Here is a 41026-nt window from a genome sequence, read left to right as displayed (position 1 = left end):
TATACTGATGTATGCTCCCCAAGATATCCTCTCTGGTCGCCTACCCACAATGCGAACTATTTAGAGCATGGCTCGTTAAATTTTGCATTGTGGTAAGTGGAGAATTCGGCGATTTCACGACAGACTTTTTAGCGCTGTGTATGAGCGGAATTATTCACTTGGGCTATCTATTTTTAATATTTATTTTCTTCGTAATTATACCGTAAGTCATTGGTTAAGTAATCGACATTTGAATTAGGGTGTTTCATCACTATTTGACATAAGAAAAAAATCGATTCAATATTAGACAAAGACCTGCCTTTTCGTGATCTTGCGCACGAATATATTAACGCTATACCTAATTTTCTTGTCATACTCTAGGGATAATAGTTTCCCCCGTTATTATTTAAGGTTCGCATAAATAATGAAAAAAAGAACAATAGTACTGATTTTGCTGATGCTTATCTTAATTGCAGCAGCGGCGTTGTTTCATTCCCATAATCAATATTTATTGTTACAGGGAGAAGTGGATGCACCTGAAGTGATTGTGACTTCAAAAGCCAAAGGACGTGTGATGGAACGGCATGTAGAGCGTGGCGATGATGTTAAACAGGGACAATTATTGTTAACCCTTGAAAGCCCTGAACTGCAAGCACAGTATGAAGCTGCCAAAGCAGCAAGAGACCAAGCCAAAGCACAACTTGACCAATCTCTAAATGGGACACGAGCGGAAACTATTCGCGACTTACAAGCATCGTTAGCGCAAGCCAATTCGCAATACCAAAATGCATCCCGGGAATATGCGCGTTTAAGTAATTTAAAAAGCAAAGGCTATGTTTCAGCAAATGAGCTGGATAATGCACGTAAAGCCAAAGAGGTTGCTTTCTCACAAGTCCAAGGGGCAAAAGCCCGTTTAGATGAAGGGCAACATGGGGACCGTATTGAGCAGCGTCACCAATATGAGGCGGCTTTACAGCAAGCAGAGCAAAAACTGGCTGAGATCCAAGTACAAATTGATGATTTACAGGTCAAAGCCCCTGTCGATGGTGAAGTTGGCCCCATTCCTGCCGAAATTGGTGAGTTATTCAATGCGGGGAGCCCGCTGGTATCACTGATCCGCCTACCGCAAGCATATTTTATTTATAATCTGCGCGAAGATATTTTAGTGGGTGTGAAAAAAGGCGATAAAGTTCAGCTCGATATCCCCGCTTTAGGTAATAAAATGGTTGAGGCAGAAATTCGTTATATTGCACCAAAAGGGGACTATGCGACGAAACGAGCGACGCGTGCAACAGGGGATTTTGACTTAAAAACCTTTGAAATTCGTTTATATCCTGTTGAGCCAATCGATGGGTTAAGACCTGGTATGAGTGTGTTATGGCACTGGGATAAGTAAAGGTGTTGCCATGAAATTAAAGTTCGCTTGGCACGGCTTTGAACATGCTTTTAGCCGCGAAACACAAATGGCTATCCGTAGCCCTGTTTTTCATTGGTTGAGCTGGTTGTTCCCGCTGATGTTGTTTACGTTAGTTAGCGCTAACTTTTCTGAGGGAACTTTGATGGATCTGCCTGTTTCGGTGGTGGATGATAACCATAGCCCAGTGTCTCGGCAAATTATTCGCGATCTGAATGCGGGACCTCATGCAGATGTAAAAACGGTGGACGATAACCTCAGTACCTCCATTAAAAGGCTGGGGAGCTCAAAAGACTACGCATTATTGTATATTCCCCATAATTTCGAAGAGGATGTTCTTCGCGGGCGTCAGCCTGAATTACGGATGTATTACAATGCATTATTTTACGCGTCAGGGAGTTACGCTATTCAGGACTTTAGTGGGCTGGTGGCAGAACTCAATGCGAAATACCGTCAAGAAATGGCAAAGTCGATGGGAAAAGCCTTGCCGCCGTTAGCGCAAGTGACACTTTCCTATGACAGCTTGTTCAATCCAAGTGGCAGTTATATTTATTATCAACAGTTTGCCGCGACAATCCATATGCTCCAACTGTTTGTAGTAACGGCGACAATTTACACGATGTCGCGCGGTACGACTTTGCAGAGTGTCAAGCCTTTTGCCACTGCTTTGTTAGGTAAAATGGCACCTTATACGTTATTTTTCAGTACATTATTATCCATTGAACTGGCAGCATTAGTCACAATTTTTGACGCCAAAGTGATAGGGAACCCGCTGTATATGATTGTGGTTGGTTTCTTCTATGTGATAGCGGCGCAAAGTATCGGGTTGTTGCTCTTTAGCTTTACCTCGAGCGCCATCATGGCTTACAGCTTAATCGGGATGCTAGTGAGTATCGCATTAGCTTTCTCTGGGATGGCTGTGCCTGAATTAGCGATGATTTTGCCTGCGCAGATTATTTCGAATATCGAGCCGTTAACTCATACGCTTAATGCAATGTTTGATATTTTCTTACGAGAAATTTCGTTTGGTCGGATAGTCGAAGTCTGTTTGTTTTTACTGATTTACCCTGTTGTTACCGCTTTTTTAGTGCGTAAGCGTTTGGTGAAACGATTGGAAACCCAAGGAGGCGCTGCATAATGACTGTGTATTTTGCGACCTTCCGGAAAGTGTTACTTGGGATGCTAGAAAAACCTATGTGGCTGCTCCTTTTGGTGTCACTGTGTGTGATGAGTTTGGTGTATGCGAGACCCGTATTATGGGACTTACCTGTTGCGGTGATTGATATGGATCACAGCACGGCGAGCCGCGAATTGATCCGTGATTTAGATGCGACCCCTAAAGTGCAGTTGCACGGTTATGATAATCTTGCGCAAGCTCGCCAAGATATGATTGCTCGAAAATTATTTGCGATAATTATCATTCCAACAGATTTTCAACAACATTTATTAAGTGGTAAAAATATTACCGTGCCTGTGTATGGGGATGCAACAAACCGCTTGGCGAGTGGGCAAATTCAGCAGGAGCTTTCTAAGGCGTACCAAACATTGCTTAATGCCTATAACACGCAATTATTAACCAAAGCGGGTTATAGCCAAGAACAAGCCAAGGTCATTATTACCCCTGTGCGTAGTGAAACAGAGCCCTTGTATAACCCAGGTGTTAGCTTTGCGGCGATTGTTTTCCCAGGTTTGTTGGTTATGCTGTTACAACACTCCTTGTTGATTGCTTGCGTGCGAGTCAGTATTGCTGTTCGTTCTACACCTAAAGGAAAACCGCCGTTAGCTGTTTATTTAGGGGCATTATCGGCGTTGATCCCGATTTGGCTGTTTTTATCAACGGTATTTTTTGCCCTTTGGCCATGGGTATTGGGGTTCCGACAAGAAGCGCCACTGTATGTGATTTGGTTGTTTACTTTCCCATTCTTGTTAGCTGTGCTTGGCCTTGGCAAGTTGGTCACGGAATGCTTACGCAGTGTGGAAATGATTTACTTAACATTGGCGTTTATCACTACACCCGTGTTTTATATGTCAGGTACGATTTGGCCGTTACAAGCCATGCCCGATTGGGTGCGAATGATAGCCTCTGCACTGCCGTCTACATGGGCAACAAATGCCATGGCTGGCCTTAACCAAATGGGCTTACCGTTTAGTGATGTACTTATGGATATTGTGATGATGCTGACGCTAGGCGTGATTTATACCGTCATCGGGGTCTTTATTGGTATGCTGCGTGATGGGGAGTTACGTCATTTAACTCACTCGTTTAACCGCTGGCGTCGGCACCACCGCTAGGTTTCTACTCATTCGAAAATAAGCCTGCCATAATGTGAGGTTCGATGGTTTGAGACACCATTTGAGCCTCTTTACTTAATGTTTCCCAGTCATCGGGGGGATCCCCAGCTTTCAGCATGGTGGAAAAGACTTTGTAGGCATCATTCTTTGAGCCATAAGCACGTAATGTACTGAAGTCGTTCACCCAGCCAATGATGATAGTGTTATTCTTCTCACTATAACGGAAGAATAAGCGAAATTGCTGTAAGAATTTAGCTCGAAACCAATGTTTATGTTCTGTACCTAACGTGTTTCCTTGGTAAAACATCGGGTCGAGTGGGTTAACGGCTATACGCTCTTCAATGACCTTATTGATTGCAGCCAATAATTTGGTTGGTGCTTTCTTTTTATAGCCTGCTGGATCGGCAATTTTTAAGGATTGAACTGTGCTGACTAATGCCACTAGCTGCTCTAAAAAACAGGCGTGAAAAAAAATTTTCCATCCATTAATTTCTAACATTTCCCTGTTACCTCATCTTACTCGTCAGTCAGTGGCGCATCTAAATCAATATTTATATTAGCGGTCAGTTCATTGATCTTATTCCATAATGCTACAGGGGCAGGGTAGATATGTCGTGGGTTTTCTCTCATGTCTTTCTCAAGGAATGCCAAAAATTGAGAGACAATTGGGTCGTCTTGTGGCTCAGTTTGGCGAGACATAATGACATTACCATCCGCAAGTAGCGAATATTCAATGGTTTCACCGGGTTTTAATTGTAGAGCATCACGTATAGCGGCGGGGATCGTTGTTTGGCTGCGTTCGGTCAGGCGGGATTTGGCACGCAGCGATACCGTAGCTGGGTTTAAATCAATCATTTTATTTACCTCATCGCATTTCATTCTGCAAAGAGTGTAATGCAAATGCATTGTGCAATGCAAGTGCATTACTTTTTATGTGTGCGAATATGATTTAACTAAGACACCATAGACAAGCCCGCAATTTGTCGCCAATAGCCGTTACAGCTCTGGTTTTCAATACGCAATGGCACCATGCCATCTTCATTTGCTTTAAACTGAGTAAGTATATCTAAGGACTCAACGCTTTCAGGGGAAATGCGCACAATATCCACCAAACCTTTCATCGATGCCAACTCATTCCCGAGGTTATAGCAGTCACCACTGAGTGTTTGGATACCATTTAAGGTAAACACTTGTTGTTGCTCTTGGGAAAGCACCTTGCGCCCTTGAGGGTAATTAATACAGCAGGTTTCACAATCATCTTTTTGTTTGTTTTCTGAACGTGCGGTAAAGCAGCGTGCAGAATAGGCAAGGGGAAGATGACCGTAGCTCATGACCTCCACCTCGAATTTATGACGAATACCGATTTCTTCACATTGATTGAGTAAGTTAATCAGCCAATCACGGGAGAGCTCAACAGGCATGCACCAACGGGTCATTCCTTGGCGCAGTAGAATATTCAGCGCTTGGGCGTTGTAGCAGTTGAGGCCATGCCCAGCCACAAATGGCAGTTTTCTATCCACTAACATGTTAATCACGCCAAAGTCGTGCGCTTCAAGTAAAAACTCGCCGTTATCGACTAATTTTGTTATTTCTTTTAGTTCTGAAGGTGCTTGCAGTAGAGCAAGGGAGCTCAATACAATCTGCTTGCCACTTTTAGCTAATTGCTGGGCAAGATCTATCCAATCATTGGGTTTCATTTCACGGCGCTTGCTACACACCATTTCACCGAGATAGATAATATCAGCTTCACTTTGCATAGCGAGTTGATAAAAGTCGTTTAATGTCTGTTTTGACCAGTAATAAAGCACTGATCCTAAAGAGTACTGCATGATAGTTTTACCTTTTAATTATTGCCATTTGCGATGATAAGCACCCAATGTGGTTTGACTTCCTTCAGAAAGCTTTCCTAGCGCTTTCATCCATTTAGGATCGGTGACAAAGTTATCGGGGTTGGCTTTATAACGGTCAATGGCTTGGCGCCAAATACGTGCCACTTCAGAAACATAAGCGGGGCTACGTTGGCGACCTTCAATTTTCACGGAGGCAATATTCGCCGCCATTAGCTCAGGTAATAATTCAATCGTATTCAAGCTGGTGGGCTCTTCGAGAACATGGTATTTCTGCTCATCCACCAAATAGCGCCCTTTACACAAAGTGGGGTAACCTGCGTTTTCATCGGCTTTATAGCGGTCGATAAGTACATTATTTAGGCGTGATTCCATGCCATCAGCCGTTTGTTGCCAACGCACAAAGCGGGCAGGGGAACAGGCTCCAACGGTATTTGGGGATTCTCCCGTTAGATAAGAGGATAAATAACAGCGCCCTTCAGCCATAATACACAGGCTGCCAAATGCAAACACTTCGAGGGGAACAGGGCTATTTTTTGCCAGCTGTTTAACTTGATGAATCGAGAGTACGCGAGGCAGTACCACACGGTGAACATCAAAGTTGCGTTGGTAAAAGCGGATCGCTTCGGTGTTGGTTGCAGAGGCTTGAACAGAAACATGTCTTTCAATGTGCGGATATTTAGTGGCGGCGTACTCTAGCATCGCGATATCGGCGATAATCAGGGCATCAGCGCCAAGGTCAGCGGCAAGATCTACCGAATCTTGCCACCTTTGGTAGCCATCTGGGTGAGCAAATGTATTGATGGCGATATGTAGTTTGCGATTGCGGCTGTGAATATAACGTTCTGCTTCATGCAGTTTTTTTTGCGTAAAATTTAAACCTGCAAAATGGCGTGCGTTAGTATCATTTTTTAGCCCGATATACACCGCATCAGCCCCATTATCCACGGCGGCTTTTAAAGCAGGTAAGTTTCCTGCTGGGCAGAGTAATTCCATTGACCTATCCCTGTATAAATTTTGATAGCCGCTATTTTAGTCAAGGGAACTGTTATAGATTTTGATTTAGAGCAGAGAAATTGTTAATGGATGTTTGTATTCGTTAAGCAAATAGCAAAACAGGTAGATAAAAAATAAATATTGGCGAGATGGGCAAAAATTGATATAGGATCAGACTCATGACCCTATTTTTTGGCAAGATACTTATCATAACCCAAATAACGCATCAATAATATCAATGAATGTGATTATTGATTGTTAGAATTTTTTTAAATTGTGTGTATAGACAACATGTTACCCTAATTACTTCGAGCTGCTACTCTGATTAGGTAGTTACACGAAAACGGGCAGACAATGAATACGGGAGTCAGTATTGTGTTAGGTAAAATTCGTTCTCAACTCATCACAAAAGGCCCTTCACTTTTGAAATTGCCTTTAAAAGTGACCCCATTTGCTGTGCAGCGTCAGGTACTTGAACAACTGTTAAGTTGGCAGTTTCGTGAGTCAGTAAAAGAAGGGGAGCTTGATTTTCTAGAAGATAAATGGCTCAAAGTCGAGATCTACGATTTAGCGTTGGTGTGGTTTATCAGCTTGCAAGACGGCCAGCTTGTGGTTAAGAAACATGCAGAAGAAGATGTCAGCGTCAGCGGTAATGCCAATGATTTAGTACTGATCGCGGCTCGCAAAGAAGACCCAGATACATTGTTTTTTCAACGCCGTTTGGTAATTGAAGGGGATACCGAGTTAGGGTTATACGTGAAAAACTTGATGGATGCTTTTGAGCTCGAAAATATGCCAGCGCCATTGCGGTTTGCATTATTGCAACTCGCTGGAGTGATAAAAACGGTACAAGACAACGAGGACGCAGAGCATAAAACGCCTGTGTTGACCTCATGCTAATTCGGGTTGAAATTCCTGTTGATGCCATGGGCATTGATAGATTGCTGCGTGAAACCTTCCCAACTGAAGCGGAAGCTAACCTTGTTCAGCATTTACGTGAAGATGGTTTGCTGACATTGGGGGTTGTTGCCACGAATGATAATGGCGAAGTGATAGGTTATGTTGGTTTCACGCCTGTTGACCTAAATGGTGAAGATGTACAGTGGGTAGGGTTGGCACCTTTAGCTGTTAATAAAGCTCATCAAGGGCAAGGCATTGCAGAGAAACTGGTTTATGAGGGGTTAGATAGCCTGAATGAATTTGGTTATGCTGCAGTCGTTGTGCTTGGCGATGAACGTTACTATTCACGCTTTGGATTTGTCCCTGCTTCTAAACATCATATTCGTTGCCAATGGCCAGAGCTACAAGCTCACTTTTTAATTTGTGGGTTAGAAAATGGTGGGATAGGCGAGCAGCAAGGTGATGTGGTCTATTCTTCACATTTTGATAATTTGACCTGAGTTAAATAAGCGGTCAAATCGCTGGGCTGGTCGATGACCAGCCTTTCTTTTGTCTTTTTACTCAGTTGCTTCACCTTATATTCCATTTGGGATGCGGCTGAACGCGAACCGATCAGACATGAAAATGCTAATGTTAATGGCATTTTCCCTCTCAATGCTTTTGCCCCCGTTCCTGCTTTGTGTTGCTCAAACCGGCGCTGCACATCCGTCGTGATCCCACAATAAAGTGCGTTATTTTTCTCTCGCACTAGGTAGATATACCAGCTATTTTGCTTTAACTCGCTTTTTTCTGAGGTGATATTTGTCATTTTGTGCTGCTTTTTTAGTTAAAAACAATGGGTTAAAGACGAATATATTCGTTAAGGGAGTTATTTATAACACATTAATATATAAATAAAAAAGGCAATAAAGTTGTTACAAAGCTGTAACCTCAACATAGGTTATCATTCAGTTTATTTGAATAACTATAGCAAAATATGCTAATTTTCATTCTAATTTAAAGCGCATAATATGATCCATATCACAGGGGGACAGTAAAAACCCCGATTAAAAATCAAGTTTACAAAAAGGAACATACGATGAAAAAATCAACATTATTTGCTGCTGCTTTAGCTTTGGGTGCTGCATCATTTGGTTCAATGGCGGCTGATGAAGTTCAACATTCTAGTCAACCAGCTGCGGGTTATGTCTCAGTTACTGGTGCAGTTAGCGTAAATGACCTGACAGCACAATTAGCCAAAAAAGCTGATGAAGCTGGTGCAACTTCTTTCCGTGTGATTTCTGCTGGCGGTGAAAACTCAATGAGTGGTACTGCAGCTATTTATAAATAATTTTATTCGTCATAATTCACGTTACAGCGTTGTTGGCTACGTTTACTCGCACTAGTCACATACTTATGTATGCTCCTAGCGTCTCGTTCACTTGCCGCCTAGCTGTACCACGAATTATTTAGAATAAATACTCGAATTTAGTTGGCGTATAGACCTAAAAATATTTAGGTTAATATTTCAGCTAGTTAGAGTATAGTAATAGCGAATTTTATGCCTACGTTCAGAACAGTTTAAGCAAGCTTAAGGGGAATCCCCCAAAAGCTTGTTCTGAACGGGTTTATATGGAAACCGCTATGACGCCTGAACAAACTTTAAAACACATCCAACGCTATATTGCCCGCCAACACGTTTTCTCTCTTTTTACTCATCATAACAATGATATTTGGCCTGCCAGTTGTTACTATGCATTTGATGCGAAAACGATGTGTCTGATTTTAATGACAGACCCGAATTCAAGGCATGGGCAATTGATGGTGGCTAACCCGCAAGTTGCTGGCACAATATCAGCGCAGACCAAAGCTGTTAATGCAATACAAGGTATTCAATTTACAGGTGAAATTAAAATATTAGAAGGTGAGGAAGAACGGCTTGCCCGCGGTTTTTACTGTCGTCGTTTCCCTGTGGCATTAGTAGCGAAACTGCCTGTTTGGCAGCTTCACTTGCAGAATATTAAAATGGTCGATAATAAATTAGGTTTTGGCACCAAGCTATATTGGGAACAGCAAATTTAACGTAGTTTGTGGATCACCTGATTTGAACTGCCGCGCCAAATTAAGCGCGGGTCATGTAAATCCTGCTCAAATTTACCGTCAATCACGGTATTAACTAAACTCACCACTTTTTGTTGTTCAAGCGTCAAATCACTTAATATGTATCCTGTCCATAACCAAATGTCTTTATCTGGGCAAACCGTTTTCACTCGCTTCACTAACTTGAGCACCGCTGGCAAATTAGCTGGGTGCAGAGGGTCTCCGCCAGAAAGGGAGAGCCCTTGTCGGCGGATGCGGGTATCTTGCAAATCTTGAATGATTTGGTCTTCCATTTCTTGAGTGAATGGCACACCTGAATCCACTCGCCACGTACTTTGATTGTAGCAACCGCGGCACTGGTGGACGCACCCCGCGACAAACAGTGTGCAGCGGGTACCAGGGCCATTAACCACATCAACAGGGTAATATTGGTGATAATTCATACCATTAACCTATTTGACCATTGCCTAAATGCTTGATACGGCGCTTTACTTCTTCTTGTTTACCTGCATTAAACGGGCGTGCATCTGGGCTACCTAAATAACCACATACACGGCGGATCACTGAAACGCGGTTGGTGTCATGGTTACCGCAAGCTGGGCAGGTAAACCCTTTGCTGGTACAAGAAAACTCGCCAGAAAAGCCACATTCATAACATTCATCTATCGGTGTGTTGGTGCCATAATAAGGAACGTGTTGATAGCTATAATCCCACACGTCTTCTAGCGCTCTGACATTATGTTGCAAGTTCGGGTATTCGCCGTAACAGATAAAACCGCCATTCGCGATTGCAGGGTACGGCGCTTCAAAGTCAATTTTGTCGTACGGATTGACTTGTTTTTCAACATCTAAATGGAAGCTATTGGTGTAGTAGCCTTTATCTGTGACGCCATTAATGACGCCGAATTCCGCGGTATCGATGCGGCAAAAACGGTCACACAAGTTTTCGCTCGGCGTGCTATATAAGCTGAAGCCGTAGCCTGTTTGTGCTTTCCACTCATCGGTTGCTTGGCGTAAGCGAGCGACAATAGCGACTGCTTTTTCACGTAACTTTTCGTTGTCATACACGTGGGTTTCTGAACCGAATAGTGCATTGATCGTTTCATGTAACCCAATGTAGCCTAAGGAAATTGATGCTCGACCATTTTTGAAAATCTCAGCAACATTGTCGTCTGCTTTTAATCTTACACCACACGCACCTTCCATATATAGGATAGGAGCAACGCGGGCTTTTACGGTTTCTAAGCGGGCAATGCGTGTCATTAAGGCTTTTTTCGCGATAGCGAGGCGCTCATCTAAGAGTGCCCAGAATGCATCTTCACTACCTTGTGCTTCAATAGCGATACGCGGTAAGTTCAGGCTAATGACACCTAAATTGTTGCGGCCATCATGAATTTGTTCGCCATTTTCTTCATAAATCCCTAAAAAGCTACGGCAACCCATTGGCGTTTTAAATGAGCCAGTGACATCAACAACACGATCATAATTGAGAATATCGGGGTACATGCGCTTGCTGGCACACTCTAATGCTAATTGCTTAATATCGTAATTTGGATCGCTAAGTTTGTGGTTTAGGCCATCTTTGATAGCGAAAACCAGTTTAGGGAACACGGCGGTTTTGCGGTTTTTACCTAGGCCCGCAATACGGTTTTTTAGAATAGATTGCTGAATTAAACGCGCTTCTTTTGACGTACCCAACCCAAAGCCAAATGTAACGAATGGCGTTTGGCCATTAGCAGTATGTAGCGTATTTACTTCATACTCTAAAGACTGGAATGCATCGTAGCATTCTTTATCGGTACGGCTTTGCGCGTAACCTTCTGCATCTGCAATTCCCCACTCTTGTGCGACTTCTAAGTGTTTTTGGTAACTGATCGCCACATAAGGGGCTAAAATTTCATCAATTCGATTGATGGTTGTACCGCCATAAATATGGCTAGCAACTTGAGCAATAATTTGTGCTGTTACCGCTGTTGCAGTTGAAATAGATTTAGGAGGCTCAATTTCTGCATTTCCCATCTTAAATCCATCAGTTAACATACCTTTTAGGTCAATAAGCATACAGTTAAACATGGGGAAAAATGGCGCATAATCGAGGTCATGGTAGTGAATTTCGCCTCTTTCATGAGCTAGAACGACATCGCGAGGTAAAATATGCTGTTTGGCGTAATGCTTTGCCACAATCCCTGCGAGTAAGTCTCGTTGAGTTGGGATCACTTTACTGTCTTTATTGGCATTTTCGTTGAGTAAGGAAACATTACTTTGTTCAATCAATCCGCGAATATCATGGGTTAGTTGACTGCGTTTTTCACGCTCACTGTCCCTATCATGGCGATATTCGATGTAGGCACGGGCTAAATCTTTGTATGGCCCTGCCATCAGTTGGTTTTCGACAGCGTCTTGGATCTCCCCAATATCCACTTGGCTACGGTTGCAAAGTTGCTCAGTGACGATAGAGGCAACTTGAAGACAATAATCGTCATCCTTAACATCCACCGCAGCGGCAGCGCGCTTTACGGCTTCTTGAATCCTCGGAAGGTCAAAATTGACCTGACAACCATCTCTTTTAATGACAACCGTTCCCACTGTCTCTCTCCTTTTTAAGTTATCCACAGTGATAACGGCGTTATCCGTTATCTTCCTACTGAGCGTTTTTCTGTGGATAAAATGTGAATAAATACTACATATTGTGTCTATGTTGGTAATTAAAGCACAATATATAGGTTATTGCTTTTTTTTAGCTGACATTAGTTTGATCCAAAACAAAGAAAATAATTAAGTACCTGAATATCCAAAGCGGCGCTGAAAATAAATAATTTTGTGGGTAATAAAAAAGTTTCACTTAAGTTTCGATGCGGTTAATGGATGTGACGCAGTATTTGAGAAAGGCAATAAGCAGGAATAAGGGGATTGGGGAGAACAACACCCCACAGATATCATGGGGTGTCTATATTGAATTAAGCGTTATTTGCGAACGGCAATGGCTTCAATTTCAATTTTCACGTCTTTTGGCAGACGAGCAACTTCAACACAAGAACGTGCTGGGAATGGTGCGTTGTGTTGTTTGAAGAATTCTTCATAGGTTGCATTGACTGTTGCAAAGTCATTTAAGTCTTTAACGAATACAGTGGTTTTAACGATATCTGCTGCGGTTAAGCCTGCTTTTTCTAAGATTGCTTTGACGTTAGCCAGTGATTGGCGAGTCTGTGCAGCGATATCTTCAGGCACTTCCCCTGTTTTTGGATCAACAGGGATTTGGCCTGAAGTGATAACCATGCTACCCAAATCAACGCCTTGAACGTATGGGCCAATGGCTGCGGGTGCGTTTTCTGTATTGATTTCGTATGACATAATTACTCCGTTTCATCACGTAAGAGAAGCGACTCACCTAATATAACCTAGGCTGAGCCACATTTTTATGGCTATTAGGCGCTATTAAAACACGGATTGCGCCCAGACAACACCGAAGTCTACGCTGAAATAACCTATTGATTATTGATCACGGCGTCTCTATCGAACTCTTTTTCACAGAAACGGCAAGTCAGAGCGACTTCTTTGCCCACTTTTTTCACGCGGAAACTGCTTGAAACGGGTTCATTGTGGCTAATGCAGTTGCTATTTGGGCATACCAGTACGTTATCAATATGCTCTGGCAACGTTAATTCTAATTTTTCAACAACTTGGTAATCTTCAATACGGTTTACGGTCGCTTCAGGCGCGTACATCGCCAGTTGGTTGGCTTGTTCAGGGGTTAAAAAGGTATTCTCAATTTTGATAATATCTTTTTTACCCAGATTACTAGAGGGTAAATTTAGCCCAATAGTTATGCGCTCATCTGTTTTGGTCAATTTAAATAATTTCAGTAGCTTAAAACCAATTTGAGCAGGAATATGGTCGATAACCGTACCGTGGCTAATGGCTTCAACTTGTAGTTTATGGTCGTGTGTCATGGTGTTGTCCTCCTCAGATAGCCAATTCTTTATTTAAAACCAGTGATAGCAACGCTTGGCGTGCATAGATGCCGTTACCTGCTTGCTGGAAGTAATACGCATAAGGGGTGCTATCAACATCGACTGTGATTTCATCGATACGTGGTAGTGGGTGCAAGACTTTTAGATTCGATTTTGCCGAGTGCAGGTCTTCAGCACGCAAGATAAATTGCGCTTTTACATTGGCATATTCAGATGGGTCGAGGCGCTCTTTTTGGACGCGAGTCATATACAGAATATCTAACTCTGGCATGACTTCATCAATGTTATTGTGCAGGCTGTAAGTCGCCCCTTTTTCTTCCAAAATATGCAAGATATGGTTTGGCATGGATAGTGCTTCTGGTGCGATAAAGTAGAAGTGATTGCCTTCAAACTTAGATAAAGCCTGCGTCAGTGAGTGTACTGTTCTGCCATATTTTAGGTCACCGACCATTGCCACTTGTAAGTTTTCTAAGCGGCCTTGTGTTTCTTGGATAGTAAATAAATCCAGTAGCGTTTGTGTGGGGTGCTGGTTAGAACCATCGCCCGCATTGATAACAGGGATTTTGCCAGCAAACTGGCTAGCTAAACGTGCCGCACCTTCTTGAGGATGACGCATCACGATTGCATCAACATATTGGCTGATAACCGAAATCGTATCCGCTAACGTTTCGCCTTTTTTCCCCAACGATGTATTTGTGCTATCAGAGAACCCTACGACTGAAGCACCTAAGCGGTGGATCGCCGTTTCAAATGATAAACGGGTCCTCGTTGATGCTTCAAAGAAACAACTCGCAACGACTTTATGTTTTAGAAATTCAGGTTGTGGCTGTTTTTTTAATGACGCAGCCACGTTGAGCACAAGCTCAAGGTCTGAGCGGTCTAAATCGTTAATCGAAATAATATCGCGAAGATATAAAGGATTCGGCATGGTTGTTCTCCTTTGTCAGCAAGACATGTTAGGTCTATAGGCCAAAAAAAAGCCCCTCAATGAGGGGCTTTTTTATGAATACGGAGGGGAAAAACAGGCTGTCCAGACCGCTCGAAGGCAGTGCGTTGGAGGTGTTCTGTGTAAAAAATACAACAGCAGCGTTCATGGTTTCTCCCGACAAATTGTGGCGCATTATACGCATGTCTCTCGCTGACGCAAGCGTTTGCATAAAGAAAAATAAATTTTTTTATTTTTTGTTTTTAGATTGAAAATTAAGCAAGCAGATAAAAAATTAAAAATCAGCAAGATGGAAAAATTTCCGCCGTCGTTATAGTCGGGGAATTATTTATGGGTAATCTATCGCCAAATTTCCTGCGAGGTTAAACGAGTGTTCGCCATAATCTCCAACAGTATTTGGAGCGATTCTCACGAGTGCTGCATCGAGATAATAAATTTTTTGGTTTTGAGTCATCGTAATAGCAACGCTTTTATTTGGTAGGATTGCCTCTCCCTGCCAACTCAGTTTGACGGCGTGCGCTTTACTCGAAGTCTGGAATAGCTGACTAGAATGGACACTTGCAGGGGCTGTAAATGATAACTGCGCACTCACTGTTGTTCTGCAGTCAATCGAAAGCGGAATTTTGTGTGTTCCAGTTTCTTGCCCCATTTTTTTAGAGGAAATAGGCCCATGAGTAAAATTTGAAAAAGAAGAGTTATCGGTAATTTGACACAATAATGGGGCATTTGAAAATGTTCCATTAATACGGATAGGCATATTTTGTGTTGCAGATAAAGAGTAAGGTGTAATACCGAATAATAATATAGATGGAATAAATATTTTTAATTTAATGGCATGCATTATAAATATCTCAAATAAAATAAGCGTTATTACTCATTTATTAGTATCAAACATTTTGAACTGAGTGATAATGTTACTCAGTTCAAAATGTAGAGATGATATATTACTGGTAAGTAATAGCTAAATTACCGATGATATCAAAAGTATGGTTACCAAAATCATTTGGACTGTTGGCGGATAAGCGTTTCATACTTGTCTGGAAAGTAATATGGTTAGTACCTTGACTAATTTTAATATCATTAGACTGACCAGGTTTTACTTCAGTGCTGTTGTATTTTAATTTAACACCAAAAGCATCACTCGATGTTTTAAATACATCAGGTGCATTTGGTGCATTATTGGCACTGAACGTTAACTTTGCGTTGGCAGGAAATTCGCAGGTAAAGTTTAAATATCCTGAGCTTCTGTAGGATGTTTCATCACCCACTTTTTCTAGCGTGTTAATCGCGCCGAAAGCCGTGGTACTTTCAAGCTTAGCATCAGTACAAGGTTGGGTAACATTAGAGAATGTGCCTTTAATATTAATTGGCATATTTTGAACAGCGGATAGAGCAGGTAAAGAGACACAGACAAGCAATGCTAAACCACTTTTTTTTAGCAAGTTCATGAAAAAATTCCTTTTAATTAATATTAAGATTAAATATTTTAGTCAATATATTATTTTTATTGAAGAGAGATAGTGAAAATAAAGATATAATTTTTGGTTTAATGAGCAATACAAGGTTAAATTCTTTTTTTAAACTGTAGTAGATTAGTTGGTTTAAATTTCTAGCATAAGTACTTAATGATATTTTTTTAATTTAATAATTTAATTTTAAATTTCACGTTTAATTACGTAAGTATTATTTTATCTTTTATGGTTAATTTTCATGGGTTATTTAAAATAAGTTAAATGTGTTAAGTTATTTAAACTGAAAACGATATTAAAATAAAATGCAAAAACCTTATAGTTTTTTTAGGGGGGATTTTTGACCCAATGCGGTTGTTGTTATCCCCTCAACCCAATAGCTGGCGTTGAGGGGGGGAAGTTTAGAAAATATTATTAGGTAACTCAGGTGCTAATGTTGCTACCATCACGGCCTTAATCGTGTGTAAACGGTTTTCTGCTTGGTCGAAAACAATGCTATAAGGGGATTCAAACACGTCCTCGGTGACTTCTAAACCGCCGTACATATTGAATTCTTTCGCCAATTGCGCGCCGAGTTTGGTGTCTTCATTGTGAAATGCAGGTAAGCAATGTAGGAATTTGACATTCGGGTTACCTGTTAACTTAATTACATCCATATTGACCTGATACGGTTTTAACAGGTTAATTCTTTGCGCCCAAACTTCCTTGGCTTCACCCATCGACACCCACACATCCGTGTAAATAAAGTCTGCACCTTTAACCCCTTCGGCAACATCTTCCGTGAGCGTGATTTTTGCCCCTGTGGTTTTGGCAACGTCTAGGCAAGTATCAATCAACGCTTGCTCAGGCCAGCAGCTTTTAGGCGCCACTAAACGTAAATCTAACCCCGTCAGTGCGGCAGCTTCTAACATAGAGTTACCCATGTTATTGCGTGCATCGCCTAAGTATGCAAATTTGATTTCAGAAAATGGGGTGTTTGGTCGGTGTTCTTGTACGGTAAGTAGGTCGGCTAATAACTGTGTGGGATGGAATTCGTTAGTTAGTCCATTCCATACAGGCACTCCCGAGTGTGCGGCTAGTACGTCAACGGTGCTTTGTGTGAAGCCCCGATATTGGATACCGTCATACATCCTACCGAGGACTCTTGCAGTATCTTTCATGGTTTCTTTGTGGCCAATTTGGCTGCCTGAAGGCCCTAAATAGGTGACTCTAGCACCTTGATCAAAGGCACCGACTTCGAAAGCACAACGGGTACGAGTGGAGTCTTTTTCAAAGATCAGAGCAAAATTTTTCCCCGCAAGCAGAGGTTGCTCTGTACCTGCTTTTTTTTCTGATTTTAACCATGCTGAAAGCTTTAACAGTGAATGAATTTCGTTAGAGGTGAAATCTAATAATCTTAGAAAATGCTTACTATAGAGGGGATTCATAAAATGCAGCCTTTTTTGATTGAATTAATATTCAATTTATATTCATAAAAATTCAAAATCAACCCCCAATGAAAAAGAATTATTCTGAAAAGTATGGTTTCACTGTTAACCCTATGGGAGAATGGCGCAGAGAATAGCGATAATGGAATAAGGGGTGTGGATATGGTTGATAAAGCGGAACTCGACGCGCAGTACGAAGAAACTCGTCTAATTATCGAAGAATTACTGGAAGATGGCAGCGATCCTGACGCATTGTATGCCATTGAGCATCACTTTTCAGCGGATAACTTTGCGTTATTAGAAAAAGCTGCGGTTGAAGCGTTCAAACTGGGCTATGAAGTGACAGACGCAGAAGAGCTCGAAATCGAAACGGGTGAAACATTAATGTGCTGTGATGTAATCAGTGAAAGTGCATTAAATGCAGAATTAATTGATGCACAAGTTGAGCAATTAATGAAACTGGCTGAAAAAATGGGCGTCAACTACGATGGTTGGGGCACTTATTTTGAAGATCCAGATGCCGAATATGATGATGAAGACGGTGACGATATCGAACCAGAAGACCGCGTTCATTAATTATTAGTCACATCGTTCAAATACTTAAAAGGATAGCTAAAAACTATCCTTTTTTGTTTATAACAGAACTATAACGCCTTCAACATGCGAATTTCACAGTCGCTATGGCCTGTGCTTCCGAGAGCTTCATCAATAAATTCAAAGCCTAACTTTTCATACAGCTTAATGGCTGCTTGTAGTTCTTTTGTGGTTTCCAAATAGCAGCGAGTATAGCCTTGTGATTTGGCAAACTCTAATGACATCAACACAATTTGCTTCGCTAAGCCTTTGCCACGTAGAACCGAAGACAAATACATTTTTTGTAGTTCAGCTGTTTTATCATCACCGCCTGCCAGTTGTGACACGCCGCCACCCCCGACAATCTCCCCATCCATTTCCACCACCCAATAAGCGCTACGTGGTTGGCTATAAACTTCAAATAAGGTGTCTAAAATAGGATCAGCCACTGCGAAGCCTTTGTCCGCGGTTAAACCATGTTCTGCAGAAACCTCACGGATTACTGAGGCAATCCCTGCATTGTCTTGTTGCTCGATAAGACGAACTTTGTAGTTTTGTGTTGTCATGTGAAACTCTTGATTATTATTGTGTACAACTCAGTGTAGAGAGAACCTGAAGGGCACTTCAATCTGAGAACTGCGAACGCAGTCTTTTAATGATACGCGAATTAGTCAGCAAGAAAAAGCCCTTATCCGCGAACGAATAAGGGCTTTCAAACTGATTGATTAATCAATGATTATAAAGAGGCGATCGTCACTTTTTGCGCTTCAATTTTCGCTTTCGCTTCAATATTGGCAGCGAGGCGCTCACGTTCTTTTTCGACAACCGCAGCAGGTGCGCGGCTGACAAAACCGTCATTGGCCAGCTTGCTTTCGATAGTGTCGATTTCTTTCGTGACTTTTTCCAGCTCTTTATCTAAGCGTGCTAATTCTGCGTCTTTATCGACTAAGCCCGCCATTGGGATCAACAGCTCTGCACCGTTAACCAGTTTGGTCACAGACACAGGAGCCTCTTCACCGTCCGCTAAAACACGGATTGTTGCAAGGCGAGCCATCGATTTGATAAAGTTTTGGTTCTCTTCAACGCGACGTTGTGCATCTGCTGAAGCGCCGCGCAGCATGACATCCAGTGGTTTACCTGGGGAGATATTCATTTCAGCACGAATATTACGTACTGCAATAATCGCTTCTTTGATCCACTCAAGGTCGTTGAGCGCTAGCTCATCCACTTTCGCCGCATCAAATTCAGGGAACGCTTGTAACATAATGGTATCGGCTTCGATGCCTTTAACCACTTTCACCCGCTGCCAGATAGTTTCAGTGATAAACGGAATGATAGGGTGTGCAAGGCGCAGTAAGCCTTCAAGCACTTCAATCAGCGTGAAACGTGCTGCACGAACTTGGGCTTCGTTACCTTTATGAACCGCAGGTTTAGACAGCTCTAAGTACCAGTCACAGAATTCGTTCCATGTGAAATCGTACAGGATATTCGCTGCGATATCATAACGATAGGTATCCAACGCTTCACGGTAAGCTTTAACCGTTTGGTTAAACTCTGCTATGATCCAGCGATCGGCTAATGAGAAGCTCATTTCGCCCCCGTTTTGGCCGCAATCTTGATTTTCTGTGTTCATCAGCACGAAACGGCTTGCGTTCCAAAGCTTATTACAGAAGTTACGGTAGCCAGATAACCGCTTCATATCCCAGTTGATGTCACGACCCGTTGAAGCCAGTGCCGCTAAGGTGAAACGCAGGGCGTCAGTACCATGAGCTTCGATACCTTCTGGGTATTCTTTGCGAGTACGTTTAGCAATTTTTTCAGCCAGTTGTGGCTGCATCATGTTGCCCGTACGTTTTTCTAGCAGGTCTTCCAGTGAAATCCCGTCAATCATATCCAATGGGTCAATCACGTTCCCTTTGGATTTCGACATTTTTTGGCCTTCTTCATCACGAATAAGACCTGTCATGTAGACGGTTTTAAATGGCACTTGTGGCTCGCCGTTTTCATCTTTGATGAAATGCATGGTCATCATGATCATACGGGCAATCCAGAAGAAAATGATATCGAAGCCGCTGACTAATACATCTGTTGGGTGGAATGTTTTCAGGGCATCGGTATTTTCTGGCCAGCCGAGTGTCGAGAACGTCCATAGGCCTGATGAGAACCAGGTGTCCAGCACGTCTTCGTCTTGGCGCAGTGCAACATCTGCCGATAAATTATTTTCACGGCGAACTTCGTCTTCATCGCGACCGACGTAAACATTGCCTTTTTCATCATACCATGCAGGAATGCGGTGACCCCACCATAATTGGCGAGAAATACACCAGTCTTGAATATCGCGCATCCAAGAGAAATACATGTTTTCGTATTGGCGTGGGACGAATTGAATTCGGCCATCTTCAACGGCTTTGATAGCGTCTTTCGCTAAAGGTGCAGTACGCACGTACCATTGGTCAGTTAGCATTGGTTCGATAACAACACCACCGCGGTCGCCATAAGGTACGGTTAAATCGTGTGGTTTAACTTCAACTAATAAGCCGAGTGAATCGAATTCAGCAACGATGGCTTTACGTGCAGCAAAACGCTCCATTCCACGGTAGTTTTCAGGAATTTCACAGCTGTACGCGGTAGATGGGTGCCCGTTAGTATCAAAAACTTCCGCTTCGTGACGAACGTTACCGTCTAAGTCCATCATGTTAATCATGGTTAACTGATGGCGTTTACCCACTTCATAGTCATTAAAGTCATGAGCTGGGGTGATTTTCACGCAGCCTGTGCCTTTTTCCATATCTGCGTGTTCGTCACCCACAATTGGAATACGGCGATTAATAATTGGTAGAATGATTTCTTTACCAATTAAATCTTTATAACGTGGATCTTCGGGGTTAACTGCAACACCTGTATCCCCTAACATGGTTTCAGGGCGAGTGGTTGCAACCACTAAATAATCTTTGCCTTCAGCCGTTTTTGCGCCATCAGCCAGAGGGTAGCGCAGGTGCCACATGGAACCTTTGATTTCACGGTTTTCGACCTCAAGGTCAGAAATCGCGGTATGCAGTTTGGGATCCCAGTTAACCAGACGTTTGCCACGGTAAATCAGGTTTTCTTTGTACATGCGTACGAAAGCTTCTTTAACCGCTTTGGACAGACCTTCGTCCATGGTGAAGCGCTCGCGATCCCAATCAACAGAGTCACCTAAACGGCGCATTTGTTGGGAAATTGTGCCGCCTGATTCTGCTTTCCACTGCCAAATTTTGTCGATGAACGGCTCACGACCGTAATCGTAGCGAGTTTTACCTTCTTCTGCCGCGATTTTACGCTCAACCACCATCTGGGTTGCGATACCCGCATGGTCAGTACCCGTTTGCCATAAGGTATTTTTACCTTGCATACGCTGGTAACGGATCATGGTATCCATGATAGTTTGTTGGAAAGCGTGCCCCATGTGCAGGCTACCCGTGACGTTCGGTGGTGGAATGACGACACAGAAACTGTCCTGGGTGGTATCCCCATTAGGTTTAAAATAACCGCTTTTCTCCCAATGAGCATACAAGTTTTGCTCAATCTCTGCGGGGTTATAGGTTTTATCGAGCGAAGGCTCATTCATTGGGCTATCTGGTTTCTTTTCCATCGTCTTTATATTCAGTAAGTTGGCGGCGTCGCCATAGTCAAATTGAAGCCGACGCTACGGTATGTTTTATACCGTTCACGCGCCAACTGTTTTAAAGTTTCATCAATAGGTACGAAGTCTATCACTTCATGGAAAGCTGTTGCAAAATCTGCGAACTTCGACTGCAAATTAATCAAAATATCCCGCGGCGTATTACCCCGCTTTGTTGGCCAACAAATTTCAATGGGTGCACCATAACGAGGGCCTTCTCCAGCCAAATTATGCGGCACAAACTGATGAGGGTCACGTTGCCACAAAGCTTCATCAATCTTTTCGGCTTGCTGCTGTGTTTCACAAGCAATCAAAACTCGCTTCCCATGACGCCACATTTGTGCGGCAAGCTCACACGCTAACCATTCGTGGGCTTCGTATTCAGCTTGTGGGGAGGGCTGGTCAAGTTGATAGAATGTACCTTTTTTCATAATACCCGTTATACCCGTCATACTTAAATTTGTAGGGGTGTTGGCTTCGCGCTTTCACCTTAGTCACATACTTTTGTATGCTCCTAAGGCCTCAAGCCCTTGCCGCCTACCTACAAATTCAATTATTTAGGGTATAGCTAAAAATGCCATACTTAAATTTGTAGGGGGGTTGGCGACACTTTTTAAGTCGCCTAGCGCAAGATGATATCTATGCTGAATTATATCCTTTTTTGTGGCTGCCTCAAAATGGCTTTATGCGTGTAGCGAAAACCAAAAAAACAATATCCCGAATCGCTATTGCTCATCGGGATATTTTTATGGTCGAAGTACAGCGATTTCACCTAAACGGGATTATTCGTCACCATTTAAGCCAGCACGGTTCAATAAGAACTGCGCTAACATGGAAACAGGGCGACCTGTTGCCCCTTTCGCTGCGCCTGAACGCCATGCTGTTCCTGCGATATCGAGGTGCGCCCAGTTATATTTGGTCGCAAAACGAGACAGGAAGCAGCCCGCAGTGATCGCACCCGCCGGACGCCCACCCGTATTCGCTAAATCCGCAAAGTTCGGCGTGATTTGGTCAAAATACTCATCCGCTAACGGTAAGCGCCATGCTCTGTCACCTGCTTGCTCAGAGGCATTTAACAGCTCATGCGCCAGAGGATTATGATTCGACATCAAACCGGTGTAGTGGCTACCTAAAGCAATCACACACGCACCTGTTAGGGTTGCGATATCGATAACCAATTCTGGGTCAAAACGCTCAACGTAGGTCAGCGCATCACATAACACTAAACGACCTTCCGCATCGGTATTTAACACCTCAACCGTTTGGCCTGACATGGTTGTGAGAATATCACCAGGGCGATAAGCACGGCCACCTGGCATGTTTTCACAGCCAGCCAGTACCCCAATCACGTTGATAGGCAACTGTAACTCAGTGATGAAGCGCATCACACCGTAAACAGACGCGGCACCACACATATCGTATTTCATTTCATCCATGCCATCGGCAGGTTTGATTGAAATACCGCCTGAGTCAAAGGTTAAGCCTTTGCCTAACAGAACGATTGGTTTGCTCTCTGGGTCTGGATTGCCTTTATACTCCATGATGGACATCAGGGATTCATTCTGTGAACCTTGACCCACTGCGAGATAGGCATTCATACCCAATTCTTTCATTTGTTCTTCACCGATCACGCGAGTGGTCAGTTTGCTGTCTGAAAGGTCTGCTAATTGGCGTGCTTGAGACGCTAAATAACCCGCATTACAGATGTTTGGCGGCATATTGCTCAAGTCTTTAGCGGCTTTAACACCCGAGGCGATAGCCAGACCGTGAGAAATTGCACGCTCACCGCTGGTCAGTTCACGGCGAGTTGGTACATTAAACACCAATTTACGCAGTGGACGGCGATGTTCTGTTTTATTACTTTTCAGTTGATCAAACACATACAGCGATTCTTTTGCAGTTTCGACGGCTTGACGGACTTTCCAGTAGTTATTACGGCCTTTTACATGTAATTCAGTTAGGAAGCACACAGCTTCCATTGAGCCTGTTTCATTCAGAGTACTAATTGTTTTCTGAATAATTTGTTTAAATTGGCGCTCGTCTAACTCGCGTTCTTTACCGCAACCGATAAGTAGAATGCGTTCAGACAGAACGTTAGGCACATGATGGAGTAGCAGGGATTGACCTACTTTACCTTCAAGTTCGCCACGGCGCAGCAGGGCGCTGATATATCCGTCACTGATTTTGTCCAACTGTTCAGCAATTGGGGACAGACGGCGTGGTTCAAAGACACCGACAACGATACATGCGCTGCGTTGTTTCTCCGGGCTACCACTTTTTACACTAAACTCCATGCGTTCTCCTGAATCTTAAAGACAAAGGCCGATGCTCCCGCTAAAATTAGCGTTTCGCATGATCTACCTCATAGAGAATAAACTCTTTATGTTAAACTAACCATCTATACGCGAAATAACTCACGTTGTATGCTGTTTATCGCGAAACAACGTGAAGTATGGCAAGTATATCTGGTTTCACGAATATTAAGCATGTTCTGATATTTCAATCAGTATAGAGAATGCTTTTATATCATTCTAGCCATACAATAAACCAGAGTATATGTTAGTAAATGGCAGACATTTAACGAACTTAGCCATTTTCTTCCCAAAAGACAAGTTTTCACAGGCGTAATAAGCGTGATCATTATTAGATATTTGGTACGGGAAACCCTGAAAAGTCAGTTAGCCATACTTTTTGTATTGATGCTAATCTTTTTTAGCCAGAAGTCGATAGACATTCTGGGCGCAGCTGTTCAGGGCAATATTCCCTCAAACTTAGTACTTCCTTTGTTGGGGTTAGGTGTGCCTGAAATGGCGCAGCTTATCTTGCCTTTAAGCCTATTTCTTGGGCTATTGATGACATACAGTAAACTTTACACTGAAAGCGAAATTACGGTGATGCATGCCTGTGGCTTGGGCAAAAGTGTGTTAATTAAAGCCGCGTTAGTTCTTGCCGCGATCACCGCCATGGTCGCGATTGCCAATATTACATGGATGTTGCCATGGTCATCGCAATATCAAGAACAAGTGCTTGCGGATGCAAAAGCAAATCCAGGGCTTGCGGCAATGGTGGAAGGGCAATTTAAAACCACAAAAGATGGCAACTATGTGCTGTATATTGGTGATGTTAAAGGAAGCAACTTTAAAAATGTTTTCCTCGCCCAGTTACGTGCGGCGAACGAACAGCGCCCTTCAGTTGTCGTGGCAGATAGCGGCTATATGAAAGAAGATCCAGACGGTCGCCAAGTGGTTGTTCTTAATGAAGGAACTCGCTACGAAGGAACGGCATTGCTGCGAGATTTTCGTATTACAGATTTTGTGAATTATCAAGCAATTGTGGATCATCAATCAGGTGAAACACGTAATGACCGTGTTGAGCAAAAAAATATGCTGCAACTGTGGGAGGAAAATACCCCAGAAGTCAATGCAGAGTTTCACTGGCGCTTGACGATTGTTTTCTCTGTGGTGGTCATGGCCTTGATGGTGGTGCCATTAAGTGAAGTGAACCCGCGTCAAGGGCGCGTGCTCAGTATGTTGCCTGCAATGTTGCTGTATTTAATTTTCTTCTTGCTGCAAAGTACCTTACGTAATAGTGCAGATAAGGGTGATATTGACCCGCGTTATACTATGTGGGCGGTGAATTTAGGCTACTTGGTCTTGGCGGTGATCCTCAATGCGTGGAACACAGTCCCAATGCGCCGTATGCGTCTTAAATTGAGTAAAGGGGCAGCTTGATGTTTGGAGTTTTAGATAGATATATCGGGCGAACCATCCTAAATTCCATTTTGGTGACGCTATTTTTATTGGTTTCGCTGTCTGGGATCATTAAATTTGTCGAGCAGCTTCGCAAAGTCGGTGATGGTGATTACACTGCGTTGAGTGCAGGGGTGTTCACCCTATTGACCGTACCAAAAGACATCGACATTTTCTTTCCGATGGCTGCGTTACTAGGTGCTTTAATGGGACTTGGCGCATTGGCCTCGCGTAGTGAGTTAGTCGTTATGCAAGCCTCGGGTTTTACACGCTTGCAAATCGCCTTGTCTGTCATGAAAACGGCTATTCCTCTGGTGATTGTCGCGATGTTTATTGGCGAGTGGGTTGCGCCCGCGGGTGAGCAATGGGCGCGAAATTACCGTGCAGAAAAAATTGTCGGTAACTCGTTAGTCGTGACAGATGAAGGAATGTGGGCGAAAGATGGTCGTGACTTCATCCATATTCAGCGCATTAACAATTCAACATCGATCCAAGACATCTCTGTTTATCGCTTTGATGAACAACAAAAATTAAAATCGGTGATGTTTGCTTCAAGTGGTGAGTATGATACCGCTAATCAGCAGTGGGTGTTATCTCAAGTGGATGAGTCAATTTTAAGCAGTGAGAAAAAAATCACAGGTTCACAACGACTTAGTGTTGATTGGAAAACGAATCTGACCCCTGAAAAACTGGGAATTGTCTCTCTGAATGCGGATTCGTTATCAATCCGCGGACTGTATCAATACGTCTCATACCTTAAAGAGAGCGGCCAAGTGGCGGCGGTATATGAGCTGAGTTTGTGGAAAAAAATCTTAGCTCCGTTATCTGCGGCGGTCATGATGTTAATGGCGGTTTCCTTTATTTTTGGGCCATTACGTACCGTACCCATGGGTGTGCGAGTCGTATCGGGGATTGTCGGCGGTTTCTTATTTTACGTGCTAAACCAAGGGTTTGGTAACTGGAGCCTTGTCTATTCGGTTCCACCCATTATTGCTGCTATCTTGCCAAGTTTACTGTTCTTAATTGTCAGTATTGTCTTATTAGTCAAACGAAAATAATCGTTTTGTTATTGATAAAAGGCTGTGGATCTTCGGATTTCACAGCCTTTTTCTTTTATTGCCATTTACTCAGAAAATAATTACCCAAGTTGCTGATGAGTTCGAGTAATTTAGTTTGTGGCCGAAACAAGATGTATTGCTGCTTATTTCCTTCCGTTGCCCTGATATATTCCCCTTTAACGCCAATAACGTTCGAACCGCTTCTATTGGCTAATTGCTGCGCATAAGAGAAAATACCACCATTGGCTGTGTAGGATTGCTGAATAGAGTAGGCATTTTCCCACTCTTTTTTTGCAAATTCTTTCTGTACTTGTTGGCGTGTATCACTGACCAATTGCTTATATTCTTTTGTGTCTTCCAGCTTAATTTTATATGTTTTTAATTGATGACAATTTAATTGGTTAAGGTCTATTTCGATACTAGTGGGTTTCTTAGGGGCAGGAAAAGCATGTTGGTGATTGCAGATCTTTCTGAGCTGCTGCACTAATTCAGAGACGTTTCCTTGCTTAGTGGCGCTGGGGCGGAGTACATGAGGTAATAAAATAGAAGCGATTTTCATCTTGATTCCTGTCTTTGTCATCGAAGAGGTTTCAAGAATATCGCTTAGATTGGATTACGTATTATACAAATCGCTAGAAGGAAAACAGCCTGAATGGATCAGGCTGTTGTTGCAATTAACGTGAGAACTCGGGTAAATCCGCGTTTTAGGGTAGGGGTATAGCTCGCCATTGCCTGTAAAGCGTCGACGGTACCCTTTCAATGTTTTCCATACGCATGGTTAGATGAGAGGGATGCGACCAGGTCATTGACGCCAATAGTTAACTTACTAAATTTGCTGCTATCCTTGCGCGTCATCACCACAAAGACCCCAATATTTTGTTGTGGGATCATTGCCATATAGGTATTAAACCCACCACCACCACCTGTTTTTTGGTAAATGCCAGGAATGCCATTTTTCGGTTTCATATACACCCAACCAAGGCCTAACCCATCAGCATGACCCGCAACATCCATTCCTTTAATTTCTAACAGCTTTTCACGAGGGAAATAAATACCCTGTTCTCGCGCAGCTGTAGCTTTACGCAGGTTAGTATCAGTGGATAAAAACTGTTGCATCCACTTTTGCATATCCGCAGGGGTTGAGTACACACCGCCACTGCCAGCCGCCGCAAGGGTGTTATGACAAGGACTTGGTTTAGTCCCTTCCATTAAACGGGCGCATTGCGCATTACTTGGGGTATAGGTGGTTTCTGTCATTTTTGCAGGTGAGGTGACATAGTGGCTAAATAATTGCGGGTATGGCTGTCCAGTGGCTTTTATCATCGCGTCAGCTAATAAGTCGTAAGCAAGGTTGGAATAGGAGGCTTCTGTTCCTGGAGTTGCATCTAACTTGCCTGTTTTTAGCCATGTCCAGCGGTTATCTTGTGTCGGCCAAATAAACACAGGGCGCCCCCATTTTCCACCAGGTTGTTCACGCGGCAAACCACTGGTGTGGCTAGCAAGATGATATAAGCGAATTGGCTGCCCACTGGCGTTATCAGGCACGGTAACACCTTGATAAGCATACTGTTGTAGTGGGTCTGTAATTAGCAGTTTTTTGTCTTGCTCAAGCTTAATTAATATTTCGCTTGTCATTAATTTGGTAATTGATGCTATGCGAATTAATGAATTTGGGCCGGGTTTTTTTCCATTACCCGGTGCAGTTTCCCCATAATAACGAGATAACGTTTGGTTATTATCGATAACAATAATCGCCATACCTCGCGCATCACTTTCATTAAAAATACGATTAGCATATAAATCGACAATCTTAGCGACGCGCTCGTAAGTCCTTCTATCTCCCTCAAAAACCTGCCAATCTGAGGATTCAACATCATTACCTTGTAAAAACTTAGGTGTTTTCTCTGTCTTGGTTGAACATGCCATTAAAGCAAGGGACAACGCAGATACAGACAGAATTTTTAGAAATGATTTCTTCATGTTTGGAGCCAGCCGATATGATTGTTTGTAAGTGGCTTTTCAGCCAATCTTATTTTTTCTTAGCGAAAATCTTCATCACCACACCAATTAAGATGCCAATAAAGATACCTGTTGCTATCCACCCAACAAAACCCATGATAAAGCCTTTCAACATTGCACTAGATTGCGGTTAAACTAACAAAAATAATAGGCTATCGCTAGCCACCCAAGCATGGATACGATAAAAATAATTAGCAAAAAACTAACATACCCATAAATGAATATATAAACAAAAGAAGCTTTCCTACTCGCACACGATATTATTGTTCAATATGCTTTATTTTTAATCGAACAATCGCTCCTTGCACGAATAAGTGTTGCCAGTAGACACAAGGCAAGTATAATGGCAGCGTTTTCCAAGAAACACATCACTTCAGTGCCGGAGTGGCGGAATTGGTAGACGCAGTTGATTCAAAATCAACCGCCTTCGGGTGTGCCGGTTCGAGTCCGGCCTTCGGCACCATAAGAACATCAAGAGACGTCAACCGACGTCTTTTTTTGTATCTGAAATCTTAAGTTTACAAGGCTTTTCCCCACTTTTCAGTCTTCCCAAGTATACTAAGGTCAACCCACATCAAGTACCTGCTGTTGGTGTATTTCGCTTAACAACAGTTAGTAAAAAGATTGATAAATCAAATTGTTGATGGTGTCGATAATAGCACTTGACATAATGACTCCCTCGTTAAGAACTAATGTTGGAATAATCAAAATAAAGGTATACTATGCTATCAAAATAGGCCTATACTGGTTTTATATACAGTTATTGGGTGTTGTAAATGATAGTAGGGTTTATTAATGATAATGACAGATGGCTTTTTAGATGGTGTTGTTAATGATAAAAAATAACTCAAAGTTCACTTTTATTGATTTGTTCGCAGGCATCGGTGGATTTAGACTTGCGTTGCAAAACTTAGGTGGGGAATGTGTATTCTCTAGTGAATGGGATGAGTATTCAAAGAAAACCTATAAGGCTAATTTTGGTGAATTACCATTTGGTGATATTACTTTGCCCGAAACAAAAAACGCCATACCTCAGGTGTTTGATTTTTTATGTGCTGGTTTTCCTTGCCAAGCATTTTCCATTGCAGGAAAGCGAGGAGGATTTGAAGATACCAGAGGAACACTTTTCTTTGATGTTGCTGAAATTATTAAAAAACACAACCCTAAAGTCTTCTTACTTGAAAATGTTAAAGGTTTAACAAATCACGATAAAGGCAGAACACTCGCAACGATCCTCAATGTGTTAAGGGAAGATTTAAATTACTTTATTCCTGAGCCTCAAATTATAAATGCTAAAGATTTTGGTGTTCCTCAAAATAGAGAAAGAATATTTATTGTTGGTTTTAGAAAGGATTTGAATATTGATACATTTAAGTATCCTAAGCCTACTAATATTACCACTTGCGTGAATGATATTTTAGAAAAAGAAGAGGTATCCGTAAAATATTACCTTTCAACACAATATTTATCCACATTAGAGAAACATAAAAAACGACATGAAGATAAAGGCAACGGTTTTGGATATCAAATTTTAGATAGCAAGGGTATTGCAAATGCCGTTGTTTGTGGTGGAATGGGGCGTGAACGTAATTTAGTTATAGATCATAAATTGTCTAATTTTACGCCTGTAACTAAAATAAAAGGTGAAGTTAACCGTAAAGGAATACGAAAAATGACGCCAAGAGAATGGGCAAGGTTACAAGGCTTTCCTGATGAGTATGAAATTGTTGTATCAGATGCTCAAGCATATAAACAATTTGGTAATTCAGTTGCAGTTCCCGTTGTCCAAGCGATTGCTAAAGAAATTTTAACATTATTAGGTGTCAAATGAGTATAACAGGAAATATTGGTGAGTGGAGTGAGGTATATGCGTTTTTAAAGATATTAGGGGATGAAAAACTTTTTGCAGGTAACGAGTCGTTAGAAAAATTAGAAGGAGTGGTTTACCCAGTCATTAAAATACTAAGGGAAGAGTCTGCGGGTAAATTTGAGTACTCGATAAATAGAAATGTTGTGTTTATTACCCATGATGGTAGGGAACTGCTAAGATTACCTATTTCTGAGTTTGCTCAAAAGGCAAAAGAAACACTTGAAAAGATCATTGAGAACAAAAAGCAAAAAAATACAACTTTTTCTATTCCTGAAATTGAAGCTTTTATGGCGGCTATATACTGTAAGTCTTTGAAAGCTTCCTCTAGAGAGAAAACAGATATAATTATTGTTATTCATGATGAGAGAACGAATCAGCAGCCAATGCTTGGGTTCAGTATTAAATCTCAGATTGGTTCTGCTTCTACATTATTAAATTCAAGTAAAGCAACTAACTTTAGATTCAAAGTCGATGGACTCGCTTCTTCCGATATAAAAAAAATTAATAATATACAAAATCCAAAAAAAATTCTAAATAGAATTGCTAAAATTACTGAATTAGGTGGTGAATTAACATTCAACAAAGTCGTTAGCGATACATTTTCAAATAATTTAGTGCTAATTGATAGTTTGCTACCCCAAATAATAGGGCACATTCTTCTGAGCTATTTCACTTCAACTATTTCAAAAGTTAAAGATTTAGTTGAACAATTAGAATTATCAAATCCTATGAATTTTGATAATAAACAAAAACACCTTTTTTATACTTATAAAATAAAGCGATTACTTACAGATATTGCGGTAGGTCTAATGCCGACGAAAGTATGGAGCGGTAAATATGATGCTACAGGTGGGTATTTAGTTGTTAAGAATGATGGGGATATATTGTGTTATCATCTATATAATAAAAATGAATTTGAAGATTACTTATTTTTTAATACCAAATTAGACACTGCGAGTACAAGTAAGCACTCTTTTGGTGAACTTTATGAAGATGAATTAGGTGATGTTTATTTGAATTTAAATTTGCAAATAAGGTTTTTGAAATAATGTGATTATAATAAATAATTTTCACTAATGACGCCATAAAAATATGTCTGAAAAATATAAAAAATATTTTTATGGAAAATAGTCTTAAATTTATCTTTTAATTATTTAACTAAAGTTATAGATAGCCTTCAAAAATACCTAAAACATCATGCATATTATATTCTGTTTTTTCTCGCTAAAATATGTCCATCACAAGTTGCTTTATTATTTACTCGTAAAATATCCTATTAGTATATTTATCCTTTTTTTTACTTAAATATTATTTTTAATCACCTATCTAACTACAGTAAATAAGAGTGACTGTCTGTGACTTTGATATAATAGAAAAATAAATAGAGTACTATGATAGTAATTTACTTAAAGAAGTCATGTAGTTACGTGATCCTATTTTTAAAACCCAAGCTACTAAATACACGTTTAATTATATGAAAACTTAGCAGGAATGAAGATGACTAAAACTTATTAATATTGATAAAAACAGCGTATATTAGTTAAAATACGCTGCTCAAATATCAAGTTGGTGAATGGTTGGGTTTTAAGTTTCTTATTAACTAATTAAATGCAATGATGACTACGGCATTGCCAGTGTAATATCCAGGGGTTACCGTTCCTGATGAATGTAATTCAGACGTGAATGTAAATGGATTCGATGCATTATTTCCAGAAATATTCATATTGGCACCATTCCAACCACTTTGATTATTAATTAATGGATCTGAATAAAAGTTAAGCGTCGAATTTAAATATACATAACGCTCACCCGTTGTTGAACGAGCAAATAAGTTGATATTTGTAGCCTGTGTACAGGCGATATTACCAGAAACTGAGTTTCTCTTACCATTTAAGCTTGTGTTACTAATTGCCCCGTGATCAACAAAGGAAGGTAAAGAAATACTACATGTTTGATTTGTCGGTGGAATTTTACCACAGACGCTACCAGGCCATTGGATTGCATTCCTAACACCCGCAGTTGGTCTATGGTTAACATAGAATAATCCTATACAAGTTGCATTTGGGCTATCAATAACAAATGATGCACGATAAGGGATCCCTTTTGCAGATCGAAAAGCCTCAGCGACTTCTTGCGCTGTTCGATATTGGTTAATTCGAATGCAGTTACCATAATCTAAGCAAGAACCACTCAACGATGGTGCTCCAGATGCATACAGAACATCTGGGCCTATCCAGCATTCTGTTGACCCATAGCAAGGGTTAGTTATACCACTTGCTTCAGACCAAGAAAGAATATCCATCTCAACACGAGGCCAAGCTCCAGAGGTCATACTTACAGGCATTACATACGCGATCGCATTGGCTGGGCGAGATGGGAATAGAGATGCTAACGCGATGATTAATAATAAAATACTCAAACGGCTTGTATTTAACATTCCGTATATTTTTGTTTTTTTCGCATACATAATGATTTACTCATAATCTAATTTGAATGTGGCACTCGCAGCCCATGAACCGAGCACAATTGATTTATTTTGCAATGCAGCTGGCTCAGCTCTCACATACGCTTGAAATCGTAGGTCATTATTATTTCCGGTATACAACCCTTGGGTATAACTGCCACTATTAATTTTGATTGCCGCACCGGAAACACTTTCAATACCAACTGCCACACCTGTTGCTTGGCTTCCTGCATCTAACGCCAATAAACCAGGTAAAGCTGAACTTTCTGCGCCCATAAATGTGACTTTTACTTCATGGCCTAATGCTAAATCACAATTAATTAATCGAATGGTAAAAGGTTGGCTATTTGTTTGAGTATTCAGATACAGGTATTTATCCACTATCGTACCGAAATCTAATTCAATCGATTCGTCGCCTGGATAAACATCACAAGCATCCTCAATCAACGTACCATCAAATTCCACATTTGCAGAAAATGCGGTGGTGGCACCCAAAAACCATAAGCCAAAGGCAAAGCTCATATTACGTTTAATATTCATAGTGATGACAGCTGCCTCCTATTCAAAAATAATGGTTAATGTGCCTGATGCGGTAAAATTATCCCCTACGAGTTCGCTTCCTGATCGCATGACAGGTACGGCTGAAAGGGATGGCAGTGAAGCCGCATTAATCAAAAAGGCTTCATTCAATGGTTGAGGTTGGCCATTTTTCTGAATTTGAATTCCTAATTTGCCATTATTCAACGGTGTCACCGTTCTTAATGTCGCATTATCAAATCCACTTCCCGCCGGTGTTCCTCCGAATATCAAGCTGATATCCCACGGTTGTGTCATATCGCCAACACAATTTAATTGAAAAGGAATAGGTTGCTTGAAGGCGGTACCATTGATTTTTCGTACGCCCACTTTACCGAATGAAACTTTTATCGGGTCGTCATGGCTTAATTGGCAAACAGGAGGAATAATTAACGTGCCATCAAATGCCCAATTTGCTTGCGCTGAAGATATGGACATCACCATTATAAACCCTGCCATCCAATGCTTAATTTGCTTGTTATTCCACATAATCATTCTCACTGATACTCTATTTTCAGTGTTGCCAGCGCGGTAAAAAATCCGCCATCGGTATTCGTAAAATCGGCGTTACTGTTTTTTACCGGCGCAACCTCCAAGGTTGGCAGCGCTGTATATAACACATTGAAAGGCTGGTTAATAACTTGCTTAGCATTGTTCACATAAAAGGAAAGCCCTAGTTTTGGGTTACTCGTTTTCAATGCGCCATTGCTATTAAATGATGTATCATCACCGATAAGCGTGAGCTTTATAGCGTTTTTCGCTAGGTTTGTGCAGCTGAGTCTCATCGGTACAATACGCTTGTATTGGATTCCATCGATACGTGGGAGCAATATATCGCCAAAATGTATAGCTTCTTGTTGGTTGTTATTCAAAATGCACTCGGGCGGTGTCACCAATAATCGACCTTTTAGCTGGATACTAAGTGTTGATGCTTGGCTTTGGCCAAACAGGCTAAGCATCATGCAGACCGAGAGAAGATAACGGAATAATTTCATTGATATCATCCTATTGGTAATCCAATACCATCGTAAGATTGCCCGTAAAATCACCACCCGATGTTAAGTTTACCCCTGTAGGTTTAACGGGGACGGCATATAAAGAAGGTGAACTCCCATAATTAAAATTGAGTGTCGCGCCATTACTGAGTCGGGTTCCATCACGGTAAATGGCAATACCTAAATCTGGGAGATTGGTGGTCACCGATGAGGCACCATTAATTTGCCTATCAGTCCATTTCAGCGTCATCTTTAATGTATTTTTATATAAGCCATTACATACCAAATTGTAATTAATAGGTGAGCGCCCATAAGTGCCGTCAATCTTTGCCTGATGTATATCGCCAAAATCTACAGAAGTCGTTGTTGCACCGCCAAGGGTGCATTCTGGCTCACCGTATACTGTCACACGAATTTGAATATTAGTGCTTAAGTTTGCAGCGATAACTTTGTAAGAAAAGCTGAGTGAAATCAGAGCACCAAAGAGTATTACCCCTGAGAGGGCAAGCGCTTTAAAGCATATCGTAAGAAAATAAGCTTCTCTCATCTCCATGCCCCTATTCATAACTTACCTGGAATCTAATTAACGCCTGATAAGCCCCTGCATTTAGTTGGGCGGAGGTACGCACTGGCGTCACATAGTAAGTTAATTGGTTTTGCCCAGGTGAAACCAACTGTGGTGTGCTGTACTCACCTAAGTTAATTGGTGAACGCGAGGCATCACTTAATTGCAGGCCAATTCCTTGAACACCAATAACCTCTGCCAAGCGCGGGTCTTGAATATCGATAGGAGCTAAAAAGCGAATTTTCATCGCTGGCATCTGTTGGCTCCACAAAAGATTCCCCTGTGCAGTGCGGCTGCGGCTTTCGCCACTTAGACAATCTTCTAAACGCAGTTCAATCGCAACAGGGTTACCTGTTTGCCCGACATGTTGAAGCTGTCCTGTTCCCACAGTACCTAAATTAATAGTTTGATACGCTGATGACATTGCTAAGCGACAAGCACTTTCCGTCAGGGCTCCATGGACATATAGCGTGCCATGTGAACCATCGACATCCCAGTTATCAACTTTATTTAGGGCGGTTCCCATCGCCATACTACTGAATAAATTCAGCGCTAAACTTCCTAAGCCCACATAACGGAGCATCCTGCTTGTGTTTGCCATGATATTCTCCTGCTATCTCATCGCGCATTTCAAATCAGTCTATTTTTTTTCAGGTACCACATGGCAGCTATTTCCCTGACATGTAAACGACAACGTTGGACGACCACCATAATCATTGATATAGGTCAGCACAGGTTTATTACCTAATGCATCTGCACTGACGTTCAGTGCTTTGCTACTTTTGGGAGCAACCATCACTGGCTCAAATCCTGCGACCGTTTGTCCATTTTTGCTTGGAACTGCATCGACAAAAGAAACGTAATATGCGGTTGGATTATTAATCGTATATTGGTTACCTTGGCGCGTAAGAGTCACTTTTTCCTGCCATGGGTTATCCATTTGTTCACGTGTTGGAATAATTGATTTTGGTCGGTAAAACAATTTAATACGTGTCTGTAATGCCAATTGCAGCGTATTGGGTTTATCACTTTTCGGTGGGATTTCCCGCAAATTAAAGTAATACACAGATTCTCTGTCTTGTGGCAGTGAAGCAGCACTTGGCAGTGCTTGGATTTTGATTTGGCTTTTTGCGCCAGGTTCAACACGCTGCACTGGTGGCAATACCGTAAATGGGTCGCTTATTTTTTCACCTTTCTCGTTTTCCACCCAACCTTGAGCGAGATAAGGTAATTGTTTGTTTTCATTGCTGATATTTAAACTGATCGATTTCTCATCTCCCGTGATAATCGCTCGAGTTCTGTCTAATGCAACCGCCGCTTGAGCAGAAGATAGCGTTGCTGAAGTTAATACAACGCCAACCAACGCTAATGCTGTTCTATGGGCATTTTTTCTATTCATCATTTTATTTTTCATCATGTTATTCATCATATTGTTATCTTCTATGGTTAAGGAGCATTCATCTCTCTTTGCGTACCACCATTTTTATTATTTTTGTAACCAGCGACCTGATGACTTTGGCGCAGTTCTTTCAACAACAGGCACAACAAGTTCTGCTGCTTTCGGCATTGCTTCTAATGCACGGCTGGCTGATGGTGTCTTTATGGTCGCTGGCGATGCGGCTTTTGCTCCCGGTTTATGGCACGGTAATAACCAGCTTGCCTGTAAATATTCATCTTCTGGCAAGGTATCAGGGAGTGTGATTTCACACTGCACTTGGTCATCCCAACGGACTTGCAAGGTATCTTTTGCTTTTAAACCAGTGAGATAGGTATTTCCATCATCACCCACCATACCGACTTGTTGGCCACGGCCATTTAATACGATTGCTCCGAAAGGCGGTGTGCTATTGTCCGACAGCCTTAACAACGCCATTGCACTGCTTCCAGCGACAACATCAAATTGACGGTAACCAATCGCCCCTTCGGTTAAAGTACCTTGCTTTATTGATTGGGAGACTTGTGCTTCATCTGGTAATGCATTCAAATCAACACTAACTTGATTACGGTAGTAACTATTCACATCACTAATAACGGCTTGTCCAAAGCGGTTAGTACGTACAATAGAGCCATAACCACGTAACGGGATATTAGGTACACCATCGGTATCAACAAATATGCGAGTACCGCCAATTTGGCTGCTACGATGTAGTACGGCGCCTTTTTCCGTTGCTGTGAAGCCACCTTGTAAAGAGAATCCCGCTGACCGATAACGGTCTTGCTGGTAAGTTGCATTCGCATTGAGCTGTGCTAAATCTCCTTGATGGGTGTAATAGCCACTCACGAGTGCACCTGAACGCGCCCACCCCGTACTTAGTTGATAATTATTTCTTTCATCGATAGTGCTGTAGTAATTCACACGCTGTGAGTTATCATTTTTATCCCAGCTACTGTTGTAACTAACAGAGCTTTTTTCTCCCCAAGGCACAGTGAGCGAGGCATATACACCATCATCATTACTTTCACGGTAACGATTTCGATATGCCGTCAAATTGAGACTGAGATTTTTCCATTTACCAATATCAAAATAACGTGCTAATGAAATGCTATAGCGGTCGTTATCGGGTTGATCCCAATAGGTTTGATGGTAATAGTTGATAAATGCACTTAGCCCTAACTCTGAAAATTGTTGGTTATAAGAGATGGTATACATTTCTTTGCTGTTGTATTGGCGAGCACCTGTTTCCTGCGCATCCAAATACTCAGACATACTCATAAAACCTTGTTCAGAGAATCGATATCCTGCAAATGTCACTTGGCTGTTATAAGTGTCAAAACGCTTTGAGTAACTTAAACGGTATGAACTTCCGCGATGCGTTTTATTGCCAATATCACTTAAGTTGGTTAAATGCGCTCTTGCATGAGTGATATCAAATGATAATGCACCAAATACCATTAAGTCACGACCAATCCCTATAGCTGCGGATGCATAGTTTTTCGCACCAATTCCACCACCATACAGTGACCAGCCGTTGTTAACCCCCCAAGAGAATTCGCCACTTGCAAAAGTATCGCCGCTCACATGATGGCGCCAGTTTGTTGGGCGCCCAGTGGCTAATTTGTAACGCAGTTGTCCCGGGCGCGTTAAATAGGGAACACTTGCAGTATTTACAGTGAAATTCTGTGTTGAACCGTCTTGTTCTTTAACTTCAACATCGATTTGCCCAGCTAATGCATCATTCAAGTCTTGGATGCGAAATGGGCCCGCAGCGACTTGAGTTTGATAAATAATTCGTCCTTGTTGGCTCACAATAACTGTCGCATTACTTTTTGCGACCCCAGTAATTTCTGGTGCGTATCCACGCAGATTAGGCGGTAGCATATTGGTATCAGTAACCAAGCTAAGCCCTGTAAATCTGAAACTATCAAAAATATCAGAGGTTAAATAATCTTCGCCTAAGGTGAGTTTTGCGCCTAATGATTTGATGGCTCGGTAGACATAATAACGAGTCCAATCTAGTGATGTGGTCGTGCTTTGTCCTTGCTGCTTATCAATACGCATTTGCCAGTCAGCGCGAGCACGCCAAGCACCCAAGTTAACACCAGCAACACCATTACCGCTGGTACTGTAGTTGGTTTGTTGCCCTGAACGAGTTTGTTGGCCGACTTGGGCATTGAGGTTGTAATCAAATAGTGCACCAGGTAAGCCTTCTTCCCAGCGAGCAGGGGGATCCCAATTCTCAGCGGTATATTCGAGGTAGGCTTGCGGCAAACTAATGTACATAGCGGATGTCGCAAGATCAGCTTTAACCTCAGTTCCTGGTAAACTTTCAAGTGATAAACACTGCCCATCGTGCCACCACTTTAATGTCGACATCAACTCAGGCTTGATACCAAATTTTTCAACTAAAGTGGGGCTCAGACAAGGTAGGCTTTCATCCGATTTATCTTCAGGTGCATAATAAAAGACAGTTTCTTCAGGCATACTTTGCTTATTTAAGAAAACTGTAAAACTGTATTCGCCAGGCATGAGGTAGCCAGGGCGTGAAAATTGGCTTAAATCAATGTTGCTACGATCATTGACGTCTAGCATTTCCATATTAAATTTAATATCGGATGCGTGACCACCAAAGCTAATTGCCAATGCGACTAAAAGCCCTAATCTGCAAGGCCGAGTTATCCGTAACACAGGCGTGTGAATGAAATTCAGGGTCATCATCTCGACCTTCTTTTGCGTTCTTTTATCCGTAATGTCATTTCGCTCGTGAAGCTCACCTGTTAAAGGCGATCTTCATTGATGAGAGGAACCGACTATTCATAATCCAGTTTGAAACGTAATTGACTGTAGTATTGACCTGATGCTAATGGGCGATTATTCGCCACCAATCGCAGCCGATAGGTGAGATCTTTTGTTCCTGCCGTCAGTGAATTCACGGACATTCCTTGGCCTGGTATGGCAATTTCACCATCCCCCTCACGTTGAATTTGTAATCCAACACCTTGAGCTTGTCCGTTAACACCAAATAACCCTCTATCATGGGAGCCATCAAATGTTATACGAAAGTATTGCCAATTCGGCTTATCAGGATTTTGGCGTTCAAGAACACAATTCACTAATCGGATAACAAAAGGGCGAGCAGGTCCTTGCCCATCACGGCGAATTTGAGTCAGTGCAATACTTCCCATATCAATAGTTTGATCACGGCTGCCGACATCAATAGCACATGCTGTTTCAATAATGCTTCCATTCATATTCACTGAGCCTTGAGCCTTTGCAGTTGATACCGCGGTTAACAGGCTTAAACTTAAGATCAATGAAAACATTCCAAAGGTTATCGAATTATTCATTGCTTCCTCTCTTACACTCAATTCAGTCGAAATGAGCCAACAAATGAATTTTGTTGGCTCAGGATGAATTACTCGTAAGACAGAGTGAAATCCGCTACTGAGCTAAAGTCACCAGCAGTGATCGTACTGATATCGCCACCATTACCTTTTAAGTAAGCTGCGAAATTCAAGGTGTTATTACCATTTTGAATTTGTTGGAATGGTGCCGCTGTTCCTAAAGTCACCACATCACCGCTACCATTAGTGATCTGAACACCAGCGCCAGCACCAGTACCAACAATACCCAGTGTTTTATTGGTATTGTCGAAAGATGCAGCAGCACCACTAAAGGTTAATTGAACACCTTTAGTCAGTTTAGTGATATCACAGTTCTCTAAAGCGATTTCAAATGGACGTGGCGTTGATTTACCACCATCAACTAATGCCATATTAGAAATTTGGCCTAATTCAACAGTTTGGTCGATTGAGTTAGGAGAGATTGAGCATGGAGCATCGATAATAGCGCCTTTAAACGTTACTTTACCGTGACCTTGATCTGCTGCATTTGCTGCAGAAGCTAATCCCAGAGCCATAAAAGTTGCCATTGCAATAGATTTCATTTTCATGAATATAAAGTCCTATGTTTTTGTTAAATAAAGAATGAGTGTCAGTTTTCATTGCTCATTGCAGACACTCTATTTGCAATGAACTGGAAAAAGCAAAGTCCGAGGAATTGATTCAAAAAAATCAAATCCTAATAAATAAAATTGAGTTATTAATTAAAAATTAAAATCAAAAAATATATTTAGTCGTCTGTTAAAAAAACTTGAATTGGCACCTTAAATAACTCTGAAAACTGAGCTAGAAAATCAATGTTTATATGGTTTGTGCCTGATTCATAACGAGAAATTTGTTGCTGGCTTACGCCAATATATTGCCCTAACTCCTCAGCGGTTAATTTCATTTCCTTTCTATATTTTTTTATTTTCTTTCCGACAATAATATTAAATTTTTGTGTTTTTGTGATTATTAACATAATGTCAAACCTATTTCAGACATTGACTAGATAGGGAAAACAACCCTTCAGATTTAAAATAACACTCCATATTATGGATATAATTTATTGAGCTATTTTGAAATCCAACGCCATCTAATAAATAATTAATATCGACATCAAGCGAGCTAGCAATTTGCTGAATTTGTTCTAAATGCAGCCGAATAACTCCACGCTCAATACGTGACACATGTTGTTGTGAGCATAAAAGTAAATCAGCTAGATCAGAACCACTTAAGCCTTTTGCTCTACGGGCTCTAAGTATATTGCTCCCAACAATTTCCTTAGGAGATAAGTTAGATGGCATAAAATTCTCTCCGTGAAATAAATAAGTTATCTATTAACGGTTGTTTAACTA

The 41026-nt window shown here is 41.7% G+C and carries 43 protein-coding genes and 1 tRNA gene; 13 read left to right on the top strand and 31 right to left on the bottom strand.

All coding sequences use genetic code 11. From position 1 onward, the window contains the following. Positions 1 to 403: 403 nt before the first annotated feature. The 3 genes from PR808_RS14205 to PR808_RS14195 are packed head-to-tail and all read left to right on the top strand — an operon-like array spanning position 404 to position 3685. A complete protein-coding gene (locus PR808_RS14205) occupies positions 404 to 1375 on the top strand; it encodes an HlyD family secretion protein (RefSeq protein WP_206083242.1) in 972 nt (323 codons plus the stop codon). Between the two features lie 10 nt (positions 1376 to 1385). After that, positions 1386 to 2531 (top strand): ABC transporter permease, encoded by a 1146-nt coding sequence (locus tag PR808_RS14200; RefSeq protein ID WP_206083244.1) that lies wholly within the window; start codon positions 1386 to 1388, stop codon positions 2529 to 2531. Next, positions 2531 to 3685 carry an ABC transporter permease gene (locus tag PR808_RS14195; RefSeq protein WP_272539531.1) on the top strand — a complete coding sequence of 385 codons (1155 nt, stop codon included), beginning with the start codon at positions 2531 to 2533 and terminating at the stop codon, positions 3683 to 3685. The genes PR808_RS14200 and PR808_RS14195 overlap by 1 nt, the downstream gene beginning before the upstream one ends. 4 nt (positions 3686 to 3689) lie before the next feature. On the opposite strand, the gene PR808_RS14190 is transcribed toward PR808_RS14195, so the two are convergent. The 4 genes from PR808_RS14190 to ubiU all read right to left on the bottom strand — a co-directional run bounded on the left by PR808_RS14190 (position 3690) and on the right by ubiU (position 6528). After that, the gene (locus PR808_RS14190; protein ID WP_272539530.1) at positions 3690 to 4184 is read right to left on the bottom strand and encodes a type II toxin-antitoxin system YhaV family toxin; all 495 of its coding nucleotides are present in this window, start codon (positions 4182 to 4184) and stop codon (positions 3690 to 3692) included. A gap of 17 nt (positions 4185 to 4201) precedes the next feature. Then, on the bottom strand, positions 4202 to 4540 hold the full coding sequence (locus PR808_RS14185; protein ID WP_272539529.1) for a type II toxin-antitoxin system PrlF family antitoxin: 339 nt from the start codon (positions 4538 to 4540) through the stop codon (positions 4202 to 4204). A gap of 98 nt (positions 4541 to 4638) precedes the next feature. Beyond that, the gene (locus tag PR808_RS14180; RefSeq protein WP_272539528.1) at positions 4639 to 5514 is read right to left on the bottom strand and encodes a U32 family peptidase; all 876 of its coding nucleotides are present in this window, start codon (positions 5512 to 5514) and stop codon (positions 4639 to 4641) included. A gap of 18 nt (positions 5515 to 5532) precedes the next feature. After that, on the bottom strand, positions 5533 to 6528 hold the full coding sequence (gene ubiU / locus PR808_RS14175) for a ubiquinone anaerobic biosynthesis protein UbiU (protein ID WP_206083254.1): 996 nt from the start codon (positions 6526 to 6528) through the stop codon (positions 5533 to 5535). Positions 6529 to 6903: 375 nt separating this feature from the next. Here ubiU and ubiT point away from each other — a divergent pair, with 375 nt between their 5' ends. Beyond that, complete coding sequence (ubiT, locus tag PR808_RS14170; RefSeq protein WP_206083782.1) at positions 6904 to 7428, top strand: ubiquinone anaerobic biosynthesis accessory factor UbiT; 525 nt, start codon at positions 6904 to 6906, stop codon at positions 7426 to 7428. After that, complete coding sequence (locus PR808_RS14165; RefSeq protein ID WP_206083256.1) at positions 7422 to 7928, top strand: GNAT family N-acetyltransferase; 507 nt, start codon at positions 7422 to 7424, stop codon at positions 7926 to 7928. Before ubiT ends, PR808_RS14165 begins: the two co-directional genes overlap by 7 nt. Here the strand turns inward: PR808_RS14165 and PR808_RS14160 are convergent. Beyond that, positions 7898 to 8236: a GIY-YIG nuclease family protein gene (locus tag PR808_RS14160; protein ID WP_206083258.1), complete on the bottom strand. Its 339-nt coding sequence runs from the start codon at positions 8234 to 8236 to the stop codon at positions 7898 to 7900. The genes PR808_RS14165 and PR808_RS14160 overlap by 31 nt on opposite strands. 270 nt (positions 8237 to 8506) lie before the next feature. On the opposite strand from PR808_RS14160, the gene PR808_RS14155 reads away from it, so the two are divergent. Further along, positions 8507 to 8758: a DUF1471 domain-containing protein gene (locus PR808_RS14155; RefSeq protein ID WP_272539527.1), complete on the top strand. Its 252-nt coding sequence runs from the start codon at positions 8507 to 8509 to the stop codon at positions 8756 to 8758. Between the two features lie 293 nt (positions 8759 to 9051). Further along, a complete protein-coding gene (locus tag PR808_RS14150) occupies positions 9052 to 9489 on the top strand; it encodes a YhbP family protein (RefSeq protein WP_272539526.1) in 438 nt (145 codons plus the stop codon). Here the strand turns inward: PR808_RS14150 and nrdG are convergent. From nrdG to argF, 8 genes are all read right to left on the bottom strand, one after another. Next, positions 9486 to 9950: an anaerobic ribonucleoside-triphosphate reductase-activating protein gene (gene nrdG, locus PR808_RS14145; RefSeq protein ID WP_272539525.1), complete on the bottom strand. Its 465-nt coding sequence runs from the start codon at positions 9948 to 9950 to the stop codon at positions 9486 to 9488. The genes PR808_RS14150 and nrdG overlap by 4 nt on opposite strands. A gap of 4 nt (positions 9951 to 9954) precedes the next feature. Beyond that, positions 9955 to 12093: an anaerobic ribonucleoside-triphosphate reductase gene (gene nrdD / locus PR808_RS14140; RefSeq protein ID WP_206083261.1), complete on the bottom strand. Its 2139-nt coding sequence runs from the start codon at positions 12091 to 12093 to the stop codon at positions 9955 to 9957. A 378-nt stretch (positions 12094 to 12471) separates the two neighbouring features. Continuing rightward, a complete protein-coding gene (ridA, locus tag PR808_RS14135; RefSeq protein WP_206083262.1) occupies positions 12472 to 12858 on the bottom strand; it encodes a RidA family protein in 387 nt (128 codons plus the stop codon). 134 nt (positions 12859 to 12992) lie between these two features. After that, the gene (gene pyrI, locus PR808_RS14130) at positions 12993 to 13457 is read right to left on the bottom strand and encodes an aspartate carbamoyltransferase regulatory subunit (RefSeq protein ID WP_206083263.1); all 465 of its coding nucleotides are present in this window, start codon (positions 13455 to 13457) and stop codon (positions 12993 to 12995) included. Between the two features lie 13 nt (positions 13458 to 13470). Next, complete coding sequence (gene pyrB, locus PR808_RS14125; protein ID WP_206083264.1) at positions 13471 to 14406, bottom strand: aspartate carbamoyltransferase; 936 nt, start codon at positions 14404 to 14406, stop codon at positions 13471 to 13473. Between the two features lie 346 nt (positions 14407 to 14752). After that, a complete protein-coding gene (locus PR808_RS14120) occupies positions 14753 to 15265 on the bottom strand; it encodes a hypothetical protein (RefSeq protein WP_206083268.1) in 513 nt (170 codons plus the stop codon). A 103-nt stretch (positions 15266 to 15368) separates the two neighbouring features. Further along, positions 15369 to 15872, bottom strand: a complete 504-nt coding sequence (locus tag PR808_RS14115) for a fimbrial protein (RefSeq protein ID WP_206083270.1) — start codon at positions 15870 to 15872, stop codon at positions 15369 to 15371. 422 nt (positions 15873 to 16294) lie between these two features. Further along, a complete protein-coding gene (argF, locus tag PR808_RS14110) occupies positions 16295 to 17320 on the bottom strand; it encodes an ornithine carbamoyltransferase (protein ID WP_272539524.1) in 1026 nt (341 codons plus the stop codon). A gap of 162 nt (positions 17321 to 17482) precedes the next feature. Between argF and rraB the strand changes: the two genes are divergently transcribed. Beyond that, positions 17483 to 17896, top strand: coding sequence for a ribonuclease E inhibitor RraB (rraB, locus tag PR808_RS14105; RefSeq protein WP_042845698.1), 414 nt, complete (start codon positions 17483 to 17485; stop codon positions 17894 to 17896). Between the two features lie 68 nt (positions 17897 to 17964). Here rraB and PR808_RS14100 read toward each other — a convergent pair whose 3' ends face one another. The 4 genes from PR808_RS14100 to pepA all read right to left on the bottom strand — a co-directional run bounded on the left by PR808_RS14100 (position 17965) and on the right by pepA (position 23848). Next, the gene (locus PR808_RS14100) at positions 17965 to 18459 is read right to left on the bottom strand and encodes a GNAT family N-acetyltransferase (protein ID WP_206083274.1); all 495 of its coding nucleotides are present in this window, start codon (positions 18457 to 18459) and stop codon (positions 17965 to 17967) included. 170 nt (positions 18460 to 18629) lie between these two features. After that, the gene (locus tag PR808_RS14095) at positions 18630 to 21500 is read right to left on the bottom strand and encodes a valine--tRNA ligase (protein ID WP_272539532.1); all 2871 of its coding nucleotides are present in this window, start codon (positions 21498 to 21500) and stop codon (positions 18630 to 18632) included. A gap of 35 nt (positions 21501 to 21535) precedes the next feature. Next, the gene (locus PR808_RS14090) at positions 21536 to 21985 is read right to left on the bottom strand and encodes a DNA polymerase III subunit chi (RefSeq protein ID WP_206083276.1); all 450 of its coding nucleotides are present in this window, start codon (positions 21983 to 21985) and stop codon (positions 21536 to 21538) included. A 351-nt stretch (positions 21986 to 22336) separates the two neighbouring features. After that, entirely contained in the window at positions 22337 to 23848 is a 1512-nt protein-coding gene (pepA, locus tag PR808_RS14085) for a leucyl aminopeptidase (RefSeq protein WP_206083278.1), read from the bottom strand. Positions 23849 to 24187: 339 nt separating this feature from the next. Between pepA and lptF the strand changes: the two genes are divergently transcribed. Beyond that, entirely contained in the window at positions 24188 to 25285 is a 1098-nt protein-coding gene (gene lptF / locus PR808_RS14080; protein WP_272539523.1) for an LPS export ABC transporter permease LptF, read from the top strand. Continuing rightward, positions 25285 to 26361 (top strand): LPS export ABC transporter permease LptG, encoded by a 1077-nt coding sequence (gene lptG, locus PR808_RS14075; protein WP_206083281.1) that lies wholly within the window; start codon positions 25285 to 25287, stop codon positions 26359 to 26361. Before lptF ends, lptG begins: the two co-directional genes overlap by 1 nt. 55 nt (positions 26362 to 26416) lie before the next feature. Here lptG and PR808_RS14070 read toward each other — a convergent pair whose 3' ends face one another. Further along, positions 26417 to 26920 (bottom strand): hypothetical protein, encoded by a 504-nt coding sequence (locus PR808_RS14070; RefSeq protein WP_272539522.1) that lies wholly within the window; start codon positions 26918 to 26920, stop codon positions 26417 to 26419. A 197-nt stretch (positions 26921 to 27117) separates the two neighbouring features. Then, a complete protein-coding gene (gene ampH, locus PR808_RS14065; RefSeq protein ID WP_206083283.1) occupies positions 27118 to 28341 on the bottom strand; it encodes a D-alanyl-D-alanine-carboxypeptidase/endopeptidase AmpH in 1224 nt (407 codons plus the stop codon). A gap of 417 nt (positions 28342 to 28758) precedes the next feature. On the opposite strand from ampH, the gene PR808_RS14060 reads away from it, so the two are divergent. The 3 genes from PR808_RS14060 to PR808_RS14050 all read left to right on the top strand — a co-directional run bounded on the left by PR808_RS14060 (position 28759) and on the right by PR808_RS14050 (position 31299). Further along, positions 28759 to 28843 (top strand) — tRNA-Leu (locus PR808_RS14060). A gap of 369 nt (positions 28844 to 29212) precedes the next feature. Beyond that, positions 29213 to 30211, top strand: a complete 999-nt coding sequence (locus PR808_RS14055; protein ID WP_272539521.1) for a DNA cytosine methyltransferase — start codon at positions 29213 to 29215, stop codon at positions 30209 to 30211. Next, positions 30208 to 31299, top strand: coding sequence for an HpaII family restriction endonuclease (locus PR808_RS14050; RefSeq protein ID WP_272539520.1), 1092 nt, complete (start codon positions 30208 to 30210; stop codon positions 31297 to 31299). The genes PR808_RS14055 and PR808_RS14050 overlap by 4 nt, the downstream gene beginning before the upstream one ends. A gap of 551 nt (positions 31300 to 31850) precedes the next feature. Here PR808_RS14050 and PR808_RS14045 read toward each other — a convergent pair. The 12 genes from PR808_RS14045 to PR808_RS13990 all read right to left on the bottom strand — a co-directional run bounded on the left by PR808_RS14045 (position 31851) and on the right by PR808_RS13990 (position 40975). After that, entirely contained in the window at positions 31851 to 32717 is an 867-nt protein-coding gene (locus PR808_RS14045; RefSeq protein WP_272539519.1) for an MrpH family fimbial adhesin, read from the bottom strand. A gap of 6 nt (positions 32718 to 32723) precedes the next feature. Further along, positions 32724 to 33254: a fimbrial protein gene (locus tag PR808_RS14040; RefSeq protein WP_272539518.1), complete on the bottom strand. Its 531-nt coding sequence runs from the start codon at positions 33252 to 33254 to the stop codon at positions 32724 to 32726. 18 nt (positions 33255 to 33272) lie between these two features. Beyond that, complete coding sequence (locus PR808_RS14035) at positions 33273 to 33785, bottom strand: fimbrial protein (protein ID WP_206083786.1); 513 nt, start codon at positions 33783 to 33785, stop codon at positions 33273 to 33275. Between the two features lie 2 nt (positions 33786 to 33787). Beyond that, entirely contained in the window at positions 33788 to 34285 is a 498-nt protein-coding gene (locus tag PR808_RS14030) for a fimbrial protein (protein WP_241016803.1), read from the bottom strand. A gap of 10 nt (positions 34286 to 34295) precedes the next feature. Continuing rightward, positions 34296 to 34832: a fimbrial protein gene (locus PR808_RS14025; protein ID WP_241016804.1), complete on the bottom strand. Its 537-nt coding sequence runs from the start codon at positions 34830 to 34832 to the stop codon at positions 34296 to 34298. Positions 34833 to 34842: 10 nt separating this feature from the next. Beyond that, complete coding sequence (locus PR808_RS14020) at positions 34843 to 35451, bottom strand: fimbrial protein (protein ID WP_272539517.1); 609 nt, start codon at positions 35449 to 35451, stop codon at positions 34843 to 34845. 39 nt (positions 35452 to 35490) lie between these two features. Beyond that, a complete protein-coding gene (locus PR808_RS14015; RefSeq protein WP_442960064.1) occupies positions 35491 to 36279 on the bottom strand; it encodes a fimbria/pilus periplasmic chaperone in 789 nt (262 codons plus the stop codon). Between the two features lie 57 nt (positions 36280 to 36336). Next, entirely contained in the window at positions 36337 to 39006 is a 2670-nt protein-coding gene (locus PR808_RS14010; RefSeq protein WP_272539515.1) for an outer membrane usher protein, read from the bottom strand. A 92-nt stretch (positions 39007 to 39098) separates the two neighbouring features. After that, positions 39099 to 39635 (bottom strand): fimbrial protein, encoded by a 537-nt coding sequence (locus tag PR808_RS14005; RefSeq protein WP_206083307.1) that lies wholly within the window; start codon positions 39633 to 39635, stop codon positions 39099 to 39101. Between the two features lie 68 nt (positions 39636 to 39703). Then, positions 39704 to 40240, bottom strand: a complete 537-nt coding sequence (locus PR808_RS14000; RefSeq protein ID WP_272539514.1) for a fimbrial protein — start codon at positions 40238 to 40240, stop codon at positions 39704 to 39706. 179 nt (positions 40241 to 40419) lie between these two features. Then, the gene (locus tag PR808_RS13995) at positions 40420 to 40650 is read right to left on the bottom strand and encodes a helix-turn-helix domain-containing protein (protein WP_272539513.1); all 231 of its coding nucleotides are present in this window, start codon (positions 40648 to 40650) and stop codon (positions 40420 to 40422) included. A 10-nt stretch (positions 40651 to 40660) separates the two neighbouring features. Beyond that, positions 40661 to 40975, bottom strand: a complete 315-nt coding sequence (locus PR808_RS13990) for a helix-turn-helix domain-containing protein (RefSeq protein ID WP_206083310.1) — start codon at positions 40973 to 40975, stop codon at positions 40661 to 40663. Positions 40976 to 41026: the final 51 nt, after the last annotated feature.

Source organism: Providencia sp. PROV197, assembly GCF_028479625.1.
In the GTDB taxonomy this organism is placed as follows: domain Bacteria; phylum Pseudomonadota; class Gammaproteobacteria; order Enterobacterales; family Enterobacteriaceae; genus Providencia; species Providencia vermicola.
This window is presented reverse-complemented; position numbering and strand designations above follow the sequence as displayed.

Bases quoted from the DNA above. Each gene is read 5' to 3' on its own strand.
- argF (WP_272539524.1), bottom strand. From the start codon at position 17,320: ATGAATCCCCTCTATAGTAAGCATTTTCTAAGATTATTAGATTTCACC.
- PR808_RS14160 (WP_206083258.1), bottom strand. From the start codon at position 8,236: ATGACAAATATCACCTCAGAAAAAAGCGAGTTAAAGCAAAATAGCTGG.
- PR808_RS14040 (WP_272539518.1), bottom strand. From the start codon at position 33,254: ATGAATATTAAACGTAATATGAGCTTTGCCTTTGGCTTATGGTTTTTG.
- PR808_RS14045 (WP_272539519.1), bottom strand. From the start codon at position 32,717: ATGTATGCGAAAAAAACAAAAATATACGGAATGTTAAATACAAGCCGT.
- ubiU (WP_206083254.1), bottom strand. From the start codon at position 6,528: ATGGAATTACTCTGCCCAGCAGGAAACTTACCTGCTTTAAAAGCCGCC.
- pepA (WP_206083278.1), bottom strand. From the start codon at position 23,848: ATGGAGTTTAGTGTAAAAAGTGGTAGCCCGGAGAAACAACGCAGCGCA.
- PR808_RS14115 (WP_206083270.1), bottom strand. From the start codon at position 15,872: ATGAACTTGCTAAAAAAAAGTGGTTTAGCATTGCTTGTCTGTGTCTCT.
- PR808_RS14100 (WP_206083274.1), bottom strand. From the start codon at position 18,459: ATGACAACACAAAACTACAAAGTTCGTCTTATCGAGCAACAAGACAAT.
- lptG (WP_206083281.1), top strand. From the start codon at position 25,285: ATGTTTGGAGTTTTAGATAGATATATCGGGCGAACCATCCTAAATTCC.
- PR808_RS14205 (WP_206083242.1), top strand. From the start codon at position 404: ATGAAAAAAAGAACAATAGTACTGATTTTGCTGATGCTTATCTTAATT.
- PR808_RS14155 (WP_272539527.1), top strand. From the start codon at position 8,507: ATGAAAAAATCAACATTATTTGCTGCTGCTTTAGCTTTGGGTGCTGCA.
- pyrI (WP_206083263.1), bottom strand. From the start codon at position 13,457: ATGACACACGACCATAAACTACAAGTTGAAGCCATTAGCCACGGTACG.
- PR808_RS14055 (WP_272539521.1), top strand. From the start codon at position 29,213: ATGATAAAAAATAACTCAAAGTTCACTTTTATTGATTTGTTCGCAGGC.
- PR808_RS14070 (WP_272539522.1), bottom strand. From the start codon at position 26,920: ATGAAAATCGCTTCTATTTTATTACCTCATGTACTCCGCCCCAGCGCC.
- PR808_RS14185 (WP_272539529.1), bottom strand. From the start codon at position 4,540: ATGATTGATTTAAACCCAGCTACGGTATCGCTGCGTGCCAAATCCCGC.
- PR808_RS14180 (WP_272539528.1), bottom strand. From the start codon at position 5,514: ATGCAGTACTCTTTAGGATCAGTGCTTTATTACTGGTCAAAACAGACA.
- rraB (WP_042845698.1), top strand. From the start codon at position 17,483: ATGGTTGATAAAGCGGAACTCGACGCGCAGTACGAAGAAACTCGTCTA.
- ridA (WP_206083262.1), bottom strand. From the start codon at position 12,858: ATGTCATACGAAATCAATACAGAAAACGCACCCGCAGCCATTGGCCCA.
- PR808_RS14015 (WP_442960064.1), bottom strand. From the start codon at position 36,279: ATGATGAATAACATGATGAAAAATAAAATGATGAATAGAAAAAATGCC.
- PR808_RS14095 (WP_272539532.1), bottom strand. From the start codon at position 21,500: ATGAATGAGCCTTCGCTCGATAAAACCTATAACCCCGCAGAGATTGAG.
- PR808_RS14020 (WP_272539517.1), bottom strand. From the start codon at position 35,451: ATGGCAAACACAAGCAGGATGCTCCGTTATGTGGGCTTAGGAAGTTTA.
- PR808_RS14150 (WP_272539526.1), top strand. From the start codon at position 9,052: ATGACGCCTGAACAAACTTTAAAACACATCCAACGCTATATTGCCCGC.
- pyrB (WP_206083264.1), bottom strand. From the start codon at position 14,406: ATGCCGAATCCTTTATATCTTCGCGATATTATTTCGATTAACGATTTA.
- PR808_RS14195 (WP_272539531.1), top strand. From the start codon at position 2,531: ATGACTGTGTATTTTGCGACCTTCCGGAAAGTGTTACTTGGGATGCTA.
- PR808_RS14090 (WP_206083276.1), bottom strand. From the start codon at position 21,985: ATGAAAAAAGGTACATTCTATCAACTTGACCAGCCCTCCCCACAAGCT.
- ampH (WP_206083283.1), bottom strand. From the start codon at position 28,341: ATGAAGAAATCATTTCTAAAAATTCTGTCTGTATCTGCGTTGTCCCTT.
- PR808_RS14120 (WP_206083268.1), bottom strand. From the start codon at position 15,265: ATGCATGCCATTAAATTAAAAATATTTATTCCATCTATATTATTATTC.
- PR808_RS13990 (WP_206083310.1), bottom strand. From the start codon at position 40,975: ATGCCATCTAACTTATCTCCTAAGGAAATTGTTGGGAGCAATATACTT.
- PR808_RS14200 (WP_206083244.1), top strand. From the start codon at position 1,386: ATGAAATTAAAGTTCGCTTGGCACGGCTTTGAACATGCTTTTAGCCGC.
- PR808_RS13995 (WP_272539513.1), bottom strand. From the start codon at position 40,650: ATGTTAATAATCACAAAAACACAAAAATTTAATATTATTGTCGGAAAG.
- PR808_RS14005 (WP_206083307.1), bottom strand. From the start codon at position 39,635: ATGAATAATTCGATAACCTTTGGAATGTTTTCATTGATCTTAAGTTTA.
- PR808_RS14025 (WP_241016804.1), bottom strand. From the start codon at position 34,832: ATGAGAGAAGCTTATTTTCTTACGATATGCTTTAAAGCGCTTGCCCTC.
- PR808_RS14190 (WP_272539530.1), bottom strand. From the start codon at position 4,184: ATGTTAGAAATTAATGGATGGAAAATTTTTTTTCACGCCTGTTTTTTA.
- PR808_RS14000 (WP_272539514.1), bottom strand. From the start codon at position 40,240: ATGAAAATGAAATCTATTGCAATGGCAACTTTTATGGCTCTGGGATTA.
- PR808_RS14050 (WP_272539520.1), top strand. From the start codon at position 30,208: ATGAGTATAACAGGAAATATTGGTGAGTGGAGTGAGGTATATGCGTTT.
- PR808_RS14035 (WP_206083786.1), bottom strand. From the start codon at position 33,785: ATGATTATGTGGAATAACAAGCAAATTAAGCATTGGATGGCAGGGTTT.
- PR808_RS14010 (WP_272539515.1), bottom strand. From the start codon at position 39,006: ATGATGACCCTGAATTTCATTCACACGCCTGTGTTACGGATAACTCGG.
- PR808_RS14030 (WP_241016803.1), bottom strand. From the start codon at position 34,285: ATGAAATTATTCCGTTATCTTCTCTCGGTCTGCATGATGCTTAGCCTG.
- nrdG (WP_272539525.1), bottom strand. From the start codon at position 9,950: ATGAATTATCACCAATATTACCCTGTTGATGTGGTTAATGGCCCTGGT.
- PR808_RS14165 (WP_206083256.1), top strand. From the start codon at position 7,422: ATGCTAATTCGGGTTGAAATTCCTGTTGATGCCATGGGCATTGATAGA.